The sequence below is a fragment of the Massilia cellulosiltytica genome, from assembly GCF_047325105.1.
Taxonomy (GTDB): Bacteria; Pseudomonadota; Gammaproteobacteria; order Burkholderiales; family Burkholderiaceae_D; genus Telluria; species Telluria orientalis.
The window spans coordinates 1,081,884-1,137,183 of record NZ_CP168562.1 but is presented as its reverse complement, the minus strand read 5'-3'; the positions used below and the strand labels follow the sequence as shown (position 1 = coordinate 1,137,183).

The 55,300-nt window shown below is 66.3% G+C and carries 55 protein-coding genes (2 of these 55 only partly in view); 32 read left to right on the top strand and 23 right to left on the bottom strand.

Annotation, left to right across the window (positions count from 1 at the left end; translation table 11 throughout):
• Both ACEN9H_RS05090 and yghU read left to right on the top strand, forming a co-directional pair.
• Positions 1-993: the end of an Hsp70 family protein gene (locus ACEN9H_RS05090; protein WP_413673978.1), read on the top strand. The gene continues 1,809 nt to the left of window position 1, outside the view; only the last 993 of its 2,802 coding nucleotides appear in the window; its start codon lies beyond the left edge, outside the window; its stop codon occupies positions 991-993.
• Between the two features lie 229 nt (positions 994-1,222).
• Positions 1,223-2,080 carry a glutathione-dependent disulfide-bond oxidoreductase gene (gene yghU / locus ACEN9H_RS05085; protein WP_413673977.1) on the top strand — a complete coding sequence of 286 codons (858 nt, stop codon included), beginning with the start codon at positions 1,223-1,225 and terminating at the stop codon, positions 2,078-2,080.
• Positions 2,081-2,092: 12 nt separating this feature from the next.
• Here the strand turns inward: yghU and ACEN9H_RS05080 are convergent, their stop codons facing one another.
• Positions 2,093-2,464: a lysozyme inhibitor LprI family protein gene (locus tag ACEN9H_RS05080; RefSeq protein WP_160410235.1), complete on the bottom strand. Its 372-nt coding sequence runs from the start codon at positions 2,462-2,464 to the stop codon at positions 2,093-2,095.
• Between the two features lie 301 nt (positions 2,465-2,765).
• Here ACEN9H_RS05080 and ACEN9H_RS05075 point away from each other — a divergent pair, with 301 nt between their 5' ends.
• Both ACEN9H_RS05075 and ACEN9H_RS05070 read left to right on the top strand, forming a co-directional pair.
• Complete coding sequence (locus ACEN9H_RS05075) at positions 2,766-3,419, top strand: PRC-barrel domain-containing protein (protein WP_056136472.1); 654 nt, start codon at positions 2,766-2,768, stop codon at positions 3,417-3,419.
• 252 nt (positions 3,420-3,671) lie between these two features.
• Positions 3,672-4,892 carry a glycosyltransferase family 9 protein gene (locus tag ACEN9H_RS05070; RefSeq protein WP_413673976.1) on the top strand — a complete coding sequence of 407 codons (1,221 nt, stop codon included), beginning with the start codon at positions 3,672-3,674 and terminating at the stop codon, positions 4,890-4,892.
• A 6-nt stretch (positions 4,893-4,898) separates the two neighbouring features.
• Here the strand turns inward: ACEN9H_RS05070 and ACEN9H_RS05065 are convergent, their stop codons facing one another.
• Together ACEN9H_RS05065 and ACEN9H_RS05060 are read right to left on the bottom strand one after the other, a co-directional pair.
• Positions 4,899-5,351, bottom strand: a complete 453-nt coding sequence (locus ACEN9H_RS05065; protein ID WP_056328527.1) for a nuclear transport factor 2 family protein — start codon at positions 5,349-5,351, stop codon at positions 4,899-4,901.
• 11 nt (positions 5,352-5,362) lie between these two features.
• A complete protein-coding gene (locus ACEN9H_RS05060; protein WP_160410234.1) occupies positions 5,363-5,731 on the bottom strand; it encodes a DUF6404 family protein in 369 nt (122 codons plus the stop codon).
• A gap of 116 nt (positions 5,732-5,847) precedes the next feature.
• On the opposite strand from ACEN9H_RS05060, the gene ACEN9H_RS05055 reads away from it, so the two are divergent.
• The 3 genes from ACEN9H_RS05055 to ACEN9H_RS05045 all read left to right on the top strand — a co-directional run bounded on the left by ACEN9H_RS05055 (position 5,848) and on the right by ACEN9H_RS05045 (position 8,312).
• A complete protein-coding gene (locus tag ACEN9H_RS05055; RefSeq protein ID WP_413673975.1) occupies positions 5,848-6,294 on the top strand; it encodes a MarR family winged helix-turn-helix transcriptional regulator in 447 nt (148 codons plus the stop codon).
• Complete coding sequence (locus tag ACEN9H_RS05050) at positions 6,284-7,759, top strand: MDR family MFS transporter (RefSeq protein WP_413673974.1); 1,476 nt, start codon at positions 6,284-6,286, stop codon at positions 7,757-7,759. The genes ACEN9H_RS05055 and ACEN9H_RS05050 overlap by 11 nt, the downstream gene beginning before the upstream one ends.
• A gap of 73 nt (positions 7,760-7,832) precedes the next feature.
• Positions 7,833-8,312 (top strand): VOC family protein, encoded by a 480-nt coding sequence (locus ACEN9H_RS05045; RefSeq protein WP_371770103.1) that lies wholly within the window; start codon positions 7,833-7,835, stop codon positions 8,310-8,312.
• A gap of 4 nt (positions 8,313-8,316) precedes the next feature.
• Here the strand turns inward: ACEN9H_RS05045 and ACEN9H_RS05040 are convergent, their stop codons facing one another.
• Positions 8,317-10,398, bottom strand: a complete 2,082-nt coding sequence (locus ACEN9H_RS05040) for a diguanylate cyclase (protein ID WP_413673973.1) — start codon at positions 10,396-10,398, stop codon at positions 8,317-8,319.
• Between the two features lie 488 nt (positions 10,399-10,886).
• On the opposite strand from ACEN9H_RS05040, the gene ACEN9H_RS05035 reads away from it, so the two are divergent.
• Positions 10,887-13,466 (top strand): glycoside hydrolase family 3 C-terminal domain-containing protein, encoded by a 2,580-nt coding sequence (locus tag ACEN9H_RS05035; protein WP_413673972.1) that lies wholly within the window; start codon positions 10,887-10,889, stop codon positions 13,464-13,466.
• A 19-nt stretch (positions 13,467-13,485) separates the two neighbouring features.
• Positions 13,486-14,406, top strand: coding sequence for an alpha/beta hydrolase (locus ACEN9H_RS05030; protein WP_413673971.1), 921 nt, complete (start codon positions 13,486-13,488; stop codon positions 14,404-14,406).
• A 441-nt stretch (positions 14,407-14,847) separates the two neighbouring features.
• On the opposite strand, the gene ACEN9H_RS05025 is transcribed toward ACEN9H_RS05030, so the two are convergent.
• Entirely contained in the window at positions 14,848-15,291 is a 444-nt protein-coding gene (locus ACEN9H_RS05025; protein WP_413673970.1) for an FKBP-type peptidyl-prolyl cis-trans isomerase, read from the bottom strand.
• 224 nt (positions 15,292-15,515) lie between these two features.
• On the opposite strand from ACEN9H_RS05025, the gene ACEN9H_RS05020 reads away from it, so the two are divergent.
• The 4 genes from ACEN9H_RS05020 (at position 15,516) to ACEN9H_RS05005 (ending at position 17,765) form a co-directional block, all read left to right on the top strand.
• Positions 15,516-16,316, top strand: a complete 801-nt coding sequence (locus ACEN9H_RS05020; protein ID WP_413673969.1) for an HDOD domain-containing protein — start codon at positions 15,516-15,518, stop codon at positions 16,314-16,316.
• A 39-nt stretch (positions 16,317-16,355) separates the two neighbouring features.
• Positions 16,356-16,772 (top strand): secondary thiamine-phosphate synthase enzyme YjbQ, encoded by a 417-nt coding sequence (locus ACEN9H_RS05015; protein ID WP_413673968.1) that lies wholly within the window; start codon positions 16,356-16,358, stop codon positions 16,770-16,772.
• Positions 16,773-16,858: 86 nt separating this feature from the next.
• Positions 16,859-17,359, top strand: coding sequence for a hypothetical protein (locus tag ACEN9H_RS05010; RefSeq protein ID WP_413673967.1), 501 nt, complete (start codon positions 16,859-16,861; stop codon positions 17,357-17,359).
• Positions 17,360-17,516: 157 nt separating this feature from the next.
• Positions 17,517-17,765: a hypothetical protein gene (locus ACEN9H_RS05005; protein WP_413673966.1), complete on the top strand. Its 249-nt coding sequence runs from the start codon at positions 17,517-17,519 to the stop codon at positions 17,763-17,765.
• Between the two features lie 21 nt (positions 17,766-17,786).
• On the opposite strand, the gene ACEN9H_RS05000 is transcribed toward ACEN9H_RS05005, so the two are convergent.
• Positions 17,787-18,329, bottom strand: coding sequence for a hypothetical protein (locus tag ACEN9H_RS05000; protein WP_413673965.1), 543 nt, complete (start codon positions 18,327-18,329; stop codon positions 17,787-17,789).
• Positions 18,330-18,608: 279 nt separating this feature from the next.
• On the opposite strand from ACEN9H_RS05000, the gene udk reads away from it, so the two are divergent.
• Positions 18,609-19,250: a uridine kinase gene (udk, locus tag ACEN9H_RS04995; protein WP_413673964.1), complete on the top strand. Its 642-nt coding sequence runs from the start codon at positions 18,609-18,611 to the stop codon at positions 19,248-19,250.
• Here the strand turns inward: udk and ACEN9H_RS04990 are convergent.
• Positions 19,225-20,136: a DMT family transporter gene (locus tag ACEN9H_RS04990; protein WP_413673963.1), complete on the bottom strand. Its 912-nt coding sequence runs from the start codon at positions 20,134-20,136 to the stop codon at positions 19,225-19,227. The two genes, udk and ACEN9H_RS04990, sit on opposite strands and share 26 nt — an antisense overlap.
• Before the next feature lie 101 nt (positions 20,137-20,237).
• Here ACEN9H_RS04990 and ACEN9H_RS04985 point away from each other — a divergent pair, with 101 nt between their 5' ends.
• Positions 20,238-21,125, top strand: coding sequence for a helix-turn-helix domain-containing protein (locus ACEN9H_RS04985; protein WP_413673962.1), 888 nt, complete (start codon positions 20,238-20,240; stop codon positions 21,123-21,125).
• Positions 21,126-21,137: 12 nt separating this feature from the next.
• Here the strand turns inward: ACEN9H_RS04985 and ACEN9H_RS04980 are convergent, their stop codons facing one another.
• The 4 genes from ACEN9H_RS04980 to ACEN9H_RS04965 all read right to left on the bottom strand — a co-directional run bounded on the left by ACEN9H_RS04980 (position 21,138) and on the right by ACEN9H_RS04965 (position 24,068).
• A complete protein-coding gene (locus ACEN9H_RS04980; protein ID WP_413673961.1) occupies positions 21,138-22,082 on the bottom strand; it encodes a tetratricopeptide repeat protein in 945 nt (314 codons plus the stop codon).
• Entirely contained in the window at positions 22,079-22,591 is a 513-nt protein-coding gene (locus ACEN9H_RS04975; protein ID WP_413673960.1) for a hypothetical protein, read from the bottom strand. Before ACEN9H_RS04975 ends, ACEN9H_RS04980 begins: the two co-directional genes overlap by 4 nt.
• Before the next feature lie 288 nt (positions 22,592-22,879).
• A complete protein-coding gene (locus ACEN9H_RS04970; RefSeq protein ID WP_056136438.1) occupies positions 22,880-23,116 on the bottom strand; it encodes a hypothetical protein in 237 nt (78 codons plus the stop codon).
• A gap of 94 nt (positions 23,117-23,210) precedes the next feature.
• Positions 23,211-24,068, bottom strand: coding sequence for an intradiol ring-cleavage dioxygenase (locus tag ACEN9H_RS04965; RefSeq protein ID WP_413673959.1), 858 nt, complete (start codon positions 24,066-24,068; stop codon positions 23,211-23,213).
• A 217-nt stretch (positions 24,069-24,285) separates the two neighbouring features.
• Here ACEN9H_RS04965 and ACEN9H_RS04960 point away from each other — a divergent pair, with 217 nt between their 5' ends.
• Positions 24,286-24,795, top strand: a complete 510-nt coding sequence (locus ACEN9H_RS04960; RefSeq protein WP_413673958.1) for a DUF6622 family protein — start codon at positions 24,286-24,288, stop codon at positions 24,793-24,795.
• Between the two features lie 3 nt (positions 24,796-24,798).
• On the opposite strand, the gene ACEN9H_RS04955 is transcribed toward ACEN9H_RS04960, so the two are convergent.
• Both ACEN9H_RS04955 and hrpA read right to left on the bottom strand, forming a co-directional pair.
• Positions 24,799-25,251, bottom strand: coding sequence for a DUF2214 family protein (locus ACEN9H_RS04955; RefSeq protein WP_371767704.1), 453 nt, complete (start codon positions 25,249-25,251; stop codon positions 24,799-24,801).
• A gap of 103 nt (positions 25,252-25,354) precedes the next feature.
• Positions 25,355-29,476: an ATP-dependent RNA helicase HrpA gene (gene hrpA / locus ACEN9H_RS04950; RefSeq protein ID WP_413673957.1), complete on the bottom strand. Its 4,122-nt coding sequence runs from the start codon at positions 29,474-29,476 to the stop codon at positions 25,355-25,357.
• Positions 29,477-29,530: 54 nt separating this feature from the next.
• Here hrpA and argA point away from each other — a divergent pair, with 54 nt between their 5' ends.
• Positions 29,531-30,844 (top strand): amino-acid N-acetyltransferase, encoded by a 1,314-nt coding sequence (argA, locus tag ACEN9H_RS04945; RefSeq protein WP_082577168.1) that lies wholly within the window; start codon positions 29,531-29,533, stop codon positions 30,842-30,844.
• Positions 30,845-31,066: 222 nt separating this feature from the next.
• The gene (locus tag ACEN9H_RS04940; RefSeq protein ID WP_056136429.1) at positions 31,067-31,339 is read left to right on the top strand and encodes an oxidative damage protection protein; all 273 of its coding nucleotides are present in this window, start codon (positions 31,067-31,069) and stop codon (positions 31,337-31,339) included.
• 33 nt (positions 31,340-31,372) lie between these two features.
• On the opposite strand, the gene ACEN9H_RS04935 is transcribed toward ACEN9H_RS04940, so the two are convergent.
• Both ACEN9H_RS04935 and rpiA read right to left on the bottom strand, forming a co-directional pair.
• Complete coding sequence (locus ACEN9H_RS04935) at positions 31,373-31,699, bottom strand: hypothetical protein (protein ID WP_413673956.1); 327 nt, start codon at positions 31,697-31,699, stop codon at positions 31,373-31,375.
• Between the two features lie 2 nt (positions 31,700-31,701).
• Positions 31,702-32,379: a ribose-5-phosphate isomerase RpiA gene (gene rpiA / locus ACEN9H_RS04930; RefSeq protein ID WP_371767708.1), complete on the bottom strand. Its 678-nt coding sequence runs from the start codon at positions 32,377-32,379 to the stop codon at positions 31,702-31,704.
• 116 nt (positions 32,380-32,495) lie between these two features.
• Between rpiA and ACEN9H_RS04925 the strand changes: the two genes are divergently transcribed.
• The 4 genes from ACEN9H_RS04925 (at position 32,496) to ACEN9H_RS04910 (ending at position 36,142) form a co-directional block, all read left to right on the top strand.
• Positions 32,496-34,010, top strand: coding sequence for a chlorophyllase/cutinase-like alpha/beta fold protein (locus ACEN9H_RS04925; protein ID WP_413673955.1), 1,515 nt, complete (start codon positions 32,496-32,498; stop codon positions 34,008-34,010).
• Between the two features lie 28 nt (positions 34,011-34,038).
• Positions 34,039-34,404: a VOC family protein gene (locus ACEN9H_RS04920; RefSeq protein ID WP_413673954.1), complete on the top strand. Its 366-nt coding sequence runs from the start codon at positions 34,039-34,041 to the stop codon at positions 34,402-34,404.
• 26 nt (positions 34,405-34,430) lie between these two features.
• Positions 34,431-34,970 (top strand): gamma carbonic anhydrase family protein, encoded by a 540-nt coding sequence (locus ACEN9H_RS04915; protein ID WP_413673953.1) that lies wholly within the window; start codon positions 34,431-34,433, stop codon positions 34,968-34,970.
• A 146-nt stretch (positions 34,971-35,116) separates the two neighbouring features.
• A complete protein-coding gene (locus ACEN9H_RS04910; RefSeq protein WP_413673952.1) occupies positions 35,117-36,142 on the top strand; it encodes a flagellin in 1,026 nt (341 codons plus the stop codon).
• 26 nt (positions 36,143-36,168) lie between these two features.
• Here ACEN9H_RS04910 and ACEN9H_RS04905 read toward each other — a convergent pair whose 3' ends face one another.
• The 4 genes from ACEN9H_RS04905 to edd all read right to left on the bottom strand — a co-directional run bounded on the left by ACEN9H_RS04905 (position 36,169) and on the right by edd (position 39,877).
• The gene (locus ACEN9H_RS04905) at positions 36,169-36,654 is read right to left on the bottom strand and encodes a hypothetical protein (protein WP_371767713.1); all 486 of its coding nucleotides are present in this window, start codon (positions 36,652-36,654) and stop codon (positions 36,169-36,171) included.
• 70 nt (positions 36,655-36,724) lie between these two features.
• Positions 36,725-37,243 (bottom strand): Rhs element Vgr protein, encoded by a 519-nt coding sequence (locus tag ACEN9H_RS04900; protein WP_371767714.1) that lies wholly within the window; start codon positions 37,241-37,243, stop codon positions 36,725-36,727.
• Between the two features lie 64 nt (positions 37,244-37,307).
• Positions 37,308-37,931, bottom strand: coding sequence for a bifunctional 4-hydroxy-2-oxoglutarate aldolase/2-dehydro-3-deoxy-phosphogluconate aldolase (gene eda, locus ACEN9H_RS04895; RefSeq protein ID WP_413675552.1), 624 nt, complete (start codon positions 37,929-37,931; stop codon positions 37,308-37,310).
• A gap of 29 nt (positions 37,932-37,960) precedes the next feature.
• The gene (edd, locus tag ACEN9H_RS04890) at positions 37,961-39,877 is read right to left on the bottom strand and encodes a phosphogluconate dehydratase (protein ID WP_371767715.1); all 1,917 of its coding nucleotides are present in this window, start codon (positions 39,875-39,877) and stop codon (positions 37,961-37,963) included.
• Between the two features lie 189 nt (positions 39,878-40,066).
• Between edd and pgi the strand changes: the two genes are divergently transcribed.
• From pgi to ACEN9H_RS04865, 5 genes are all read left to right on the top strand, one after another.
• The gene (gene pgi / locus ACEN9H_RS04885; protein ID WP_413673951.1) at positions 40,067-41,707 is read left to right on the top strand and encodes a glucose-6-phosphate isomerase; all 1,641 of its coding nucleotides are present in this window, start codon (positions 40,067-40,069) and stop codon (positions 41,705-41,707) included.
• Between the two features lie 9 nt (positions 41,708-41,716).
• Positions 41,717-42,613, top strand: coding sequence for an SMP-30/gluconolactonase/LRE family protein (locus tag ACEN9H_RS04880; protein WP_413673950.1), 897 nt, complete (start codon positions 41,717-41,719; stop codon positions 42,611-42,613).
• Between the two features lie 164 nt (positions 42,614-42,777).
• Complete coding sequence (gene zwf, locus ACEN9H_RS04875; RefSeq protein ID WP_056136403.1) at positions 42,778-44,247, top strand: glucose-6-phosphate dehydrogenase; 1,470 nt, start codon at positions 42,778-42,780, stop codon at positions 44,245-44,247.
• Between the two features lie 10 nt (positions 44,248-44,257).
• Positions 44,258-45,112, top strand: a complete 855-nt coding sequence (locus ACEN9H_RS04870; protein ID WP_056136401.1) for an SIS domain-containing protein — start codon at positions 44,258-44,260, stop codon at positions 45,110-45,112.
• Positions 45,109-45,693 carry a YdeI/OmpD-associated family protein gene (locus tag ACEN9H_RS04865; RefSeq protein ID WP_413673949.1) on the top strand — a complete coding sequence of 195 codons (585 nt, stop codon included), beginning with the start codon at positions 45,109-45,111 and terminating at the stop codon, positions 45,691-45,693. Before ACEN9H_RS04870 ends, ACEN9H_RS04865 begins: the two co-directional genes overlap by 4 nt.
• Here ACEN9H_RS04865 and ACEN9H_RS04860 read toward each other — a convergent pair whose 3' ends face one another.
• Positions 45,694-46,305 carry an NAD(P)-dependent oxidoreductase gene (locus ACEN9H_RS04860; protein WP_413673948.1) on the bottom strand — a complete coding sequence of 204 codons (612 nt, stop codon included), beginning with the start codon at positions 46,303-46,305 and terminating at the stop codon, positions 45,694-45,696.
• 142 nt (positions 46,306-46,447) lie between these two features.
• Here ACEN9H_RS04860 and ACEN9H_RS04855 point away from each other — a divergent pair, with 142 nt between their 5' ends.
• A complete protein-coding gene (locus ACEN9H_RS04855; protein ID WP_371767720.1) occupies positions 46,448-46,828 on the top strand; it encodes a winged helix-turn-helix transcriptional regulator in 381 nt (126 codons plus the stop codon).
• Between the two features lie 68 nt (positions 46,829-46,896).
• Positions 46,897-49,377, top strand: a complete 2,481-nt coding sequence (locus ACEN9H_RS04850) for a glycosyl hydrolase family 95 catalytic domain-containing protein (RefSeq protein WP_413673947.1) — start codon at positions 46,897-46,899, stop codon at positions 49,375-49,377.
• Here the strand turns inward: ACEN9H_RS04850 and ACEN9H_RS04845 are convergent.
• Together ACEN9H_RS04845 and ACEN9H_RS04840 are read right to left on the bottom strand one after the other, a co-directional pair.
• Complete coding sequence (locus ACEN9H_RS04845; protein ID WP_413673946.1) at positions 49,374-50,669, bottom strand: MFS transporter; 1,296 nt, start codon at positions 50,667-50,669, stop codon at positions 49,374-49,376. The genes ACEN9H_RS04850 and ACEN9H_RS04845 overlap by 4 nt on opposite strands.
• An 8-nt stretch (positions 50,670-50,677) precedes the next feature.
• A complete protein-coding gene (locus ACEN9H_RS04840) occupies positions 50,678-51,244 on the bottom strand; it encodes a TetR/AcrR family transcriptional regulator (protein ID WP_413673945.1) in 567 nt (188 codons plus the stop codon).
• Positions 51,245-51,357: 113 nt separating this feature from the next.
• Here ACEN9H_RS04840 and ACEN9H_RS04835 point away from each other — a divergent pair, with 113 nt between their 5' ends.
• Positions 51,358-51,855: a GAF domain-containing protein gene (locus ACEN9H_RS04835; protein WP_413673944.1), complete on the top strand. Its 498-nt coding sequence runs from the start codon at positions 51,358-51,360 to the stop codon at positions 51,853-51,855.
• Positions 51,856-51,897: 42 nt separating this feature from the next.
• Complete coding sequence (tal, locus tag ACEN9H_RS04830) at positions 51,898-52,827, top strand: transaldolase (protein WP_413673943.1); 930 nt, start codon at positions 51,898-51,900, stop codon at positions 52,825-52,827.
• A 71-nt stretch (positions 52,828-52,898) separates the two neighbouring features.
• On the opposite strand, the gene ACEN9H_RS04825 is transcribed toward tal, so the two are convergent.
• Positions 52,899-54,521 (bottom strand): methyl-accepting chemotaxis protein, encoded by a 1,623-nt coding sequence (locus ACEN9H_RS04825; RefSeq protein ID WP_413673942.1) that lies wholly within the window; start codon positions 54,519-54,521, stop codon positions 52,899-52,901.
• A 401-nt stretch (positions 54,522-54,922) separates the two neighbouring features.
• Here ACEN9H_RS04825 and ACEN9H_RS04820 point away from each other — a divergent pair, with 401 nt between their 5' ends.
• Positions 54,923-55,300 carry the 5' portion of a TauD/TfdA family dioxygenase gene (locus ACEN9H_RS04820; protein WP_400189794.1) on the top strand. The gene runs 489 nt beyond the window's last position, so 378 of the gene's 867 nt are visible here — the first part of the coding sequence; the start codon lies at positions 54,923-54,925; the stop codon falls past the right edge of the window.

Here is a 55,300-nt window from a genome sequence, read left to right as displayed (position 1 = left end):
GCCGATAGCGCGCATCCGCAGGTCGAAGAAGCCGTCAAGCGCATCGACCGCATCTTCGGCGCCCGCAACCAGCAGGTGGAAGTGCGCGAAGTGCGCCAGCTGCGCGGCGCGCTCGAACACGTGCTGGGCGGCCGCGAACGGTGGGAGACGCCCCTGCTGCGCCGCCTGTTCGACGCCTTGATGGAACGCGGGAAAGGCCGGCGCCGCTCGGCCGAACACGAACGCGTGTGGCTGAACCTGGCCGGCTGGTGCCTGCGGCCCGGCTTCGGCGACCCGCTCGACGACTGGAGAATCCAGCAGCTGTGGGCCCTGTTCCCGGCCGGCGCGCAATACGTCAAGGACAGCCAGGTCCGCGCCGAATGGTGGACCCTGTGGCGGCGCGTGGCCGGCGGACTCTCCACGGAAGCGCAGCTGCGCCTGCTCGACGACTTCGCGTTCAACCTGCAGGCCGACCCGAACGACCGCGCCAGGCGTCCCGCCACGCTCGTCGACGGCAGCGAGGACGACATGCTGCGCCTGGGCGCGTCGCTGGAGCGCATCCCGGCCGCGTACAAGGCCGAAATCGGGGACTGGATGGTCGGCCGTATCATGGGCATTCCGGTGACGCCCAAGCCCGACGCGAAGGCCGCGGCCACGTATGCGCGCTATCTGTGGGCGCTCGCGCGCGTGGGCGCCCGCACGCCGCTGCACGGCAGCGCGCACGAAGTCGCGCCGCCGGATGCGGCCGGACGCTGGCTGACGGAACTCATGCTGCTCGACTGGAAGCGGATCGAACCGGCCGGCTTCGCCGCCGCCCACATCGCGCGCAAGACGGGCGACCGCACGCGCGACATCGGCGAGGACTTGCGCGCCCAGGTACTGCAGAAGCTCGCATCCGCGGGCGCGCCGGCCAGCTGGTCCGCGCAGGTGCGCGAGGTCGTCGAACTGGACCAGGAAAGCAGCACGCGCATGTTCGGCGATGCGCTGCCGCCGGGGCTCAAGCTGCTGCGCTAAAAACCTGTCGTTCCCGCGCAGGCGGGAACCCATACTCACTCTCCGAAGCCCGTCATCCAGCAACACCGCGGCATTTCCGAAACACAGAATTCGGCACCTCAGCATGGGGGAATAGTGCCGAGGGCACTATTCCCGCCTCCGCGGGGGAGACGTATCGTCGCTTCCAGCACGAACGTCGCTTTTCGGGCATGATCGCTTCTCCCCACCGAGTCACAGAAGGAGAAGTGCAATGTCCGACCCCACGAACCCGTTCACGTCCCCCTACGTCCCGCCCCGGGTCTGGTCCCCGGCGACGCCCTCCGGCGGCGCCTTCGCCAGCATCAACCGTCCCGTCGCGGGCAAGACCCACGAGCTGGAACTGCCGGTGGGCAAGCATCCGCTGCAACTGTATTCGCTGGGTACGCCGAACGGGCAAAAGGTCACGATCATGCTCGAGGAGTTGCTGGCCGCCGGCCACGCGGGCGCGGAATACGACGCCTGGCTCATCCGCATCAACGAAGGCGCCCAGTTCGGCAGCGGCTTCGTCGACATCAACCCGAATTCCAAGATCCCGGCCCTCGTCGACCGCAGCGGGCAAGAGCCCGTGCGCGTGTTCGAGTCCGGGGCTATCCTCGTCTACCTGGCGGAGAAATTCGGCGCCTTCCTGCCGCAGGACATCCCGGCCCGCACCGAGACCTTCAACTGGCTGATGTGGCAGATGGGATCGGCACCCTTCGTCGGCGGCGGCTTCGGCCATTTCTATGCGTACGCGCCGGAAAAGCTGGAATACCCGATCAACCGCTATGCGATGGAAACGAAGCGCCAGCTGGACGTGCTCGACCGCCTGCTCGCCCAGCGCCGCTTCGTCGCGGGCGACGAGTACACGATCGCCGACATGGCGATCTGGCCGTGGTACGGCGGCCTCGTGCTGGGCGAGCTGTACGACGCCGGCGAATTCCTCGCCGTGCACCAGTACCAGCAGGTGCGCCGCTGGGCCGACGAGGTCGGCGCGCGGCCGGCCGTGATGCGCGGGCGCAAGGTCAACCGCGTGCGCGGCAAGCCGGAAGAACAGGTGCTGGAGCGCCACGACGCGTCCGACCTGGACTGACGGCCGGCGCGCTTACAGCTTGCTGTTCTGGCAGCCCGCGCTCACGCACTCGCGCAGGCGGTCCTGCAGGAACTGGGCGCGGCGGACGGTCGTGTCGGTCGCGCACTCGAGGTTGACGTAGAACGCACTGCCCTCGTGGCGCGAGCAGTTGTCGTTGCGCTCGGCTATCCATTGCAGCTGGCCCGTTTTGAGACGCTTCTTGCCGTCCGCATCGAGCTTGCCGGCCAGCTTGCCGTACGTGCTGTTGAGCTCATTGTCCGCTTCCTGGTACACCTTGTTCAGGCAATACAGGCCGTCGAAATCCTTCTTCGGCTTGTCGCATGCCGAATTCGCCTGCGCGGCGCCCGCCGCGCACATCAGTACCGCCAACATCCAACGTTTCATCGCCACTCCTTCATGTTTGGGTGCATTGATCATGAACCAAGTCCAGCATGATAGTCGAGCGGGCGGCACCCGATTCTCACCAAGTATTACGCGGCGCTACTTTTCGACCTGTGCCCGTCGTCTTTTTCCTGGCATCTAGCGGGCGCGCGGCAATGCGGATTGGGACTAGGATCGGAGCGTCGGCGCGTACCGCATTGGCGCACGATTGAGTGGACGCAAACGCGTACGAGGACGCCCGTCTACCCTTGATGGGTACCGCACACCGACAGCCCTGCAATCATCGACATCAGGAGGACGAGAGATGAGCTACGCAGATCGCGACAAATACGGCATGTACAAGGCCACCGGACGACATGCCGGCCCCGGCCCGGCGCTGATGGGCGCCGACACCCTGATCGGCGACAGTGTCGTCAACGCTGCCAACGACGACCTGGGCGACATCAAGGAAATCATGCTCGACATGCAGACCGGCCAGGTCGCCTACGCCGTGCTGTCCTTCGGCGGCTTCCTGGGCATGGGCGACAAGCTGTTCGCCGTGCCCTGGCAAGCCCTGCACCTGGACACCGTCAACAAGCGCTTCGTGCTCGACATCGAGAAGGAACGCCTGCGGAACGCCCCCGGCTTCGACAAGGATGCCTGGCCCGACATGGCCGACGCACAATGGGCCCAGCACATCCACAGCTTCTACGGCACCGACCCGATGCGTTCCGGCGCGCCCAGCATGGGACCGGACGTGGCGATGCGCGGCATGGTCGGCGGCGGCGCTGGCGCCAGCACGGGCGCGGGCGCCGGCATGGGCTCGATGGGCGCGGGGCATGCCGGCTCGTCCGATATGGGCACGGGCGCGGGCAGCGCCATGCCCGGCGGCGGCGCCGGCGGTAGCCTCGATCCACGGCCCGGTACCGCCGGCAGCGACACCGACCTGAGCAAGATCCGCGGCAGCAACCTGGGCTGACGCTGGACCACGCGCCATCGGCCCGCAACGGCCGGTGGTGCACGTCGTTACAACTTGTAACCTCAACAGTGCATCGTTTTGCCATGCAATCTGGCAGACTGACGGGATGCAATATTTACTAATCAGCCATTTTCCATTACCCCGGCATGCAATACGGACGTCATCCTGGTCTGGTAATTCTTAACAAAAGCTTTACCCAACTTTACAGCACCGACTGTTTTACCCCGGCCATTCGCCCTCTACAATTTTGCTATGAAGATCTCGAGTGAACAGACGCTGAAACTGGACAGCTGGGGTGGCCACGCACAGCCGGGCGCATTCGGCACGGACTGGCTGGCCGACACGGCCGCCCGCACGGCATTGGTCGACCGTGCGCTGCTCGCGCGTGCCGACAGGATCCTGTTCATCGCCCACCTGGCGCTGGGCGATTTCACTTACCTGCAAAGCTGCTTCGCCGCCTTCGCGCACGCCTTCCCGCACCTGAAGATCGACCTGTGGGTCGACGAGCGCCGCCGCACGCGCCGGGCCGCGGACTGGCCGCATCTGAAAAAATACGCGCTGTACGACTGGCTGGCCGAATGCCCCTGCTTCAACAAGGTCTACGACGAAACCTACAGCCCCGCGCTGTACAAGGCCTCGCTGCAGGAGGCAAGGCAGCAGGATTACCCGATCGTCGTGTCGCTCGCCGTGCTGGACCGGCACAAGTACGCGGGCCTGGCCCGCAAGATCAGCCCGCACGGCTTCGTCGTGGGCCAGAAGAAGCGCGTGCGCTCCTATGACCTCCCGAAGCACCTCGCCTACCGCAAGCTGGACGCCTTCATTTCCGCGTACAACACGGCATCGCATCCGGACCAGCACATCAGTGACATCTACGCCGACTGGTTCACGCAGCTGTTCGGCATCACGATCCCGCCGGCCGCACGCTATCCCGTGCTGTCCATCCCCGACCGCTGGCTGGACTACGCGCACGGCCAGTTCGCCGCCTGGGAATTCGGCGGCACCGGCGTGACGGCGCCCAAGGTCGTGTTCCTGAATGCGTACTCGAAATCGGTCGAGCGCTCGTGGCCGCTTGAACGGGTCATCGAACTGATCCGCACGATGCAGCGGGACGCCGCGTGGCACGACGCCGGCTTCATCGTCAACGTCGTCCCGGAAGACCTGGCGCGCGCCCGTGCCCTGTTCGCCCGCCACGACCTCGCGCGCACCCATCTGTTCAGTGCCGAAGACAATTTCTTCCAGCTGCCGGCCATCCTCGGCCTGTGCAAGCTGATCGTCTCCGTCGAGACGGCCGTCATGCATTTGGCGAATGCGGTGCACGTCCCCGTGATCGCGTTGATGCGTCAAAAGAATCCGGAATGGGCACCCATCGACAAGCACAACAGCACCGTGATTACGGTCGCGCGGCCTGACGACTGGGTCGACAGGATCGGCGTGGACGAAGTGATGGCCGCGCTGGCCTGGCAGACGCTGTAAGCCGCTTCAGGAGGTGATGGGCGCGGCCAGCGCTTCCGCCGTGCCCTTGGCCGCGATGCGCTGTAGCGTCCGCTCCAGCATGGCCGTGTCCGGATAGATGCGCACGCTCGTCACCTTGCCCCAGCGGACCTCGATCAGGTTGACGCCCTCGGCGGACGTCTGCACGCCATCCGTGCCGTAATTCGTCTCGGTCCAGATCGCCTCGACCTGCGTGCGCCACGGCCAGCCCGACACGCGGACCTCGTGCAACGTGAACCGGATGCCCTGCAGCAGGCGCAACAGGCGCTCGTACCATGCGCGGATGGCTTCCGGCGTGCGGCGCGTCCCGGACAGCGCATGCGTACCGACGAAGTAATGCACGGCGTCCGGTGCGAGCTCGTCCGTGATGGCGTCGATGCTTCCCGCGCTGAGGCCGGCAAAGGCGTTGGTGATCCTGCGCCGCACGATGGCGTGGTACATGCGTCCCCCGTTCAGCCTGTCTGTTCGTCCCGGCCGAACGATTCCCAGGCCGGGAGCCCGAATTCCCTGCGTTCGCGCGTATAAAACCACGCCATCATCAAGCCGAACGCCGCACCCGCGCCGCCGGACCTGAGCGCCACGCCCAGGAAGTCCAGTCCCTGCTGCGACCACACGAGCAGCCACATGAACAGCCCCCATGCGCACGTGAACCACGTCCCGTAGACGAGGGCGACGTGGGCGAAGCCGAGGAAGTGCGGCGGGCGGACGCGGACGCCAAGCTTCCACAGCAACCGGAACAACGGCGGCGCGGCGTGACGGCGCGCCAGGCCGCGCGCGGACAGCATGGCGAGGGAACGGTCCAGTTGGGCTCGAAAATGCATAGTGCGCCACCTTATCAAATGTGTCGCGGAAAAAATGCGTGCATTGTCACGAAGACACCATTTGCATGCGCGGTGCGATGCGCGTAATATAGTTAGGTAGCCTACCTATATTACCCATGCCCAACTACGACCAACACGTCGAACGCCTGTCCGAAGACCTGCGCACGGCCCTCAAGGGCCTCGTGCGCCAGATGCGGCGCGACACGGAGCGCCAGGAACAAGGCCTGTCGCTGATGCAGGCGATGCTCCTGCACGTGATCCATGAACACCCCGGCATCGGCGTGGCCGAGCTCGCGCGCATGCAGCAGGTGCGCAGCCCGACGATGAGCGGCCAGGTCAAGGCCCTGGAAACGGCCGGCCTCGTCGAGCGCGCCGCCCAGGAACACGACCGGCGCAGGAGCGGCCTGCACGTCAGCCCGGCCGGCCACAAAGCGCTGCGCCAGTTGCGCGACCGCCGCCACGACTGGCTGTCGCAACGCATCGCCCGCCTGCCGCCCGACCAGATGGCCGCGCTCGCCGGCGCCATCGACGCCCTCAACTTCCTCGCCGACCATGAAGATTGAATCTCCCACGCAAGCCGACGCCCACGAAATCCGTTCCGTCTACCTGGCCCTGATGGCCGTGCTGGGCCTCGGGGCGCTCGACCAGAGCATCGTCGCCACCGCCCTGCCCCGCATCGTGGGCGACCTGGGCGGCATGAACCACTTGTCGTGGGTCGTGACGGCGTACGTGCTCGCGTCCACCGCCACGATGCCGCTGTACGGCAAGCTGGCCGACCAGTACGGCCGGCGCCCGATGATCTTCACGGCGCTCGCGACCTTCCTGCTGGGCTCCGTGCTGTGCGGCTTCGCGCAGAGCATGACGCAGCTGATCGCGTTCCGCGCCATCCAGGGCATGGGTTCCGGCGGCTTCATGCCGCTGGCGCAGATCATCATCGGCGACCTCGTGCCGCCGCAGGAACGGGCGCGGCGCCAGGGCTCGATCGCGATCGTGTTCGCGGTCACCAGCGTGCTCGGTCCCGTGCTGGGCGGGATGATGACGGACCTGCTGTCGTGGCACTGGATCTTCTTCATCAACCTGCCCGTCGGCGCCGTCGCCTTCTACGCCATCGCGCGCTCGCTGCGCAAGCCCGTGCAGACGCACGCGCACCGCATCGACTATCTTGGCTCCGTGCTGCTCACCGTGACCATCACGGCGCTGCTGCTGATGCTCGCGCTGGGCGGCACGGAATGGGCGTGGGATTCGGTGCAGGTGCAGGTGTGCGCCGCGCTGACGGTCGTTCCCGGCGGCTGGCTGATGGTGCACCTGCGCCGCGCGGCCGAACCCGTGCTGCCGCCGGACCTGTTCCACAGCCGCGTCTTCAACATCGCCAGCATCGTGATGGCGCTGACGTTCATGGGCCTGATGGGCGCGAGCGTGTTCTTCCCGCTGTTCTTCCAGCTCGTGATGGGCAGCAGCCCCGCGCATTCGGGCATGATGACGGTGGCGATGATGGTCGGGATGATCGCGTCGTCCACGCTGAACGGCCGCGTGCTGTCGCGCTCGGGCAAGTACAAGTCCGTGCAGGTGGCGGGATTGTCGGCGGCGGTGCTGGCGTTCGCGGTCCTCGCGTGGGGCATGGACACGGCGCGCGGCTACTGGATCATCGAGCCCGCGATCTTCATGCTGGGCGCGGGCCTGGGCCTCGTGATGCCCAACATGACGATCGCCGTGCAGAACGCGCTGCCCGTCCCGCGGCGCGGCGTGGGCACGGCGATGCTGACGTTCTTCCGCTCGCTCGGCGGGCTGCTCGGCGTGACGGGCTCCGGCGCCATCCTCGCGCACCAGGTGCACGCGCACGGCATCGCGGACGTCGCACGCGCGGCGAGTGCGCTGCCCGCCGCGCAGGCGCTGACGGTGGACGTGTACCGCCACGCCATCGCCAACATCTTCGGCGCCGGTGCGCTGATCGTGCTGGCGGGGCTCGTCGCGCTGCTGTTCCTGCCGGAACTGCCGCTGGCGGGGCATCCCGCGCAGGCCGAGCGATGAGCAGCCACACGCCGGCGAGCCGCGCGCCGTGCTATCGTTTCCGCTCCATTTCCAGACCACGAAGGGAGACGAGATGATCAGCAAGAACACGATTTGCCTGTGGTACGACAACGACGCCCTGGATGCGGCGACGTTCTATGCGCAGACATTCCCCGACAGTGCCGTCGGCGCCGTCCACCGCGCGCCCGGCGACTATCCGGCCGGCCAGGAAGGCAGTGTCCTGACGGTGGAGTTCACCGTGATGGGCATCCCGTGCCTCGGCCTGAACGGCGGTCCCGGCGTCAAGCACACCGACGCGTTCTCGTTCCAGGTCTCGACCGAGGACCAGGAAGAGACGGACCGCCTGTGGAATGCGATCGTCGGCAACGGCGGCGAGGAGAACGCGTGCGGCTGGTGCCGCGACCGGTGGGGCGTGTCGTGGCAGATCACGCCGCGCGTGCTGATGGAAGCGTTTACGGGCACCGACCGGGCCGCGGCCAAGCGCGCGTTCAACGCGATGATGGAGATGAAGAAGATCGACGTCGCCGCGATCGAGGCAGCGCGACGCGGCTGATCGGTCACGCGCGCACCATGGCGTGCAGGGTGCCGCCGCCCGTGTCGCGCCTGGGCGGCGCCGCTCGTTCCACCACCTGGCGCGGGCCGTGCACGCCCTCCAGCGCCAGCAGCGCGGCGACGTCTTCGCCGTCGCGGTCGAGCGCCGCCATCACGGTGTCCGCCGGCGCGTACAGGCGCGTGACGATGCGGGCCTGGTTGCGGCCCTGCGCCTTGCCCTGGTACAGCGCCCAGTCGGCCAGGCGCACGGCGCACTGCCAGTCGAACGCGGTGCCGGCGCCCGGCAGCGCGACGATGCCGGCGGTGAGCGTCACCGGGATCGCGCACGTGCCCGCGTCGACGGGCCTGGCGCCGATCGCGTCCAGGATCCGCTCCGCCATGCCGGCGACGCTGGCCGGGTCCATGGCCGGCGCGTGGATCATGAATTCCTCGCCGCCCCAGCGCACCACCATGTCGGTGTCGCGCACCGCCGCGGCGAGGCGGCGCGCGACGTCGACGAGGACCGCGTCGCCCGCGCCATGGCCCCAGCGGTCGTTGATGCATTTAAAATGGTCGATGTCCATCAGGACGAAGCAGTCGACCGCGTCGGGCACCGGGTGCCGGCGGTCGTCCTTGCGGACGCTCATCCGGTTCGTCAGCGAGCGGCGGTTATGCAAGCCCGTCAGCGCGTCGTGCGTCGAACCGAATTCGAGCTGCACGTTCAATTCCTTCAGCCGCGCGTTGCTGCGCGCCGTGCGCCGGTACAGGACCGTCACGACGGCGCCCGCCAGCACCGTCAGCACGGCGGCGAACGTCGTCGCGAGCTGCACCGTGCGGCGGTTGTTCAGCTCGGCATCCTTCAGCCGGTTTTCACGCTGCAGCAGGACGATCTGCTGGCTGCGGCGGTGGGCGTCGAATTCTTCCTGCAGCGTCGCGATCGCGCGGTCGCGCGCGACCCGGGCGCTCTGCTGTTGCAGCGACTGCTGCTCGCGCACGATCGCCAGCGCCTGCTGGTACTGGCCCGCGCGCTCCAGCATGCGGCCCTTCTCGTCCAGCATCGCCTCGAGGTCGCCGGTGAGCTTGTCCTTGCGCAGGTGCGCGATGACGCCGTCGACCCAGGGCAGGCCCTCGGCGATGCGCCCCTGTCCCATCAGCGAAAAGCCGAGATTGGCGCGCGCCATCTGGATGACGTTCTGGTCGCTGCCTTTTTCCGACACGACCAGCGCCTTGCGCGACTCCGCTTCCGCGCGGACGTAGTCGTGGTGCTGCAGATAATAGTCCGCGATATTGCCGCGGGCCGCCGCTTCCATGCCCTGCAATCCCGCGCGCACCGCCGTCGCCAGCGCATTCTCGAACGCGGCGATGCCTTCGCCGTCGCGGCCGATCCTGACCAGGGCGATGGCACGGGTGAACTGCAGCGACGCGAGCGACCGCAGCGACATCTTCTTTTCCGCCAGCCCCAGGTCGGCATGCTCGATCGCCTTGGCGGGATTGTCGGCATTCGCGTACACCTGGGCGATCCGGGCGTACAGCACGGCGCGCCTGCCGCTTTCGCCGGGCCGGCCCTGCAACAGCCGCAGGCCGCGCAGGTAGGCCGCCAGCGCCTCGTCCAGCCGGGCGCGCAGGTTCAGGATATCGCCCTGCGTGCGCTCGACCGACACCTTGAACGTCAGCGCCGTGTCCTTCGGCGCCTGGGCCACGATCCTGTCGAGCAGCGCCTGGGCATCGTCCAGCCGATGGGCGTCGAGCAGCTCGCGCACCTGGCCCAGCATGGCCAGCGCCACGCCCGCCTTGTCGCCCCTGGCCTGCGCCAGTTGCAGCGATTCGCGTTCGAGCGTATAGGCCGAGTCCTGCTGGCCCAGGTCTTCCCTGAGCGCCACTTCCGTGCGCAACAGCATCTGCCGGGCGTCGTAGGGCGCGTTCGGCCCCAGGTCTCGGCGCGCGGCCTGTACCCGGTCGAGCGCCGCGCGCGGGGCGTCCTGCGCGAGGTCCCGGATCGCGTCCACTTCCGCCCGGGGATCGATGGTCGGGGTACCGGCGTGCGCAACCGGCCCGAGCGCCGTGGCGATCACGAGCAGGAAGGAGACGAGGCGGTGAGGAAAAGGCATGACGAGGCGCCGGCTGGAAGTCAATACGTCTGTTGAGGCCATTATGGACTCAACTTTGACTTTCCTCAACGAAACAATACGAGCGATGTGCGAGCACAACATTGTGAATATGTTCGCGTATAACATTAATGTTACGTAACAATAGAGCGCCTGCCGCGACCGATACCCATTCCGATATCGGCTCCCACCAAAAAGTTATTGGCTTCCGAACAATTCCTCCACTACATTGTTCCTCGTCCGGCTCAATGTGCGCATTCCTTCCTTCCCGCACCCGTGATCAACCCACGGTTGCGGCAGCGATCGAACGCCGCCGATGAGCCGGGCACCTCTGTTATCGCAATCATTTCTCACTCATCTATCATGTACGGAGCCCATCCGATGGCATGACCTTTTAAGGTACCCCTATGCAAAAAGATAAGACCAAACGAATTGGTCAAGCAGGAGACTTATCGAGAGGCATCACGCGCACCGCCCTGTGCGGCGCCCTGATGCTCGCCGCGGCGCTGCCGGCCGTGGCACAGACCACCACCACATCCCCTGAAGCGCGCACGGATGCGGACGCCCGCGCCCGCGCCCTGGTCGCGCAGATGACGCTGGACGAGAAGATCGACCAGCTGCTCAACGTCGCACCCGCCGTGCCCCGCCTCGGCATTCCCGCCTATAACTGGTGGACCGAGTCGCTGCACGGCGCCCTGGGGCCGCTGCCCACGACGAACTTCCCGGAACCGATCGGCCTCGCCGCGACGTTCGACGCGCCGCTCGTGCACAAGGTCGCCTCGGCGATCAGCACGGAAGTGCGCGCGCTGCACACGCTGGGCCGCCAGACGGGCCACCTGGGCCGGATCGGCACGGGCCTCGACACCTGGTCGCCGAACATCAACATCTTCCGCGACCCGCGCTGGGGCCGCGGCCAGGAGACGTATGGCGAAGACCCGTACCTGACGGCGCAGCTGGGCGTCGCGTTCATCCAGGGCATCCAGGGGCCGAACCCGGACCTGCCGGACGTCGTCGCCACGCCAAAGCACTTCGCCGTGCACAGCGGCCCGGAATCGACGCGCCACGTGGCCGACGTGTTCGTGTCGCGCCACGACCTGGAGGACACGTACCTGCCCGCCTTCCGCGCCGCCATCGTCGATGCGAAGGCCGGGTCGATCATGTGCGCCTACAACCGCATCAACGGCCAGCCGGCCTGCGGCAGCGACCTGCTGCTGAACGAGCACCTGCGCGGCGCGTGGGGCTTCAAGGGCTATGTCGTGTCCGACTGCGATGCCGTCACGGACATCGACGAGCACCACAAGTACGCGCCCGATCCCGCCGCGGCGGCCGCCGTCGCGCTGAAGGCCGGCACGGACAACGAGTGCAACACGAAGACCCTCGGCGACACGAAGGGCCTGGGCGAGCGTTACCGCGAAGCGTGGAAGCGCGGCCTGCTCTCCATGGGCGACATCGACACGGCCCTCGTCCGCCTGTTCTCCGCGCGCTACCGCAACGGCGACCTCGCGGGCCTCGCGCAGCGCAAGCCGAACCAGACGCCGGTGAACGCGATCGACACGCCCGCCCACCGCGACCTCGCGCTGCAGGCCGCAAGCAAGAGCCTCGTGCTGCTGAAGAACGACGGCACGCTGCCGTTGAAGCCGGGCGTCAAAGTCGCCGTGATCGGCCCGCTGGCCGACGCCACGCGTGTCCTGCGCGGGAATTATTCGTCGACGCAGTCCGCGCCGCCGGTCTCCGTCGTCGACGGCCTGCGCCGCGTGCTGCCGCAGGCGCGCGTGACGCTCGTGCCGGCCGCCGCGTCGATCACGGACGGCGATCCGGTCCCGACCAGCGCGCTGCGCACGCCGGACGGCAAGCCTGGCCTGCGCGCCGAGTACATCAATGGCAGCGACAGCAAACCGGTCCTGGTCCGCACGGAACCGCGCCTCGAATCGCACGCGCTCCAGTTCAAGGACGTCGCGGACAAGCACAAGGTCGTGTGGACCGGCGCCCTCGTCGCGCCGGAGACGGGCACGTACCGCCTGGGCGTGACGGGCGTGAAGGGCGAACTGACGATCGGCGGCAAGCCCGCCGTGCAGGCGACCACGTACTCGCAATGGGGCGAACCGCTGAAGCTCACCGACGTGCGCCTCGAGAAGGGCCAGCGCTATCCGCTGCGCTTCCAGGCCGAGACGGGATCCACCGGCGTGCCCGGTCTGTTCTGGAAACGCGTCTCGACGGCGCCCGAGCAGGATCTGAAGGCCGGCACCGCGGATGCCGACGTGATCGTCGCCGTCGTCGGCCTGACGTCGGACCTGGAAGGCGAAGAGATGGCCATCAAGGTCGAGGGCTTCGCCGGCGGCGATAAAACGTCGCTCGACCTGCCGGCCGAGCAGCGCGAACTGCTGGCCCGGGCCAAGGCGCTGGGCAAGCCGCTCGTCGTCGTCGTGATGAACGGCAGCGCCATCGACCTGTCGTGGGCGAAGGACAACGCGGCCGCGATCCTGGAAGCGTGGTATCCGGGCCAGTCCGGCGGCGCCGCCATCGCCGACGTGCTGACGGGCCGCGCCGATCCGGGCGGCCGCCTGCCCCTCACCTTCTACCGCAGCCTCGCCGACCTGCCGCCGTTCGACGATTACTCGATGCAGGGCCGCACCTACCGCTACTACGCGGGCACGCCCGTGTATCCGTTCGGCGCGGGTCTCTCGTACACGACGTTCGACTATGCGCCGCTGCGCATCGAACCGGTCGCTGGAGCGCCCGAGAACGGCATCGTCGTCACGACGGAAGTCGCCAACACGGGCAAGCGCGACGGCGACGAAGTGGCGCAGCTGTACCTGACGCCGCCCGCGTTCGAGGGCGCGCCGCGTGTCGCGCTGCGCGGCTTCCAGCGCGTGCCGCTGAAGGCCGGCGAGCGGCGCAAGATCAGCTTCACGCTGTCGCCGCGCGACCTCAGTTTCGTCACGAGAGACGGCGTCCGCCAGCTCACGCCCGGCCAGTACAAGCTGACCGTGGGCTCAGGCCAGCCGGGCACCGGCGTGGCGCAGCAGGACGGCACGCTGACCTTGAAACAGACCGTCGTGCTGGCGCAATAACCATAACAAAGGAGACTACATGATGAAGACCAGACTGTTGATTGCCAGCGTCATCGCCTATGCGCTCGCGGCACCCGTCCACGCGCAGAACGACAAGATGACGCCCATCGCGGCACCCGCGCAACCGAACGCCATCGTGCTGAACACCGGCCCGCTGCCGGGCGCGAAAGCGCAGGAGAGCTGGCACAGCCAGTACGGCAGCGTCTTCGCGCGCAACGTCACGGTCGCGACGCTGACGCCGTTCCTGCCCGATCCCGCGAAGGCGACGGGCGCCGCCGTGATCGTCGCGCCGGGCGGCGGCTTCCGTACGCTGTCGATGAACAACGAGGGCTGGGACGTGGCGAAGGCGCTGGCCGACAAGGGCGTCGCCGCGTTCGTGCTGAAGTACCGCCTGAACCAGACGCCGCAGGACATGGATGCGTTCGCGGACGAGATGGCGAAGATGTTCTCGGGCGCGTCCCGCCCGAACCGTCCGCCGACCGATAATCCGGCCGTGACGCTGGCGCCGCAGATCGCCGACGCGCGCGCCGCGTTCGCGCTCGTGCGTGCGCGGGCGGGCGCGTGGCACGTGGACCCGGACCGCATCGGCATGCTGGGCTTTTCCGCCGGCGCGATGCTGACGATGGCGACGACGCTGTACGGCCAGGACGCGAAGCCCGCGTTCATCGGCGACATCTACGGCCCGCTCGCCGCCGTCAAGGTGCCGGCCGACGCGCCGCCGCTGTTCGTCGGGCTGGCGGCGGACGATCCGCTGTTCGGCAACAGCGGCTTCGGCCTCGTCGACAGCTGGCGCGCGGCCAGGCGGCCCGTCGAATTCCACCTGTTCGAACAGGGTGGACACGGCTTCGGCATGTACCAGAAGGCGACCACCAGCACCGGGTGGTTCGATGCGTTCGCGCGGTGGCTCGGCATGCACGGCTACCTGAAGCCGAAAGCGTGACGGACTCGCGCCCTTGACTACGTCGCCCCCGCGGGGGCGGGGGGCCAATTCTACGTCGCCCCCCCGCGGAGGCGGGGGGGCCAATTTTGCAAGCGCTGCGGCGCGTCTGAAAACTTGGGTCCCCGCCTGCGCGCACTAGTGTCCGGAATATTGTTTTCAAAAACCGTCAGAAATAGCATCGTCATTCCCGCGCAAGCGGGAATCCATACTGAGTACGCTAACTACGTTCTTCATTTCCACCTCGTCGGCTACAAAGAGTCGACTTCGAGCAGTCAGCATGGGTTCCCGCTTTCGCGGGAAGTCGTTTCCGGCAATGCCGGGAACGACGGTTTTTCCCTATGGCGGGCCTATTTTCGACGGTAAAAATTATTTCGGACAGCAGTGCGCCTGCGCAGGGACGACGTGATAAACACTGACTTACCGTGACTCCTGCGGCTCCACTTACTGCACCGCCGTCAGCGCCACATCGAACACGAGCCCGGCATTCGCGGGAATCGCGCCGTTCCCGCTCGCCCCGTAGCCCAGGCTGGATGGAATCAGCAAGGTGCGCTTGCCGCCCACCTTCATGCCCGTGACGCCCTGGTCGAAGCCGGCGATTACCTGGTTCGCCCCGAGCGTGAACGAGAACGTGCCGGTGTCGAACTGCGTGCCCTTGTGGTCCGTCGCCGTGTCGCTGTACAGCCAGCCGGTATAGGTCACGGTGGCCGTCTTGCCGGTGGTCGCTTCGGTACCGGTGCCCAGCACGACATCCGTCGCGCTGAACTGGGACGGATTGGCCACGACGACAGTGCTGGAGGACGACCCGCCGCCACCACCGCCGCACCCGGCAAGGCTCAGGACGGCGACAAGGATGGCGGTGCAGGCAAGGGCAGGCTTCAGATTCATGGTGTCTCTCGTTATTAGAAGAACCTGCAACCATACCCCATGTACATGCCTGGATTGCCTTTACATTTGTTTTTCTTTGTTACAAATTCAAGCTTGATGTTCTGAGCAGGCGCATCAGCAACAAATTGCCCGTGAGGACGAAAAAATTCGATAGAGCAATAGCAGCGCGACGTACACTGAATCGGTCGCGTCGGACCGACGACGCTGGATGACGAAAGATGCCCATGATTAGCCTCACGACATTGTTTGACGACGTCAAACTGCCCACGATCTCTGCAGTGGCCCATGCCCTGATCGAAACCCTCGACGACGACGACGCATCCGCCAAGAAGGTCGCGGCGATCATCGCGCGCGACCCCGCCCTGACGGCCAAGCTGATGCGCCTGGCGAACAGCGCCCGCTTCGGTTCGCGCCGCAACGTCAGCTCGCTCGACGAGGCGATCTCTCTCGCGGGCATGGCCCACATCCGCACGCTGGCGCTGGCCACGTGCTTCTCCGACGCCTTTCCCGCCCTGCCCGGCCTCGATTCCGACGAGTTCTGGAAAAGCAGCATGGCCTGCGCCGGCTACGCGAAATGGCTCGCGGGCGGCATCGGCCTGGACGGCAGCGAAGCCTGGCTGGCCGGCATGATGCTGCGCCTGGGCGAACTGCTGATCTACCAGGTGGACCCGACGACCTTCGCCGCGATCGAGCAGCTGCCGCACCTGCCGGGCGGCCGCTGGGAACGCGAGCAGCGCCTGCTGGGCCTGTCGGAAGGCCAGATCACGGCGGAACTGGGACGGCGCTGGAACTTCCCCGACAAGATCGTGCGTGCGCTGGAGAACTCGTCCGACCCGATGGCGGGGCACCCGTTCTGCCAGCTGGGCGGCATCATCCACCTGGCCAGCCTGCTGGCCGACACGCCCAGCGACGACCCCGCGATCCTCGAGACCCTGCCGGCCGAAGTGGTCGACACGCTGCGCCTGTCGCGCGAATGGATGACGGTGCGCTTCCCGTCGCATGCGTCGTTCTCGGCCGAACCCTGAACGATCGTGTAGCATGGTCGGATCTGCAAGGAGCCGACCATGTCCTATCAGTCCACCCTCGAATTCAACACGTTCGGCCGCGGCAGCCGCGACATCACCGCGGCCGTCGCCGACGTCGTCACCCGCTCGGGCATCCGCTGCGGCCTCGCGCACGTGTTCGTGCAGCACACGAGCTGTTCACTCCTGATCACCGAAAACGCCGACCCGGACGTGCGGCACGACCTGGAGACCATCATCCGGCGCCTGGTGCCGGACGGTGATCCCGCGTACCACCACGATACGGAAGGACCGGACGACATGGCGGCGCATGCGCGCGCGATGCTGACGTCCACGTTCGTGACGGTGCCCGTCGGCGACGGGCGGCTGATGCTCGGGACGTGGCAGGGGATGTATTTGTGGGAGCATCGGGTGGCAGAGCATCGGCGCAAGGTGGTCGTGACGGTGCTGGGGGACTGAGTCACGGCATTCCGGTGAGATTCCGAGGAATTCTTGCGAGCGCAAACGGGTATCCTGCAAGCTCGTCAACGACACTCCCATCGACCATGCGATTCCGTTCCGCGGCCTTCGGCGCCCTCGCGCTCTGCACGTCCCTGGTATCCCACGCAAGCGCGTACGACGACGCGAGCCGCGCCGCGGCGGCCGCCAGGTTCGTCGCCGCACTCCAGCACCAGCGCTTCCAGGAGGCCGCCGCCCTGTTCTCACCGGAAGTCACGCGGGATACCGCGGCGACCGCGCACACGCTGAAGCGGATCGATGACACCGTCGGCGGATTCTCGACGATGCAGCCGGTGACCCGGCCGCTGGAAGGAAAAACCATCCGCCTGCAGGTGCCGCCGCGTAAAAACGTCCTGTTCGGCGTCCAGAAGTCCGTCCAGTTCCGCTACGCCTCCACCGCCGGCGACGGCAAGCCCGTCTATTACGAAGTCCACGTCACGCCGGACCACAAGCCGCCACAGGTCTTGTCGTTCGCGCTGCAATTCCCGGCGGCGGATGCGCAGTCGGCGCAACGCGCGAGCCGGCTTGCCGCTGCCATCGACCGCTGATGCCCGCGCGATCCTTCGCGGCGCCGCATGAGCCGTGCTGGCGCTTCGACAAGATCATTCCACCCGTGGACGCCTTGGAAGTGCCGCCGCATAAAAACAAGCGCCGAAGCCAGCCGTGAGACGCGGGCCGGCGCACCTTGAGGTGAATGGAGACGACATGCACTGGAACGACTGGCCGATGGTATGCCTGGCACTGTCGGCGCTTATTGCCCTTCTGTCGCGACGCTGGATGGACGCCGCCTGGTCCGCATGTTTCGCCATCTTCCTGCTGTTCGACAAGGTCTTGCCGACCGCGGTCCCGTGGCAACTGAAATACGCGTTCCTGCTGGCCGGCGTGCTACTGATCGCCTCCGAGGTTGCTGGAACGTACCGTCGGTACAAGCACAGCCAGAACGCAAGGCACTGATTGCACCGGAAAGCGAATTCCTCAGTCCTCGAACCGCAGCGGATCGAACGTGCCGGCCAGGCCGTGGATGCCCTTGTACAGATCGGCCATGGCGCGCACGTCGCTGCCCGACCTGTCGAGCAGATGGGCCAGCGCCGGCGACAACGGCTGGGGCAGCCGGTCCAGCTCGCACCATTGATACCCCAGGCATCCGTCACCCAGGCGCGGTTCGAACTCCTGCGGTACGACAGCGACGTAGTTGTGCTGGACGAAGAAGCGCGCATCGGAAAACGGCGTGAGGCGGCTCAACGCGAGATCGCCCTCATACGCGCAGCGCTCGGCGATCGTGTTGATTGCGACCTGCAACGGCGACTGCCCGGCGAGGACGTCCGCGGTCCATGTCCCCCACTCGGGGCCCGCGCCATCCGCAGGAATACATTGCTTGACGAGCACGCGGCCCGTGTCCTCGGCAAGCACGATCGCGCAAGCGGCAACGCCCTGCCAGCTTCCACGGGCCGGCACGACCCAGCTCGGCCGCCTGACGAGGTCGGAACCGGCCGTCGACGTACTTTGGAAATTCGCCATCTTTACCTCGCTTGCAGTGCGTGATTCACTGCGTATGCTTAACATTTATTCAACGTAGGATCACTCCTACATAATGTTAATCATCCACGAGATTCGTTTAACGGTCGAGCGATTTCGACCAAGAGTACAATTTCCCGACAGATCATTATGTACTGGTTGCGACGTTGCAACAGAAATGAGTCATTGTCAATACAATGATGACTTGATGCGGAAGCTGATGCGGAGAAGCTGGCCGTACCGGCCCTGTCAGTCCCTGCACCACTCCGGTATCATGCAGGGATGAACCAGATTCCTTTCCAGCCGTTCGTCATTGGCGTCGCCGGCGGCAGCGGCAGCGGCAAGTCGACGGTGACCCAGCAGGTGCTGGCGTCGTTCGGCACCGAGATGGTCTCGGTCGTGATGCAGGACGATTACTACCGCGACCAGTCCGACCTCACCCCGGAAATCCGCCGCAAGCAGAATTACGACCACCCGCAAGCGTTCGACTGGCCGTTGCTGGTCCAGCACGTGCAGGCGCTGCGCAACGGCGAAACGATCGCGATGCCGGAGTACGACTTCACGATCGACAACCGCTCCACGAAAACGATCCCCGTGAAACCGGCCCCGGTCATCGTGATCGAAGGCCTGTTTGCCCTGTACGACGCGGACCTGCGCGACATGATGTCGCTGAAGATCTTCGTCGACACCGCGGCCGACGTCCGCTTCATCCGCCGCATGCAGCGCGACATCGCGGAACGCGGCCGCACGATGGACAGCATCGTCAACCAGTACCTCGAAACGGTCCGCCCGATGCACAAGCAGTTCATCGAGCCGACCAAGCGCTACGCCGACGTCATCCTCCCCCACGGCGCGAACGATCCCGCGGTCGACGTCATCACCACCAAGGTGGCGAGCGTCATCGGCAACTTGAAGCGGCCCTGATCGCTGGCGCGGCGGCGGCAGCCGGCTTCCTGAAAGCCAGCAGGTTGCCGCCGAGGACCAGCGCGACGCCGCCGAAGGCCGGCAACGTCCAGTGATACCCCTCGAGCACGGTCGACACGCTCAACGCGACGACGGGAAACAGCACCGTCGAGTAGGCCGCGCGGTCCGGCCCGATGCGGCCGACCAGCACCAGGTACGCCGTGAATGCGATGACGGAACCGGGGACGGCGAGATAGAACAGCGCGCCCAGGTAGCGCGGGCTCGCATCCAGCGTGAACGGCATGCCCAGCAACCATGCGCCGCCGCCGACGATGGTCGAGCCGATCAGCATGGCCCAGGTATTGGTCAGCAGCGGCGTCAGGCCGAGCGCCTGCATGCGGCTCGACAGCAGATTCCCCGTCGAAAAGCACACCGTGCCCAGCAGTGACAGGCCCAGGCCGAGCAGCATGCCGTGATCGCTCCAGTGGCCCTGCATCTGCGGCAGGAACAGCAGCGCGATGCCGGACAGGCCGAGCAAGGAACCGACCAGCACCTCGCGCCGGATCGGACGCCCCATGAAGAGGCGCAGGTTGACCGCGTTCCAGATCGGCGCCGTCGAAAAGACCACGGCCACCAGGCCGCTCGGCACCCACTGGCTGGCGTAATAAAAGCACAGGAAATTACAGCAGAACAGGGCGATGCCCTGCGCGAGCAGGTAGCGCCATGCCTGGCGCGGCGGCCACACTTGCCGGCGCGTGGCGAACAGGAACAGGAACAGCACGGCGGCGGCGATCCAGAAACGGTAGGCGATCGACACCGGGGCCGGGACGACGCCGAGCTGGAACTTGATCGCGATCCAGGTGGTGCCCCAGATGACGACGGTGAGCAGGTAAAGGAAGATATTCATGCTGCCATGATGCGCACGGCCGCCGGCGCGGACTTGTCTGGTCTTGCGCTTTTCCGATGCCCTGTCGGTACGGCCTGCGGAAGAATGCTAGACTTTTTCGCATGCACTCCCGTCCTGCTCCCATCTCGCATGCCGTCTTCGACACCATGTGCGGCACCGACGCCACGCTCGAACGCTTCGTGTGGCTGGGCGACGGCATGGCCGCGGCGATCTGGCAGCGCGACACCCGTGAAGCGCTGACCGTGTACGACCGGCCCGGCCACCACACCCTCTCCTGCTACCTGGGCGGCGGCTACCGCACGGAACGCAGCGGCATGCACAGGCAGTACGGCGCGCCGCTGCGCCTGTGCACGCTGCCGGACGACCACGAATCGGAATGGGTGGTGCGCGACCATCTGCGCCTGCTGCACGTGTACTTCATGCCGGAGCATTTCACGCGCCGGGCCGTGGTGGAACTGGACCGCGAACCGCGCGAGATCACGCTCGCCGACCGCACCTACTTCGAAAGTCCCGCCCTGCTGCGCCTGTGCCAGTCGCTGATCGCGACGCCGTGGGAAGGCGCCGACCATCTGCTGCGCGCCAACGAGATCACCCACGACACGCTGAGCGAACTGCTGCGCTCACAAGGCGTGCTGCGGCGCGAACTGCGGCTCAAGGGCGGCCTCGCGCCGCTGCTGCGCCGCCGCCTCGCCGACTACATCGACGCGAACCTGGCACAACCCATCACGCTCGGCACGCTGGCGCAGGTGGCCTGCCTGTCGGAGTTCCACCTGGCGCGCATGTTCCGCGTCTCGTTCGGCATGCCGCCGTCGGCCTGGATCGCCCGGCGCCGCCTCGAGCAGGCCCGCACGCTGTTGAAGACCACGGCCCTGCCCTTGCAGCAGGTCGCCGACCTGTGCGGCTATGCGGACCTGTCGCATTTCGGGCATCGCTTCCGGGCCGCGACGGGCACGTCGCCGCGGCGCTACCGGCAAGTCGTGGCACCTTGAGAAGCCGCCTCCTCAAGGCCGGAAAGTCGCATTCCAGCCGGCGAAAAACAGGCCGTACGCCCGCCCGCCAACGGCCGCCTCGATCGCCTCGAGCTCGCGCTTCGCTTCGCGGTGCCCCAGTTGCTCGGCAATGAAAAAATGGCGCGCCGCCAGCTTGTAATCGGGATGCGGAGCGCCCGCATGCATCTGCCCCAGAAGGTAGGCCTCGGCCTTGTCGATACCATGCAGCCTGATCTCGGGACCCGGGGGCGGAGGCGGCGGTGGCGGCGGACCCGGGACGACAGTCTTGCGCGGCGGCGGCGCAGGCGGCAGCTTCCTGAGATGACGTCTCGCATCCGCCGACCCCGCGTCCGCGGCCCGACGAAACCAGTGTCGCGCCTTCGCGATATCCTGCGGAACGCCAAACGATTCGTCCCAATACAACTCGCCCAATTGCTCCATGGCGAGCAGCTTGACGTCCCTCTCGTGGGTATGCACGTGATCCAGGATCGTGTCGCACTGCCCCCTGGCATCGGGGCCAGGATAAGGGACCCGCGCCGTCGCCGCGCGTTCGAAGAATTGCAGCGCCAGCGGGATATCCGGCACGACGCCTTCTCCCCGGCGATACATTTTCCCCAGCGCGAACAGGGCGCTGATGCATCCATGGTCGGCCCCGTCGCGATAGCGCCGCTCGGCCGTCCTGCGGTTTTTGCGCGTGCCGTATCCGTTCGCATAACACAACCCGGCATAAAAATTCCCGTATGGGACACCCAGTTCGCCGGCTTTCCTGAACGCGGCCAGGATCGCGTCCGGGTCCTTGAACCTGCGGCTATGCTTGAGCCGAATGAAGGCTTCGACCAGCGACGCATGGGCGTGGTCCGCAGCGTCGAGTTCACGCAGCACTTTGATGGAAACCTTCTCGTCGTCGGCGACGAAGCGGTGAAAAGCGGATCGTGCAAATCGATAGCCGGCGCTCATGGTCGGGTGTTCTCCTGATGATGGGTTGAAACCGGGACACCCGTGACGTCGCCGCCGAACGCGAACACGCTCACGTCGAGCGTCCCGGGCGGCAGCGTGGCGTCGCATCCCAGGCTCTGGATGATCGTGGCAGCAGGGTGCATTGCGGCGCGCAGGAGGATGACCACGGCGAGCGCTTCCTTGCCCGGCAAGGCCGGCCCGGCCGTCGTCACGGAAACGCACACGCTCCCTGCGTCACGCAGACATGCGCCCTGCCGTTCCATGTGCGCCATCGCCGCGGTGCACGCGGCTTCCGCCCGTCTAGCCGTGCCGTGGCCATGACGCGCCAGGCGCGCGCCGCACGCCGGTTTGACGGCATGGCGGACGTCGCCCCATGCGCAACCGATCCAGTTGGGCGTATCGTCAGGGATCGTCAGCGCACGCACCAGGCGGCGCACGAACTGTGCGTTGTCGGAACGACGGACCACGAACACGGCGTCGAAGGCTGCCAGCAGGACGGGGCTGGCCATGCCCGACCGGGCGTCATCGTCCCGCTCGGGCTCGCATACGGCAATGCGCAGGGCCGGTCCGGCATGACGCTCGGAGAGCTGGACAGCCGTGGCCAGCGCGCCGCGCTGTCCCAGCGGCCCCGATACGATCACCAGGTCCGTCGCGTCATCCCGCCCACCCGCCGGGACGGCCTTCCTCGCGAAGATGACAGCCGGCCCGCCGTGGCGGCCGTCCGCAGCGAGGTCATACCGCACCACGGCTGGACAGGACCTCGTTTCGATGTGCGAAAACGTCATCGTCGATGCCGATCAGCGCATCGGAGAAAAGTCGAAGTCCTTCACGAAGGCGACGACGGCGTGCCCTTGCACCAGCAGGATGCTCTCCGTTTTCAGTTGCGCCGCCAGCGCGTCGATGAAACTCTCCTTGATCCGGTCGCGCTCGCAGAACGTGTAGAACCTGGGCCAGCGCATGGTCAGGACATCGAGCGCCTCGCGGCGCATGTGGTCCGAAATTTTATCAGAAATTACCTTCACCGATAATGCCATTTCACCCTCTATCAAAACGTCGTAAGCGGATCACAAGAGGGAGAATATCACATCGTAAGGATTCTCTAAGACATTTTTATGTCCATTTTACCATTCACAATGACACGCCTATCGTCAGCGTAACCACATATCCGTTCACCGGATCCCCGCTCACGGACGCCATCTGCAACGACGTGCCGTCACTGAACACGTTGTCCGTCGCATAGCTCATCGAGGCCAGGTTGCGCGAGCTGGTGCTGTAGGCCGTCGTCGCATAGGCTTCGTTCAGGGTCGCCATCGGGAACGTGAACTGCGAGGTCTTGACGCGGTTGGCGGCGCTCGTCGCCTTCGCGAGGCTGGCGTAGACCTCGAAGTGGATGTGCGGCATGCGCCCCGAGTAGCAGCCCGGGAAGACCGTCGTGAACGTCACGGTGCCCGTGCTGTCCGCTTCCTGCACGCCGCGCAGGTAGTTCTCGCTCGTCAGGCCGCTCGCGTACATCGAGTAATTGCCGTCGCGGTCGCAGTGCCACAGGTAGACCGCGGCGCCGGCCGCGCTGGCGCAGCTCGCGCCCACGTTCACGATCTGCAGTTTCAGGGTCGTCGGGATGCCCGCCGCCGTCTTGCTGCCGGGAGAAACGCTCGTGCGGATGTCGCTGCGCACGATGCCGGACAGCGCCAGCGCGTTCGCGATGCCGTTGCCGTTGCTGTTGGTGCCGTCGCCCGGGTACGGGCCGCCCGTCTCCTCCGGGATGACGGAACAGGTGCCGGTGGTGGTCGTCGTCGTGCCGGTGCCGCCCGTGGACGTCGTCGATGACGCCACGATATCGCCGGACGCACTGCCGCCCCCGCCGCAACTCGCGAGCGGCACGGCAGCCGCGGACGCGAACAGCCAGCGCAGCGACTGGCGCCGGCTGGCCTGGGTGGCGAGCATGCGCTCGAGGTCTTCGGAAAGGCTGTGGTGTGAGTGATCCATGTGTCCCCCTGGGTTACGGAAGGCGCATTGTCGGATGGGGAAACGTTAAGCGCGGTCAACCACCGTAAAGCTGTGTAAAGACGCTGCATTTCGCGCCGCCCCGGCGCATTTCGCGCCGCGATTGGGGCATGCCGTCGCACGGGCGCACCGGTACGCGGAGGCGCTGGCACAGTGGCACCAACTTAACTCGCACTGAGCGCACTTTACGGAGCCGACCATGCTGATCCAGATCCTGACCCACACCCCGCTGTACGTCTGGGCGATCCTCGCCTTCCTCGTCTACCGCGGTATGGCCGCCATGCGCGACCGCGACGTGGAAGTCCGCAAGCTCGTCATGATTCCGGCCGTGATGCTGGTGCTGTCGCTGCAGGACATCAGCGCGAAATTCGGCCTCGGCGGCTGGGCGCTGGCCGCGTGGGCGGTGGCGGCGGCCGGCGTGGCGCTGGCTGCGGGGCTGGCCGGTTCGGAGCGCATCGCGGCGAGCGCGGTGCCGGGCCACGTGCGCGTGCGCGGCAGCCGCCTGCCGCTCGTCATGATGATGGCCGTGTTCTTCACGAAGTACGCGGCGTCGGTGGCCGTGGCGGTCGCGCCGCAGCTGCGTCAGGACACGCTGTTCGCCTGCATCGTGTGCGGCCTGTTCGGCGTCTTCAACGGCTGGTTCGTCGGCCGGCTGGTGGGCGACATGGCGTCGGTGCGCATGCTGCCGGCAGGCGCGGCAGCCGCCTGAGAATCAGTACCCGACCCCGCGGGCCATCATGGCCGCGAAGATCGGGATCAAGGCGAACACGTGGATCTCCAGCAGCATCGTCCGGCGCAGCGCATTGACTTCGTCCAGCGCCGGCACGAACGCCGCATCCGCCTTCGCCCGTTTTTGCCAGGCGAGGATGCGCAACGTGGGCTTGATCGAAATGAGGCCCACGGCGGCGAAGGCGGCGATCTTGGCCCAGAACATCGGGTTGTGCATGTAGAACCCGGCGCCCTTCGCGCCATACGCCACGCGCAGGAAGCCGACGATCAGGATAGCCAGCGCCATGATGCCGTACGCCGCGTCGAAGCGCCCCAGCAGGCGCACGGTCTGCGGCGACATCGCGGCGGGCCGCATCAGCGCCAGTTCGGCGGCCAGGGCGGACGCGATGCCGAATACGATCAGGTGGTGGACGATGGCGAGTACGAGGTCGGTCATGGCAAGATCGTTGGCATTGATGAGATATCAACTGTAGCAAACTTCGGGGTCAGAGCCCGATTTTGGGCAATTTCCAAAAATCGGGCTCTGACCCCGGTGTTGACTAGCGCAGCATCGACTCCCATACTTTCTGCAGGCGCTTGCTGGACACCGGCATCGGCGTACGCAGCTCCTGCGCGAACAGCGACACGCGCAGTTCTTCCAGCATCCAGCGGAACTCGATCATGCGCGGGTCGAGGTTCTTCAGCGGCTGGTTCTTCACCGTGCGCTGGAACTGCGTCGCCGCCGTCTGCCACTCGGCCATCAGCTGCGCATCGCGCGCCGGATTGCCGCGCAGTTTTTCGAGGCGCACGTTCATCGCCTTCAGGTAGCGCGGGAAGTGCGCGAGCTGGCTGTACTCCGTCTCCGCGATGAAGCGCTTGTGCACGAGCCCCTGCAACTGCGCCTGCATGTCGCCCGCGACGGCAGGCGGCAGGCCTTGCAGGCGCTTCGGCAGGCCGTGGAACTCCGCGAGGATCTGGCCGGCAAGGCGCGCCGTCTCGTTGATCAGCAGGCCGATGCGGCCCTTGCCCTCGTCCTTGCGCTTGTTGAACGAGGCGGCATCGTGCGGCAGCGGATCTTGCAGGCAGGCGATCTCGATGGCCTTGTTGACGATCTGCTCGCGCAGTTCTTCCGGCGTACCCACCGACATGAACTGCATGCCCATCTGCTGCAGGCCCGGCACGTTCTTTTCCGCGAATTTCAACTGGTCCTTGAACTGCAGCGCGAACAGGCGGCGCAGGCCGATGCGGTGCGTGCGCGCCGCCACGTTCGGGTCGTCGAAGACTTCCAGGTCGCAGTGCGTGCCCTTGTCCACGAGCGCGGGGAAGCCGATCAGCGTGATCTTGCCCTGCGTGATCTCCAACAGCTCCGGCAGTTCGCCGAACGTCCAGCCGGTGATGTTCGTGTGGGCGGTCGGCGCGGCGGGTGCGGCCGGTGCGGGCTTGCCTTTCGCCGGTGCCGGCGCGGCCTGCGCAGCCAGCGGTTTGGCGCTTGACGGCCCGGCAGCCGGTGTCGTCTCCGCCATGCGCTGGAAACTCTGGCGCGCCTGGCCGCCCAACTCGGCCTGCAATGTGGCGAGATTGCGGCCCATGTCCAGCTGGCGGCCGTGTTCATCGACCACCTTGAAGTTCATGAAGAGGTGGGCCGGCAAGGTCTCCAGCTTGAAGTCGGTCGTCATCACGCGCACGCCCGTCTGCGCGTGGATGTCCGCGATCAGCGCGTCGATCAGGTCCCCGCGGCCGAAGCGCACGGGGTCCTCGTTACGCTCGAAGAAGCGCGCGGCATATTCCGGCAGCGGCACGCAGTGACGGCGCAGTTTCTGCGGCAGGGACTTCAGCAGCAGCTGCACTTTTTCCTTCAGCATGCCCGGCACGAGCCAGTCCGCGCGCTCGCGCGGGATCTGGTTCAGCGCGAACAGCGGCACGGTCAGGGTCACGCCGTCGCGCGGGCTGCCCGGTTCGAAGTGGTACGACAGGCCCATCTCGATGCCGGTGACGTTCATCGTCTTCGGGAACAGCTCCGTCGTGACGCCCGCCGCTTCGTGGCGCATCAGTTCTTCGCGGTTCAGGTACAGGAGCTTGGGGTTGTCGCGCGACGCGTCCTTGTACCACTTCTCGAAACCCGCGCCGTTCACCACGTCCGACGGGATCTCGTTGTCGTAGAACGCATGGATCAACTGGTCGTCCACGAGCACGTCGAGGCGGCGCGACTTGTGCTCGAGGTTTTCGATTTCCTTGATCAGCTTGTGGTTGTGCGCGAAGAACTGCGACCGCGTCTCGTAATCGCCGCCGACCAGCGCATCGCGGATGAAGATCTCGCGCGCCTCCGCCGGATTGTGCTGCGCATAGTTGATGCGGCGCTGACTGTAGACGACGATGCCGTACAAGGTCGCGCGCTCGCTCGCCGTGACCTGCGCCGTGCGCTTTTCCCAGCGCGGCTCGCCCCACGATTTTTTCAGCAGGTGGCCGCCGATCTTCTCGATCCACTCCGGCTGGATCTGGGCGATGCAGCGCGCGTACAGGCGCGTCGTCTCGACCAGTTCCGCAGCCATGATCCATTTGCCCGCTTTCTTGCCGAGCGTGGACCCCGGCCAGATGTGGAACTTGATGCCGCGCGCGCCGAGGTAGGCGCCGGAGTCGTCTTCCATCTTGTAGCCGATATTGCCGAGCAAGCCAGTCAGCAGCGCCATGTGCAGCTGCTCGTACGTCGCGGGCGCGTCGTTCAGGCGCCAGCCCTGTTCCCTGACGATCGTGAGCAGTTGCGAATGGACGTCGCGCCACTCGCGCAGGCGCACCTGCGACAGGAAGTTCTCGCGGCAGTTGTCCTGCAGCTGGCGGTTCGTCTTCTTGTGCTCGATCGCCTGCTCGAACCAGCGCCAGATCTTCAGGAAGCTTAAAAATTCGCTCTTCTCGTCGGCGAACTTCTTGTGCTTCTCGTCGGCCTGCTGCTGGTATTCCATCGGCCGGTCGCGCGGGTCCTGCACGGACAGCGCGGATGCGATGATCAGCATCTCGGTCAGGCACACGTTGTCGACGGCGGCCAGGATCATGCGGCCCACGCGCGGGTCGAGCGGCAGCTTGGCCAGCTTGCGGCCCATCGCCGTGAGTTCGTTGGCGTCGTCGACGGCGCCCAGTTCCTGCAGCAGCTGGTAACCGTCGGCGATGGCGCGGCCCTGCGGCGGCTCGACGAACGGGAATGTCTCCACGTCCGTCAGGTGCAGGGACTTCATGCGCAGGATGACGGCCGCCAGCGACGAACGCAGGATCTCCGGGTCCGTGAATTTCGGCCGCTGCAGGAAATCGTCTTCCTCGTACAAGCGGATGCAGACGCCGTCCGCGACGCGCCCGCAACGGCCCGCGCGCTGGTTGGCGGCGGCCTGCGAGATCGCCTCGATCTGCAGTTGCTCGACCTTGTTGCGGTAGCTGTAGCGTTTCACGCGCGCCAGGCCGGCGTCGACGACGTAGCGGATGCCGGGCACTGTCAGCGACGTCTCGGCCACGTTCGTCGCGAGGACGATGCGGCGCGCGTTCGTCGTGCGGAACACGCGGTCCTGTTCTTCGACCGAGAGTCTCGCGAACAGCGGCAGGATCTCCACGTGCGGCGGATGATGCTTGCGCAGCGCTTCGGCGCAGTCGCGGATCTCGCGCTCGCCGGGCAGGAACACGAGCACGTCGCCGGATCCCAGGCGGCAGAGTTCATCGACGCCGTCGACGACGGCATCCATCAGGTCGCGCTTGTCGCGCGCGGCCTGCGCCTTGGAGACCGATTTGCCGTCGGCCGCGGGTGCGAATTCCTGGTCGCGTTCGACGGGGCGGTAGCGCACCTCGACCTTGTACAAGCGGCCCGACACTTCGATGACGGGCGCCGGCTTCTCGGGCGTGCCGAAATGGCGCGCGAAGCGGTCGGCGTCGATCGTCGCGGACGTGATGATCACCTTCAGGTCCGGCCGGCGCGGCAGGATCTCCTTCAGGTAGCCGAGCAGGAAGTCGATGTTCAGGCTGCGCTCGTGCGCCTCGTCGATGATGATCGTGTCGTAGGCCTTGAGCAGCGGGTCGGTCTGGGTTTCGGCCAGCAGGATACCGTCCGTCATCAGCTTGACCCAGGCGCCGGACGACAGCGTGTCGTTGAAGCGGACCTTGTAGCCCACGTGCTCGCCCAGCGGCGAACCCAGTTCGAACGCGATACGCTTCGCGGTCGACGACGCGGCGATGCGGCGCGGCTGCGTGTGGCCGATCATGCCCTTTTCGCCGCGGCCCAGCTCCAGGCAGATCTTCGGCAGCTGCGTCGTCTTGCCCGAGCCGGTTTCGCCGGACACGATCACGACCTGGTTTTCCATCAGCGCCTTCGCGATTTCGGCGCGGCGGCCAGAGACAGGAAGGTCTTCCGGGAAGGTGATCGGGGGGAGCGGATTGCGCACCGACTCTTTGCGCGCGGGGCGCTCCTCGCGCGGACGCTGGCCGCCTTCGCGCGGCTTGGCCGGGCGCTCCTGCGCCTGTGCATCCGCACGCAAGGCGGAGCCTGACGACGGACGCACCTGCGCCTGCGCGAGCGCGTTCGCGAGCGCGCCCTCGCGCGCAGGCGGGCGCGGGCCGCGACGGGCGTCGCCGCGCGGCGGTTGCGAAGAGCGGTCGGGGGATGCGGCGCGCGCCGGCTTGGGCGCAGGCTTGTTACTCTGTTCAGACATTGATTTTTACGAGGATTTGGTGCGCAAGTCGCGCAGCGAATTATAATGCGGCAAATGGAAAACCCTACCCAATTCGTCCAGTGGCTGCGCTCCGTCGCGCCGTATATTCACGCATTCGGCGGCAAGACCTTCGTCGTCGCTTTCCCCGGTGAACTGGTGTCGGCCGGCGCCCTGCCCGTGCTGGCGCAGGACCTGTCGCTGCTGGTCGGACTCGGCATCCGCGTCGTGCTGGTGCACGGGTCGCGGCCGCAGGTGGCCGAGCAGCTCGCGCTGCGTAACGTCGCGGGCCGCTTCCACAACGGCGTGCGCGTCACCGACAGCGCGGCGATGGAATGCGCCAAGGAAGCCGCCGGCGAACTGCGCCTGGACATCGAGGGCGCGTTCAGCCAGGGTTTGCCCAACACGCCGATGTCGAATGCGCACATCAGCATCGTTTCCGGCAACTTCGTCACCGCGCGCCCGCTGGGCGTGATCGATGGCGTCGACCACGAGCTGACGGGCGTGACGCGCAAGGTCGCCGCCGCCAAGATCCAGCCGATCCTGGAGACCGAGGACAACATCGTCCTGCTGTCGCCGCTGGGCTTCTCGCCGACCGGCGAGGTGTTCAACCTGACGATGGAAGACGTGGCGGTATCCGCCGCCATCGCCCTGCATGCCGAAAAGCTCATCTTCATCACGGAGACGCCGCTGATGAAGGACGCCGGCGGCGGCGACATCCGCGAACTGTCGTCGCACCAGGCCGAAGCCGTGCTGCAGGCGGGCTTCCTGCCGAACGACGCGTCGTTCTACCTGCAGCACGCGATCAAGGCGTGCAACAGCGGCGTCGACCGCGCCCACATCGTCCCGTTCTCGACGGACGGCTCCGCGCTGCTGGAACTGTTCACCCACGACGGCGTGGGCACGATGATCACGCACGACAACCTGGAGAGCCTCCGCCAGGCCACAATTGAGGACGTCGGCGGCATTATCAAGCTCATCGAACCGCTCGAAGCGGACGGCACGCTGGTCAAGCGTCCGCGCGAGCTGATCGAACGCGAAATCGAGCAGTTCTCCGTGATCGAGCACGACGGCGTCATCTTCGGCTGCGCTGCGCTGTACCCGTTCCCGGAATCGAAGATGGCGGAAATGGCTTGCCTGACCATCAGTCCGGAGGCGCAAACGCAGGGCGACGGCGAGCGCATCCTGAAGCACATGGAAAACCGCGCCCGCGCCGCCGGCATGAACAAGCTGTTCGTGCTGACCACGCGCACGTCGCACTGGTTCAAAAAGCGCGGGTTCGTGCCGGCGACCGTCGACGACCTGCCCAAGGACCGGGCACACATGTACAACTGGCAACGCAGGTCGCAGATTCTGATCAAGCAGCTGTAAAACCCGTCGTCCCCGCGAAAAAACCCGTCGTCCCCGCGAAAGCGGGGACCCATTCTGAGCAACAAGAATCGTTTAGCCGGAAGCAATACACAGCGCCCAAGGCCCGACTCCGGAAGCTCAGCATGGATTCCCGCTTTCGCGGGAATGACGAAATCAGCGCCGGTGGCTTTTCCAACCTCCCCTTATAATCACGTTTTCCGATACCGAACCAGGAGCAAGAACATGGCCCGCACCGTCCACTGCATCAAACTGAACAAAGAAGCCGAAGGCCTGGCTTTCCCACCGTACCCGGGCGAACTGGGCAAGCGCATCTATGAAAGCGTGTCGAAGGAAGCCTGGGATGGCTGGCTGAAGCACCAGACGATGCTGATCAACGAAAACCGCCTGAACATGGCCGACGCGCGCGCCCGCAAATACCTGGCCACGCAAATGGAACGCCATTTCTTCGGCGAAGGCGCCGACGAGGCTGCCGGCTACGTACCGCCGAGCGCCTGATGCAATGAAAAAGGGCAGCGACGCTGCCCTTGCTTACATCTGCCGGCACTGGCGCAGTTCGCACCGCGCCATGAACACTTTCCCGCGCATTTGCCCGTCCTCGCAGCGCATGCGATAGACCTCGACAGGCCCCGGCTCCGTGATGAGCCCGGCACCCTGCCCGCCCGTACACCCTTGCTGCTTCGCCATCTTCTCGACGGTCGCCGACGACACGCCCATGCGGAACGGAATCGTCTCGACGGCCGGCGCGGTATCGGCCGCAGCCACAGGTGCGGCCGGTGCGGCCGGCATCGGCCTGTGGAACATGGAGCAGCCGCCCAGCACCGCGACGGCCGCGCAGATAAGCGCCAGGCGGCTCATGCTCAGAACGTCAGCTTCTTGACGCCTTCGCCCGTGCCCAGCAGGCAGACGTCGGCGCCGCGGCGGGCGAACAGGCCGACGGCGATCACGCCGACGATCTGGTTGATCTCCGATTCCAGCGCCACCGCGTCCGTGATGGCCAGGCCGGCCACGTCCAGGATGTAGCCGCCGTTGTCCGTGACGAACGCGTCCGTGCTGCCCGGCTTGGTACGCAGGCGCGGCTGGCCACCCAGCGCGACCAGCTTGCGGCTGACGGCGTTCGCGGCCATCGGCACCACTTCGACCGGCAGCGGGAATTGTCCCAGCGTCTCGACCAGCTTGGAGCCGTCGGCGATGCACACGAACTTGCCCGACACGGACGCGACGATCTTTTCTCGCGTCAATGCCGCGCCGCCGCCCTTGATCATGGCGCCGGTGGCATTGATCTCGTCGGCTCCGTCGACGTAGACGGAGATCGATTCGACGTCGTTCAGGTCGAACACCTCGATGCCGTGGCCGCGCAGGCGCGTCGCCGTCGCTTCCGACGACGCCACGGCGCCCTTGATGCGCGACTTGATCTTGCCGAGTTCGTCGATGAAGAAGTTGGCGGTGGAACCGGTGCCGACGCCGATGATTTCGCCGTCGACCACGTATTCGATGGCGGCGCGCGCCACTGCTTGCTTGAGTTCGTCCTGAGTCATGATGTTGGAAGGAGGTGAAGAAGAATCCGACATTTTAACGGATTCACATGTCGCACCGAATACCATGCCAATTCAGCATATAATCTTGCAACCAAAGAAACACCCGCCGACGACCCATGCTCCGGAACCTGACCACCCTGCTGCTCGCCTTCGTCCTCGCGCACACCGCGACGGCCGCCGACTTCACGCCGTCCGCCCCGCCCGGCCCATACCGCGTCGGCTTCCACGTCCGCCAGCAGTACGACCGGGCGCGCGTCTACCAGCACCCGCGCAGTCCCGTCACGGCGCAGGCGACGAGCGGCGACCGGTCGCGGCCGCTGCAGACGCTGATCTGGTATCCGGCCATCGGCACGGGCGGCGCGCTGACCTACCGCGACTACGTGGCGACGGTGGCGACGGAAGAGGAATTCAGCCGCATGCCGGACCAGGTGCGCCGCGCCACCGACGCGCTCGTCGAGACGCGCACCCCGCAGGTCCAGCGCGACCTGTCCAGCCCCGTGCGCGCCCTGCGCGACGCGCCCGAGCGCCCCGGTAAATTCCCCGTCGTGATCTACGCGCCGAGCCACAGTGCCTACGCCATCGAGAACACCGACCTGTGCGAATACCTCGCGAGCCACGGCTACATCGTGATCGCGACGCCATCGCTGGGCCCGCGCTCGCACACGATGACCGCGAGCCTGGAGGGCGCCGAAGCGCAGGCGGACGACATCGGCTTCCTGGTCGGCTACGCCCACACGCTGGTGCAGGCGGACACGAACCGCATCGCCGTCGTCGGCCACAGCTGGGGCAGCCTCGCAAGCGTGCTGGCCGCGGCCCGCGACGACCGCATCCGCGCCCTCGTCACGCTGGACGGCTCGCTGCGCGCCGCGTACGACTACGTGAACGGCGGCCCGCGCGCCGCGGGCTACGTCACGCCGGAACGCCTGGGCATCCCGCTGCTGTACATGACGCGCCTGCAGGACGAAGGCGCGATCGGCTCCGAACTGCTGGGGCGCATGCGTTATGCCGACGTGTATCTCGCCACGCTGGATGCCGCGAGCCACATGGATTTCTCGTCGTGGTCGCTGCGCATGGCGCCGGACGCCGCCTTCGGCACACGCACGCGCGCACAATCGGCGCAGACCTACGGCGCGATGGCGCGCATGGTCGAACGCTTCCTCGACGCCCGCCTGCGCAACGACGCCCCGGCACGCCGCCAGCTGGACGACACCGTCGCCGCGAACCGTCCGCCGGCCGGCTTCGTCTCGTTCGCGCTACGCCGCGCCACGGGCGCGCCGCCGACGCTGGACACGTTCCTCGAACAACTGGGCCAGCAGGGCTTCGAGCACATCGCCACCATCTACGACCGCCTGCACGCGCAGAATCCCGACCTCGCCCTCGATCCGCTGCAAGCCCACGACTGGGGCATGAAGCTGTTGCGCGAACGGCGCGCCGCCGATGCCATGCAGGTGTTCCGGCTGGGCGTCAAACTGTATCCGGAACGCTTCGACTTCCTCTACGACGGCCTCGGCCAGGCGTACGAGGCGGCCGGCGAGCGCGACGCGGCCATCGCGAATTACCGGCAGGCGCTGGCGCTGGAGCCGGGGCAGGCGCATGCGCGCGAACGGCTGGGGGCACTGGGCGCACAGTGAACAAGACTGGACGGCATCGGAGGCGGACATGAAACGCGTGACTGGCATCGGCGGTATCTTCTTCCAGGCAAACGACCCGGCGGCGCTGGCCGCCTGGTACCAGCGCCACCTGGGCATCGACGTCCAGCCGTGGGGCGGCGCCGCGTTCGATTGGACGGACCCCAAGGGCACCACCGCCTGGTCCGTGTTCGCTGCGGACAGCGACCAGTTCGCGCCAAGCCGGGCCCCGTTCATGATCAATTATCGCGTCGACAACCTCGCCGCCCTGCTACAGGCATTGCGCGACGAAGGCTGCAATGTGCTCGACAGGACGAACGACGGCGAATACGGCAAGTTCGGCTGGGTCATCGATCCCGAAGGCAACAAGGTCGAGCTGTGGGAACCGCCGGCCTGATCACCCACCGTTAAAAAAACTTCACCATGCCGCTCTCGAACTACCTCGACACCGCTCCACAGCTTGCCGAGCGCGTCTACATGCACGCCTCGGCCCAGGTCATCGGCAGCGTCCGCCTCGGCGCGGACAGCTCGGTCTGGTGCAACGCCGTGCTGCGCGGCGACGTCAACGACATCGTCATCGGCCGCTGCACCAACATCCAGGACCTGACGATGGGCCACGTGTCCCACAAGACGCCCGCCAGGCCGGACGGCTCGCCGCTCGTCATCGGCGACTACGTTACCATCGGCCACGCCGTCATCCTGCACGGCTGCCGCATCGGGAACGAATGCCTCATCGGCATGGGCACCATCGTGATGGACGACGTGGTGGTCGAGGACCGCGTCATGGTCGGCGCCGGCAGCCTCGTCCCACCGAACAGGACGCTGGAAAGCGGCTTCCTGTACATGGGCCGGCCCGTCGTCAAGGTGCGGGCGCTGACCGAGGCCGAGATCGCGTACCTGCGCTATTCGGCCGAGCATTATGTGCGCATCAAGGACAATTATCTGAACGGATACACCGGGTAATTCCAACAATCGACCGTCCGCGCGCAAGCCAGCCCTCTGCAGCAGAAACGCCGAAAACTGCAAAATCGAAAAAATATTGATTCAATATTTAATACGAAGTGGAATCCGGTCGCCCTAATATCAGGAGATCATTGACTGTTTCATAAATGCTGAGTCTTCACACCAATTTCGTATCGCTGTCGGCGCTGAAGGTCCTGGGCCGTACCCAGGCCTGGCTGTCGACGTCGATGACGCGCCTGTCGACCGGCTACCGCGTCAACTCGGCGCAGGACGACGCCGCCGGCCTGCAGATCGCCACGCGCCTGAAGGCGCAAAGCAGCGGCATGACCGTGGCCATGCGCAACACGCAGAATTCGATCTCGCTGCTGCAAACTGCCGACGGGGCACTGAACGAAGTCAGCGACATCCTCATCCGCATGAAGGACCTGGCGACCCAGGCCGGCGATACCTCGTCGTCGAGCGCCGACCGGGACACCCTGCAGGCGGAATACGATTCGCTGACGGACGAACTGTCGAACATCTTCAGCAACACGGGCTTCGGCGGCACGACGCTGCTGAACACCTCCGCAACGACGGGCGGAAAACTCGGGGATACGGCGGGCCTCTCGTTCCAGATCGGCGCCGACAATGCGGAAACGATGCATGCCGATTTCTCGCAGCAGCTGCACGACGTCGACCTCCTGCTGCAGGCCGCCACGACCAGCGACATCACCTCGCTCGACGGCAGCGGGAATACCGTGGTCACCATCGTCACCCGTTTCGCGGGCGACAGCTCGACCACCAACACAACGCCGGGCCACACCCTCGCCGACATCCTGATCCCCACGACGACGAATATCCCCGACGGTTTCGGCGGCACGATCACGGTCCATGGCACGATGACGCTCGTCGCCGATCCCGCCGCGACGATCGGCAAGCTGGGCGACGCCCTCGACGCCGTGTCGGCGCTGCGGTCCGGACTGGGCGCAGCCGCGAACCGCCTGGACCACGCCTACAACAACCTGGCGAACGTCTCGACCAATACGCAGGCCGCCACCGGCCGCATCATGGACGTCGACTTCGCGACGGAGTCGTCGGCCATGACCGCGAACCAGATGCTCATGCAGTCCAGCACGGCCATGCTGAAGCAGACCAACAGCCTGGCCTCGATGGTGATGGCGCTGCTGCAGTAACGGCGCCCTGCCAACCGACGACGGCGTCAATCGCCCGGCGGCAAACACCCGTACTTGCGCGGCCCTTCCCTGTCGCCATTCCAGATCTGGTGCACGACCGCACTGCCGTCATGCTGGCGCGCCAGGCAGAACCTGGCCTCGTAGCTGGACGCGGCGCTGCCCTTGCCCGGCCGCGCCTCGATGCGCAGGCTGTAGATCCGCCCCGGCGCCAGCGGCGCGGGCGTCGTGCGCGGCAGCGACGCCACCTTGCCGCCGTACGGCACGCACATCCCGAACGTGAGGGGGAATGTGCGCTCCTTCGGCATCGTCATCTTCCACACCGGGCGTGCGCCCTCCCACACGACGATCGACCGGAATTCCGGCGTGCCCAGGCGTTCCTCGCGCGGGGTGATGGTGAAGCACGGGCCGCCACGCGGGCCTTCGCGCACCTCGGCCGCGCCGACGCGGGCGCACGCCGGCGCGGCCAGGCACCAGGCACACAGCAGCACGGGGATGCGATAGGGGACGGGCATGATGACCTCAACGGAGCGCAAGGCGAAAGCCTACGACGGCAGCACCGTTAAATTTTGAGGCTACGCAAGCTCAGGCGGAGACAGACGCTACCATCCGCGCGAAGCGGCGTGCGCTGCCGCGCGGCAGGTTGTCCGGGTCGCGCGGGTCGGCGAGGAAGCGGGCCAGCACCTGTTCGTACAAGTCGATCTGGTGCGCATACTGGCGCTGGCGCATGATGCGCGGGTTGCGCATGTATTTCAGCGCAAAATAATCCGCGAGCAAGTCGCCCTGGGCTTCCATGTTGTAGTCGGACAGGAGCGCGCCCGGGCGCAGTTCGTAGCGGTACGACAGGCCGATGCGGAAGGCGCCGCGCAACCGGACCGGGTAGCCCAGCTGGTGCTGCCATACATGCACCATCTCGTGCATGAACCAGTGGATCGTGTGCGGATCGCCCGCGCCATAATCGGGCAGGAAACAGGAGCGGTGGAAATAAATGCTGCCGTTGGGCGTCATGGCGCAGTTTTTCGGCTGCACCAACGGCAGGTAGCGGCGCCCATGCACGCGCACGCGCGACACATCGATGGCGCCGCCGAACAGCAGCGACGCCATGCGTATTTCGGCCGGGGTCAGGCCCCGGACCCGCAGTTGTCTCACCTTCGCCGCATGCTTAGGCTCAGGCCGACTTCAGCGCCGAAGCGGCCTTGGCCAGCTCGGTGATCAGGCCCCAGTCGCCGGCCTTCATCGCATCCGCCGGGGTCAGCCAGGAACCGCCCACGCACGCGACGTTCTTCAGCGCGAGGAATTGAGGTGCCGTCTCGATCGAGATGCCGCCCGTCGGGCAGAACGTCACGTCCGGCAGCGGACCGCCGATGCCCTTCAGCATGCCGACGCCGCCCGCCGGCACGGCCGGGAACAGTTTCAGCTGCTTGAACCCGGCTTCGCGCGCCACCATCACTTCGGACGGGGTCATGCAGCCCGGCAGCAGCGGCAGGCCGCTTTTCTTCGCCGCCTCGATCAGCGACGGCGTCAGGCCCGGCGACACGCCGAACACGGCACCGGCATCGCGCGACGCGGCGAATTCTTCCGGCTGCGTCAGCGTGCCGACGCCGACGATCGCGCCTTCCACCTGGGCCATCGCGCGGATCGCATCCAGGCCGTGCTTGGTGCGCAGCGTGACTTCGAGCACGCGGATGCCGCCGGCGACCAGGGCCTTGGCGAGGGGGACGGCATGGTCCGGGTCGTCGATCGCGATCACGGGGATCACGACGGCGGATTTCATGATGTCCAGCAGGGTCATATCGTTACTCATCGTTGTGCTCACTTTGCTTATTTCGATTTGCGGAACAGGAAATCTTCGTCCGAACCGGGCATGATCTCGCCGCTGTCGGTGCCTTCGTGCAGGGGTACGGTCGTGTCGATCGGCGACGGCAGCGGGAAGTGGGCGGCGCCCTCCTCGGCCGCGCTGACGGATTTGCGGAACACGTCGAACAGCTCGCGGCCCATGCCGATGTGGCTGGAGCTCAGGTCGGCGGTTGCCATCTTGCGCGCGGCCCATACGTCTTCCGGCACCAGCGCGTCCAGCGTGCCCTGGGTGGCGTCGACGCGGATGATGTCGCCGTCGCGCACGAGGCCCAGTGGACCGCCGGCCAGGATTTCCGGCGACACGTGGATCGCGGCCGGGACCTTGCCCGATGCGCCCGACATGCGGCCGTCGGTGACCATCGCGACGTGGTAGCCGGAATCCTGCAGGTTGGCCAGTGCCGGCGTCAGCGCGTGCAGTTCCGGCATGCCGTTGGCGCGCGGGCCCTGGAAGCGGATCACGGCGACGAAATCGCGGTTCAGCTTGCCGGCCTTGTAGGCGTGCATGAAATCTTCCTGCGAATCGAACGTCAGCGCCGGTGCTTCGACGATGTGGTGTTCCTTCTTGACGGCCGAGATCTTCATCACGGCGCGGCCCAGGTTGCCCTGCACGAGGATCAGGCCGCCGTTGTCGCTGAACGGGTTCGTATGCTTGCGCAGCACCGATTCGTCGCCGCTCTGCTCCGGCAGGTCGCGCCAGACGACCTTGTCGCCGTCCAGGAACGGTTCCTTGCAGTGGTTGCGCAGGCCGCGGCCCAGGATGGTGTTGACGTCGTCGTGCACGAGGCCGGCGTCCAGCAGTTCGCGGATGACGAAGGTCGGGCCGCCGGCGGCCTGGAAGTAGTTCACGTCGGCGTCGCCGTTCGGGTACACGCGCGTCAGCAGCGGCACGACTTTCGACAGCTCGTCGAAGTCGTTCCAGTCGATCACGATGCCGGCCGCGCGCGCGATCGCGACGAGGTGCAGCGTGTGGTTCGTGGAACCACCCGTCGCGTGCAGCGCGGCGATGGCGTTGACGATGCATTTTTCGTCGACGATGTGGCCGATCGGCATGTACTCGCCACCCTGCTGCGAGATCTTGACCGCATGCTGGGCCGCGGCGCGGGTCAGCGCCTCGCGCAGCGGGGTGTCCGGATGGACGAAGGCGGCGCCCGGCAGGTGCAGGCCCATCATCTCCATCAGCATCTGGTTGCTGTTAGCGGTACCGTAGAAGGTACACGTACCGGCGCTGTGGTAGGCCTTGGCCTCGCCTTCCAGCAGCTCTTCGCGCGTGGCCTCGCCCTTCGCGTAGCGCTGGCGCACGGCGGCCTTTTCCTTGTTCGAGATACCGGTCGCCATCGGGCCGCCCGGCACGAAGATGCCCGGGATGTGGCCGAAGTGCAGCGCGCCGATCAGCAGGCCCGGCACGATCTTGTCGCAGATGCCGAGGTACAGGCTGGCGTCGAACATATTGTGCGACAGCGCGATGGCGGTCGACATGGCGATGGTGTCGCGCGAGAACAGCGACAGTTCCATGCCCGGCTGGCCCTGCGTGACGCCGTCGCACATGGCGGGCACGCCGCCGGCGAACTGCGCCACGGCGCCGACTTCACGCACGGCGTCCTTGATGACCTTGGGGTAGGCTTCGAACGGCTGGTGCGCCGACAGCATGTCGTTGTAGGAAGAAACGATCGCGACCGACGGCTGCTTGGCTTCGCGCAGCTTGAGCTTGTCGTTGGCCGGGAAGGCGGCAAACCCGTGTGCCAGGTTCGTGCACGCGAGCACGCTGCGCTGCACGCCCTTGACGCGCGCGGCGTCGAGATGCGCGAGATACGCCTGGCGCGAGGGCCGGCTACGCTTGATGATCCGGTTGGTGACCTGTTCTACTACGGGGTGCAGCGCCATGATCTGTTCCTTGTGAATTAGATTTCTGAAATTTTACTACGAAATGGAGATTCCCGCTCACTAATCAATGAGCGAAGGAAGGTGAACACCTGAGACTCGCGCTGTGTGGCGAATTTGTGTAGTGAATTTACGCCTGCTTCCTGTATGATTCGCTAACCTGCACAAAATGACATCATACCGTCCATCACCATGCGCCAACCACCCCTGACCAGCACCACCAGTTACCAGGCCCTCCAGTCCCACGCCCAGGACGCCCAGCAATGGCAGATGCGCGACCTGTTCGCGCAAGACCCGCAGCGCTTCGAGCGCCTCTCGGCGGAAGCGGCCGGGCTGTTCCTAGACTATTCAAAAAACCGTTTGGACGGGCGCACGCTTGCACTGCTGGCAAACCTGGCGCGCGAGCGCGGCGTCGAGCAGTTGCGCGATGCCATGTTCGCCGGCGACAAGATCAACCTGACGGAACAACGCGCCGTGCTGCACACCGCCCTGCGCGCGCCGAAGGACAAGCAGATCACGGTGGACGGCCAGGACATCACGGCCGACGTGCACGCCGTCCTCGCCCGCGTCAAGACGTTCAGCGACGCCGTACGCAACGGTGCGTGGCTGGGTCACACGGGCAAGGAAATCACGGACATCGTCAACATCGGCATCGGCGGCTCCGACCTCGGTCCGAAGATGGTCTGCCTGGCGCTGCGCCAGTTCGCCCATCCGCGCCTGACGATGCACTTCGTCTCCAACGTCGACGGCCACGACATGGACGCCGCGCTGGCGCGCGTGAATCCGGAAACGACGCTGTTCATCATCGCCTCGAAGACGTTCACGACGGCCGAGACCATGATGAACGCGAACACGGCGCGCAGCTGGTTCCTCAAGCATGCGTCGGAAGAGGCGCTGGCAAAACACTTCGTCGCGGTGTCGACCAACGTGGAAGCGATCAAGAAATTCGGCATCGACCCGGACAACATGTTCCCGTTCTGGGACTGGGTCGGCGGCCGCTATTCCGTCTGGTCCGCGATCGGCCTGCCGGTCGCGCTGTGCGTCGGCTACGGCTATTTCGCCGACTTCCTCGCGGGCGCGCACGCGCTGGACGAGCACTTCCGCACCGCGCCCATCGAGCAGAACCTGCCGATGATCCTGGCCCTGGTCGGCTTCTGGAACCGCGAATTCCTCGGCTGCCCGTCGGTGTCGATCGCGCCTTACCACCAGGACCTGAACCGCTTCCCCGCGTACCTGCAGCAGCTCGACATGGAAAGCAACGGCAAGCGCGTCACGCGCGCCGGCGACGTCATCACCGACTACGCAACCGGCCCGGTGATCTGGGGCGACGTCGGCACGAACGGCCAGCACGCCTACTTCCAGCTGCTGCACCAGGGCACGGACGTCACGCCGATGGACTTCATCGCCGCGCTGCGTCCCGCGCATGAATTCCAGAACCACCACGCCGCGCTGCTCGCGAACTGCTTCGCGCAGTCGGAAGCCTTCATGAAGGGCAAGACGGCGGACGAGGTGCGCCAGGACCTGGCCGGGCAAGACCCGGCCGAGATCGAGCGCCTCGTGCCGCACAAGACCTTCCCGGGCAACCGTCCGAGCAACACGATCCTGATGGAGTACCTGACCCCGGCCACGCTGGGCGCGCTGATCGCGCTGTACGAGCACAAGGTGTTCGTGCAGGGCGCGATCTGGGACGTGAACAGCTACGACCAGTGGGGCGTGGAACTGGGCAAGGTGCTGGCCAAGAAGATCGAGGCGGAGCTGAACGGCGAGGCGCAACCGGCGCAGCACGATGGTTCGACCAACGGCCTGATCGCCCGCGCCAAAGCCGCCGTCTGAGGAGGTGCCATGAAGACCGAAAAATTCCACATCGTGCATGACGAACGGATGCTGGTCGGCGAATCGGCCGTCTGGCATGCGGTCGAATCCGCGCTGTACTGGGTCGACATCGACGGCAAGTCGGTGCACCGCCTGCATCCGTCGAGCGGCAAGTACTCGCGCTGGAACACGGACACCGAGCCGTCCGCCATCGCCGTCGACCAGGACAACAACCTCGTGCTGGCCACGCGCGCCGGCTTCGTCTACCTGAACACGACGACGGGCGACATCGACGACATCGCGCCGGCACCGTACGACACGTCCATCGTCCGCTTCAACGACGGCCGCACGGACCCGGCGGGGCGCTTCTGGGTCGGCACGATGTACGAGCCGCGCGACCAGCAGAAGGCCGAGATGTACGTGCTGGACAAGGGCGAGCTGCGCCTGGCCTGGGCCGGCGGCATGACGAACTCGAACGGGCTGTCGTTCAGCCCGGACGGCAAGACGATGTACCACTCGGACACGACGAGCCACCGCGTCGACGCGTACGACTACGACGTCAGGACGGGCACGGCATCGAACCGCCGCAACCTCGTCACCTTCTCCGACGACAAGAAGGCGGCCGACTACGGCGGCCGTCCGGACGGCGCGGCGGTGGACAGCGAAGGCAATTACTGGTCCGCCATGTACGAAGGCGGCCGCATCGTCAAGCTGTCGCCGACGGGCGAGCTGCTGCAGGAAATCGAGCTGCCCGTGCGCTGCCCGACGTCGGTCGCGTTCGGCGGCCCCGATCTGCGCACGCTGTTCGTCACCAGCGCCAGCAAGGGCCGGTCGAACGACGAGCTGGCGAAGTATCCGCACAGCGGCAAAGTACTGGCATTTACCGTCGACGTGCCCGGCATCGAGCAGGCCGAGTACCGCGGTTGATTTCCGGGCGGGCACACCATGCCCGCCCTCTCCTTTCTCTCGCGCCCACGCCGCCACGGATGTGGCACCATTACCTTCGACTACACCCTTCTGCGTAGTAAAATTTCTTGCGCTATCCATAATCGTGTAGTAAATTTACAGCATTTCACTCCTCGACAGACACCATGGCACTTTCCGATTTCGATCTCGTTTTCTTCGGCGGCAGCGGCGACCTCGCGATGCGCAAGCTGTTGCCGGCGATGTATGCCCGTGACGTGTGCAACGACCTGCCCGCGACGGCGCGCATCATCTGCGTCGGCCGTGACGAGATGTCGCAGGAAGCGTTCATCGAGATGGTGGAAACCAATGCAAAAACGCACGTGAAGGAAAACGTCGACGCCGGCGCATGGCAGACATTCCTGAACCGCATCACCTACGTCGCCGTCGACGCCGGCAACGTGGCGACCTATGCGGCGCTGGCGGAAGCGCTGCGCAAGGATTCTTCGCTGACGCGCGTGTACTACCTCGCGACGCCGCCGCAACTGTTCGCGACGATCTGCGAGAACCTGGCCGCCGTCGGCCTCGCCACGCCGAATTCGCGCGTCGTGCTGGAAAAGCCGCTGGGCCGCGACCTCGCATCGGCCAAGCAGATCAACGCCGACGTCGGCAAGGTCTTCGCCGAATCGCAGATCTACCGGATCGACCACTACCTCGGCAAGGAAACCGTGCAGAACCTGCTGGCCCTGCGCTTCGGTAACATCCTGTTCGAGCCGCTGTGGCGCCGCGAGTGGATCTCCGACGTGCAGATCACCATCGCGGAAAAGATCGGCGTGGGCAACCGCCTGGGCTATTACGACAACTCGGGCGCGCTGCGCGACATGCTGCAGAACCACCTGCTGCAACTGCTGTGTATCGTCGCGATGGAACCGCCGACGTCGATCGCGCCGGACGCCGTGCGCGACGCCAAGCTGCAGGTCCTGCGCTCGCTGAAGCGCTTCACGCCGACGACGCTGTCGCAGAACATCGTGCGCGGCCAATACCGCTCGGGTTATGTCGACGGCCAGGCCGTGCCGGGCTACCGCGACGAACCGGGCGCACCGAAGCAGTCGAAGACGGAAACCTTCGTCGCGATGAAGGCCGAGATCGACACGTGGCGCTGGGCCGGCGTGCCGTTCTACCTGCGTACCGGCAAGCGCATGGCCGACCGCCTCGCGGAAATCGTCGTGCGCTTCAAGCCGATCCCCCATTCGATCTTCAACCAGCCGACGTCGAGCTTCCAGCCGAACAGCCTCGTGATCCGCCTGCAGCCGGACGAAGGCCTGTCGATGAACCTGATGGCCAAGACGCCGGGCGATTCCATGCGCCTGAAGCAGGCCGAACTCGAACTCGATTTCCGCGAACAGTTCAAGTCCCCGCGCATGGAAGCGTACGAGCGCCTGCTGCTGGACGTCCTGCGCGGCCAGCTGACCCTGTTCATGCGCGGCGACGAGCTGGAAGCCGCGTGGGAATGGGTCGAGCCGATCCTCGAATACTGGGAGCAGGACGACACGACGCCGGTCCCGTACACGTCCGGTACGTGGGGCCCTGCCTCGTCGTCCGCGCTGATCGGCCGCGACGGCCTGCAGTGGCGCGAAGAGGCGCTGCCGGAAGACTGAAGGAACTAACGTGCTGCTCGATTCGATCCGTACCCAGCTCGACTCGCTGTCCAAGTCCGAGCGCAAGGTGGCGCTCGCCGTGCTGGCCGCGCCCAGCGCCACCGTGAGCCAGAACATCACGGCGCTGGCGCGCAGCGCGCAGGTGTCCGAGCCGACCGTCGTGCGCTTCTGCCGCACGCTCGGCTACGACGGCTGGCACGAGTTCAAGCTGAAGCTCGCGCAAGGCCTCGCGCTGGCGCTGCCCGGCGCCAGCGAACAGCCGGCGCAGGACGACCTGGCCGCGGACCTCGTCAACAAGATCTGCAGCCGCTCGATCAACACGCTGCTCGACCTGCGCAACAACCTGAAGCCGGAACTGATCCAGAAGGCACTCGACATCCTGTCGCGCGCCAACAAGATCGAGTTCTACGGCCAGGGCACGTCGGGCTTCGTCGCGGCCGACGCGCAGCATAAATTCTTCCGCTCGGGCGTACCGACCGTCGCGTACACCGACCCCGCGATCCACGCCATCGCGGCCGCGCTGCTGCGCGAGGGCGACGCGCTCGTCGCGATCTCCCAGCGCGGCAACAATCCTTCGCTCACGCGCTCGGCGAAACTGGCGCGCCGCGGCGGTGCCGAAGTGATCGTGCTGGCGCCGTCCGGCACGCCGCTCGCGGACATGGCGAGCCTCCTGATTCCAATCGACCTCGTGTTCGCGACCGATCCGTACACGCCGATCTCGGCGCGCCTCGCCTACCTCGTCGTGATCGACGTGCTCGCGGTCGGCCTCGCGCTGCAGCGCGGTCCGGAGTTCCGCAAGAAGATGCAGAATGCGCAGAAGGCACTGCAGGAATTCGACCTGCAGTTCGACTCCTTCATCGGATGACCGCCCCGGTCTTCTTCGCAACCGCAGAAGACTTCCGCGCCTGGCTCGCGGCCCATGCACACGAGGCAAAGGAACTGCTCGTGGGCTTTCACAAGGTCGGCACGGGCAAGCCGTCCATGACCTGGTCCGAGTCGGTCGACCAGGCACTGTGCTACGGCTGGATCGACGGCGTGCGCAAGGGCGTCGACGAAGGTGCCTACACGATCCGCTTCACGCCACGCAAAGCCGGCTCGATCTGGAGCGCGGTGAACATCGACAAGGTCGCGAAGCTGCGCGAGCAGGGCCTCATGACGCCGGCGGGCGAAGCGGCGTTCGAGCGGCGCTCGGAAGACCGCTCGCGCGTGTATTCGCACGAGCGCGAGACGCCCGCCGAACTGGCGCCCGGGGACCTGGCCCGCTTCCGGCGCCATAAGTCCGCGTGGACGTATTTCGAAGCGTGCCCACCCGGCTACCGCAAGCGCATGCTGCACGTCGTGACGAGTGCCAAGAAGCCGGAGACGCGGGCGGCGCGGCTCGACCGGCTCATCACGGCATGCGCGGAAGGCCGGCGGCTCGACGAGTGGACGCCGGCAAAAAAATAATCAGTAACCGACCGTGAACCGCTCGCGCACGTGCGCCGGCTTTTCGATCTCGTCGACCAGCGCGATGGCGTAATCCTCGTACGAGATCGTGCTGCCCTTCTCGCTCACCAGCAGCTCGTCCTTGGCGAGGCGGAACTTGCCGGTGCGCTCGCCCGGCACGAACAGCGCGGACGGCGAAATGAACGTCCAATCGAGATCGTTCACGCCGCGCAGCGCATCCAGGAAATCGGCGCCCTTCGTCGCCTCGTCCTTGTACGCGGCCGGGAAATCGGGCTGGTCGACGAGGCGCTTGCCCGGTGCGACGAACAGGCTGCCGGCGCCGCCCACGACGAGATAACGTTTTACGCCGGACGCGCGCACGGCGTCGATCAGTGCTTGCGGGTCGGTGTCGAGGAAGCGCACCGAACTGACCACGGCGTCGTGGCCCTTCAGCACCCCGGCCAGGCCGGCGGGATCGGCGACGTCGCCGCGTGCCGCGGTAACGCCCGCACGTGCCGGGACTTTCGCAGGATCGCGGACGATGGCCGTGACCTGGTGATTGCGCGAAACGAGTTCGTTCAGGATGCGCGTGCCGACGTTGCCGGATGCGCCGATGAGTGCGATGCGTGCCATGGTGACTCCCTTAGTCTAGGATCGAAGATAGGTCTAAAAACGAGACCGACAAGGCATCTTATGCTAGTCTTCATGCGCCGCACAAGAAGTCAACGCGGCATGATCAGGTCAGCCCGCACTGACTATTACCTTGCAAATCACCATGGCCAAGACGAATTTACTGACCGCCGACGGCGGCTTCGAACAACCCTGCCCCATCCGCGACGTACTCGACCGCATCGGCGACCAGTGGAGCTTCCTCGTGCTCGACGCGCTCGACGGCGGGACGAAGCGCTTCAATGAACTCATGCGCGAACTGGGCGACATCTCCAAGCAGATGCTGTCGCTGACCTTGAAGCGGCTGGAGGAAGACGGTTTCGTGCGCCGCACCGTCTACGCGGAAGTACCGCCCAAGGTCGAGTACGACCTCACGCCGCTTGGCCACTCCTTCCTCGTGCCGATGAAGGGCCTCGTGGCGTGGGCGGATGAACATCACCGCCTGGTCTGCGAGGCGCGTACGCACTACCGGAGCGGCATGTCGTAACGAAAAATATTTCCTGGATTGATTTTTATTTATAATAAACACCAATAGATAATCACCAGGAGACAACATTGAGCAAAGCAGGTCATCGACAGATCAACCCCGCCCGGCGGCGCGTGCTCGCGACGCTGGGTCTCGCGGCGGCCTATCCCGGCCTGGCCGGCGCCACCGTCGTGGCACGTACGGATGGCGACAAGGAACAACTGGCGTTGTGGTACGAGCGCCCCGCCGGTCCATGGGTCGAAGCCCTCCCCGTCGGCAACGGCCGGCTCGGCGCGATGGTGTACGGCCGCCCGCTGCAGGAGCGCCTGCAACTGAACGAAGACACGCTGTGGGCCGGCGGCCCGTACCGCTTCGACAATCCCGAATTCAAGACCGCGCTGCCGCGCGTGCGCGCGCTGATCGACGAGGGCCGCTTCATCGAGGCGCGCGACCTGGTGGCGAAATCAATGATCTCGAAGCCGGCCACGCAGATGCCGTACGGGACCGCCGGCGACCTGCTGCTGGACTTCCATGGACTCACGCCGGCAACGTCGTACCGCCGCTCGCTCGACCTCGACACCGCCATCGCCACGACGCGCTTCACGAGCGGCGGCGCGCGCCACGTGCGCGAGACGTTCGCGAGCGCACCCGACCAGGTGATCGTGCTGCACCTGCAGGCAAGCGGCGGCGGCACGCTTTCCTTCGACGTCGGCTACCGCCACCCGCGCCAGGTCGAATACGGCAAGGCCAATTACGACGGCAAGTCCGCAGATGACCCGTCGGCCGCCACTGGTGCGCCCTGGGACGTGAAGGAAGACCTGGAAGAATCGAAGCGGCCGGCCAGCCTGGCGATCCGCGCGGACGGTCCGCGCGCCCTGCTGGTCGAAGGCCGCAACGCGGACGCCGCCGGCGTCAAGGGCGTGCTGCGCTACGCCGTGCGCGTCCAGGCCATGGGCGACGGCAAGGTCGACGTCGAAGGCGACCGCCTGCGCGTGCGCGGCGCGCGCGAGGTCACGCTGCTCATCGGCGCCGCCACCAGCTTCGTCAACTTCCGCGACACGAGCGGCGACCCGGTGCAGGCCGTGCGCACGCGCGTGGACGCCGCCGCGCGCAAGCCGTACGCACGCCTGCGCGCCGACCACGTCAAGGCGCACCGCGCGCTGTTCTCGCGCCTGTCGCTGCGCATCGGCCGCGCGGACGCAGGTGCCGCCGTCCCCACCGACGCGCGCATCGCCGCCGTCCCGCAGACGGACGACGCCGCGCTCGCGGGGCTGTCCGCGCTGTACCTGCAATACGGCCGCTACCTGCTGATCTCGTCGTCGCGGCCGGGCAGCCAGCCCGCCAACCTGCAGGGCATCTGGAACGAGGGCATCTACCCGCCGTGGGGCGGCAAGTACACCATCAACATCAACACGGAGATGAACTACTGGCCGGCGGAAGCGGCCAACCTGGGCGAGTGCGTGGAGCCGGTCGTGACGATGGTCGAGGAGCTGGCCGTGAACGGCGCCGACGTCGCGCGCGACAGCTATGGCGCCCGCGGCTGGGTCGCGCACCACAACACCGACCTGTGGCGCGCGGCGGCCCCCATCGACGGTCCGAACTGGGGCATGTGGCCCTGCGGTGGCGCGTGGATGTGCAAGACGCTGTGGGACCACTATGAGTACACCCCTGACGATGCGTTCCTGGCCCGCATCTACCCGCTGCTGAAGGGCGCCTCGCAGTTCTTCGTCGACGTGCTCGTCGAGGATCCGAAGGGCCGCGGCCTCGTGACGTCGCCGTCGATCTCGCCGGAAAACACGCACCATCCGGACGTGGCCGTGTGCGCGGGTCCGGCGATGGACCGCCAGATCGTACGCGACCTGTTCGCGTGGACGCTGGCCGCGCACGAGCGCGTGGGCGATCCGGACGCGGACTTCCGCAAGACGGTGGAAGCGAAACGGGCACGCCTGGCGCCCGACCGCGTCGGCGCCCAGGGCCAGTTGCAGGAGTGGCTGGAGGACTGGGACGGCCAGGCGCCGGAACAGCATCACCGCCACGTGTCGCACCTGTACGCCGTCTATCCCAGCGAACAGATCAACGTGCGCGACACGCCGGAGCTGATCCAGGCTGCCAAGACGACGCTGAACACGCGCGGCGACCTGTCCACCGGCTGGGCCACGGCATGGCGCCTGGCGCTGTGGACGCGCATGGGCGACGGCGAGCACGCCTACGGCATCCTGCGCGGCCTGCTGGACCGCCAACGCACCTACCCGAACATGTTCGATTCGCACCCGCCGTTCCAGATCGACGGCAATTTCGGCGGCACGGCTGCGATCCTGGAAATGCTCGTGCAATCGTGGGGCGGCGAGATCCGCATCCTGCCGGCGCTGCCGCGCGCGTGGCCGGAAGGTGCCGTGCACGGCATTCGGGCACGCGGCGGCATCGAGGTCGACCTGGACTGGGCCGGCGGCCGCGCCACGCGCGTCGCGCTGCGCGGCAAGGCGGGACAGTCGGCGAAGGTGCGGATCGGCGAGCGCCTCGTGACCGTCAAGCTCGACGCGTCCGGCCGCGCGCGCGTCGCGCTCACTTAGTTCACCGCCTCCGGCACGGGTACCGGCGCGGCGACGCGGCGCCGCGCCAGCAGCACGATCAGCGCGGCGACGCCGCACGCCGCGGCCGCCGTGTACACGGCCGGCGAATACGTGAACGCGATCGTGCGGATGCGGCCCGCGCCGTAGGCCGCCACGGCCGCCCCGAGCTGGTGGCCGGCGAAAACCCAGCCGAAGATCATCGGCGCGCGCTTGCCCCACGCCTGCGCGGCCAGCTTCACGGTCGGCGGCACGGTCGCGATCCAGTCGAGGCCATAGAACATGGCGAACAGCGTCAGGCCCGTGAGCGTGAAGTCGGCCGACGGCAGCCACGCCAGCGACAGCCCGCGCATGCCGTAGTACCAGCACAGCAGGTAGCGGCTGTCGTAACGGTCGGACAGCCAGCCCGACAGGATCGTGCCCACGAGGTCGAACGTGCCCATCATCGCCAGTACCGACGCGGCGGGAACGGCGCCCAGGCCCGCGTCGCCGCACAGCGAAATGAAGTGGGTCTGGATCAGGCCATTCGTCGACAGGCCGCAGATGAAGAAACTGCCGAACAATACCCAGAACACGCGGTCGGCACGCACGCTGGCCAGCGTGGTGAACGGCGTGCGGATCGAGACCGGTGCGCGCGCCGGCACGACGGGTTTGATGGTCGTATCGCCGCCATAGGGTGCGAGCCCCAGTTCCTGCGGATGGTCGCGCACGAACAGCAGCGCGAGAATCGCCACGAAGGCGCAGCTGGCCATCACGGGCAGCAGCGCCAGGCGCCAGCCGCCATGCTCGATCAGCCACGTGCCGACGGGGAGGAACACGAGCTGCCCCGTCGCCGAACTCGCGGTGAGCAGCCCCATGACGAGGCCGCGGCGCTGTTCGAACCAGCGGTTGGCGACGACGGCGTTGAGCACCAGCGCCGTCATGCCGGAACCGAGCCCCAGCATCACGCCCAGCAGCAGCACGAGCTGCCAGAAGTCCGTCATCTGGCGCACGAGACCGAGGCCGGCCGCGATGACCATCAGCGCCGTCACCATCACGTTGCGCAGGCCGAAGCGCTCCATCAGCAGCGCGGAAAAGGGTCCCATCAGGCCGAACAGGGCGAAACGCACGGCGAGCGCGGACGAGATCTGGTCGACGGTCCAGCCGAATTCCTGGCTCAGGGGTTTCAGCAGCGCGCCCGGCAGGCCGAGGGCGGCGGACGACGACAGCGCCGTCAGGAAGGTGATGGCGGCGACGAGCCAGCCGTAGTGCAGGCCGCGGCGGCCCATCCACCGGGCGAGATTTGTGGAAAGCATGGAAGTCCTTAGTCGAGCAGACGGGCCGTGGCCGCGTCGAGGATACGGTGGGCATACGCGTCGTCATCGACGGACCGCGCCAGCACGAGCGCGCCGACCATCGTGGCGAATGCGGCGAGTGCGTCGTCCGGCGTCGCGTCGGCGTTTTTCCTGCGCATGGCGTCGCCGAGGATGTCGACGAAGGTCTTGACGCCCGCCTCGAAATGGCGCGGCAGCTCCGGGCCGTGGCGGGCCGCGTCCGGGCCGAGCGAGGCGATGACGCAGCCGGTGCCCACGCGGCCGCGGTGGCCCGGCGTCAGGTAGCGGCGCACGAGGGTCGCATAGGCGCTCTCCCCGGCGTCCGCCGCCGCGCGCCGCCAGCCGTCGATGCCGGTCTCCAGCGCGCGGTCGCACGCCTGGGCGATCAGGTCGTCCTTGGACGTGAACTGCTTGTAGAACGCGCCGTGCGTGAGGCCGGCCGCGGCCATCAGCTCGGCGAGGCCGACGCCGTCGAAGCCCCGTTCGCGGAACAGGCGGCTGGCGGCGTCGATGACGGCCTGGCGGTTTTCCTCCGCCTGGATTCGATTGACTCGCATGGTTTCCTCCAAAATGGATGTCAATCATAATCCATTTTCCAGAATAGATGTCAAGCACAATCTATTTTTACTGCCGTAAAATACGTACTTTCGACAACGCAGCGCCGTCCGCCATGCACATCAATCCCGAACGCAGCACCCGCCCCGACTACGACCTGCTGGTACGCCAGGTCGCCAGCGTCCTCGAGGGCGAGCGCGACCTCATCGCCAACGCGTCGCAATTCTCGGCGCTCGTGTACGACACGCTCGCCGACCTGAACTGGGCCGGCTTTTACCTCACCGTGCCCGCGAAATCGGGCGACGGGCAGGACCTGCTCGTCGGCCCGTTCCAGGGCAAGCCCGCGTGCGCCCGCATTCCGTTCGGCCGCGGCGTGTGCGGCACGACGGCCGTCAAGCGCGAAACCATGGTCGTGCCGGACGTGCACGCGTTCCCGGGCCACATCGCGTGCGATTCGGCGTCGAATTCGGAAATCGTTATCCCGCTCGTCAAGAACGGCAGGCTGGTGGGCGTGTTCGATATCGACAGCCCGCTGCTCGACCGCTTTGCCGGCGAGGACAAGGCCGGGCTGGAGGCCATGGTGGCGGCGTTTCTCGAGGCGACCGACTGCTGATTCCGGATACAATAACCGCCTGACCTTTCTCTCCCCCGCATCATGAACCAACTCGAACAGCTCAAGCAGTACACGACCGTCGTCGCCGACACCGGCGACTTCCAATCGATCAAGGCCTACGCACCGCAGGACGCGACGACGAATCCGTCGCTGATCCTGAAGGCCGTCCAGAAGCCGGAATACCGTCCGCTGCTGGAAAAGACGATCGCCGACTTCCCGGACGCATCGACCGAGGAAATCGTCGACCGCCTGCTGATCGCGTTCGGCACCGAGATCCTGAAGTTCGTGCCGGGCCGCGTGTCGACCGAAATCGACGCCGCCCTGTCGTTCGACACGGAAGCGACGGTCGCCAAGGGCCGCGAACTGATCGCCCTGTACGAAGCGGCCGGCATCGAACGCTCGCGCGTGCTGATCAAGATCGCGTCGACGTGGGAAGGCATCCGCGCCGCCGAGATCCTCGAGAAGGACGGCATCCGCTGCAACCTCACGCTGCTGTTCTCGCTGTGCCAGGCCGTCGCCTGCGCCGAAGCGGGCGTGCAACTGATCTCGCCGTTCGTCGGCCGCATCTACGACTGGTACAAGAAATCCACCGGTACCGACTACCAGGGCGCGGACGATCCGGGCGTGCAGTCGGTCAAGCGCATCTACCAGTACTACCGCAAGTTCGGCTACAAGACCGAGGTGATGGGCGCGAGCTTCCGCAACACGTCGCAGATCCTGGAACTGGCCGGCTGCGACCTGCTGACCATCTCGCCGGACCTGCTGCAGAAGCTGGCCGACACCGAAGGCGCCGTCGAGCGCAAGCTGGTGGCGGACGCGAATGCGGACATCGAGAAGATCGCACTCGACGAAAAGACGTTCCGCTTCATGCTGAACGAAGACGCGATGGCGACCGAGAAGCTGGCCGAAGGCATCCGCGCGTTCTGCGCCGACTCCGGCAAGCTGAAGAAGATGATCGAAGAGATGCGCTGATCCGCACGGACCGCACAAGTAAGACGGCAGCCTGCGGGCTGCCGTTTTTCGTTATGTCGCTATGGCGCGGATCAGGCGCGTGCCAGCGCGGGCACCGTCTGCCGGCCCGCGACACGTGCCGGCTGCGGCGCCTCGAACGCCTCCAGGCGGAACACGCTGACCAGCTGCCCCAGCGCGGCCGCCTGTTCCTGCAGGCTCTGGGCCGTATGGGCCGCCTGCTGCACGAGCCCCGCGTTCTGCTGGGTCACCGTGTCCATCTGCGTGATGGCCTGGTTCACCTGCTCGATGCCGGCGCTCTGTTCGCGGCTCGCGTGGCTGATCTCGGCCATGATCGCATGCATTTGCTGCACGCTGTTCAGCACCTCGGTCATCGTCACACCCGCTTCCGTGACGAGCACATTGCCCGCCTCGACCTGCTGCACCGAACTGCCGATGAGTTCCTTGATTTCCTTCGCGGCGGCGGCCGAACGCTGGGCGAGATTGCGCACTTCCGTCGCGACGACGGCGAAGCCGCGGCCCTGCTCACCCGCACGCGCCGCTTCGACGGCGGCGTTCAGCGCGAGGATATTCGTCTGGAACGCGATGCCGTCGATGACGGCGATGATGTCGACGATCTTCTGCGACGATGCGTGGATCGAACCCATCGTGTCGACGACGCGCGCCACGGCCGCGCTCCCCTTCTGGGCGACGCCGGCCGCGGTGTCGGCCAGCGCGTTCGCCTGGCCCGCGTGGTCGGCGTTCTGCTTCACGGTCGACGTCAACTCCTCCATCGACGCGGCCGTCTCCTCCAGCGAGCTGGCCTGCTGCTCCGTGCGCGACGACAGGTCGAGGTTGCCGCTGGCGATTCCGTCGGACGCCTGCGAGATCGTCGCCGTCGCGCCGCGCACGTCGCCGACGATCTTCGCCAGGTTGTCGCGCATGGATTTCATCGCGCACAACAGGCTCGAATCGTCGCCTGCGCGCGTGTCGACCCGCACCGCCAGGTCGCCGGCGGCGATGCGCGCCACGATCTCGGTGGCGTAATCCGGCTCGCCGCCGAGGCGGCGCATCAGCCAGCGCGTGAGCAGCATGGCGCCGCCGGCGCCCAGCCCGACGCTGCCCAGCACGAGCGACACGATCCACATGCGCGACGCCGTGTAGCGCGCATTGCCCTCGACCGCCGCGGCGCGGCCGCCTTCCGTGTACATGTCGACGATCTTGTCGACGTGGCCCCGCAGCGCGACGACCAGCTTGTTCGACTCGCCGCGGATCAGCTTCTTGGCCAGCTCGGCGTCGCCTGCGCGGGCCGCGGCCCGGATTTTGGCGTCTTCCGCCATATAGCGATCCCACATCTCCAGCAGGTCCGCATACGTCTGCTTTTCCTCGGGCGATTCGAGCAATTTCACGTAATCGTCCTGCATTTCGTGGAGGTCATCCAGGTCTTTTGCAATGACCTTGTCATATTTATCCATTTCCGTCTGTTCGCTGGAAATGATGTATTGCAATTCGCGCGTGCGGATACGTGCAATCTGCGATTTGATGTCTTCGATGACGCGAATACCGGGCATCCAGTGCGATGACAATTTCATCGACGTGTCATTAACTTGTGCTAATTGCCATATTGCGACACCGCCAACAAGCGCGGTTAGCGCAAGGACAGCGGCAAATGCAATTCCCAATTTAGTAGCGAGGCGCAAGCTTGATAAATATCTCATGTTGACGTTTGAATATGTTGACCTGCATGTTACAATGTTTCCCTACGTCAACCATGATAACGCACATGAGTTGTCTACACATCCCTGTTTTTCATTCTTGTCGAGTTTTTGCGACACCTCGTTCTTGATTTCAGAACGTAACATTTTCGCACAACGATATTTAAATACGAGGAATTAGATTGCGAAAAAACATTGGCATCTTTTAGAATTTAAAAACTTACCTAACGGCAACTTTTGGAGTTCTTTACATGCTCACTTCCATTTCCCGCATTGGCAAAATCGTATTCGCCAACGCTGCCATCGACTGGAATACCGACCTCGATTCCATTGTCGAAATCCTGTTGAAACATTTTGATAGTTTTAATGGGAATGGCTTTTATGCGCATCCCAATGAGGTGCAATTGCGCACCGAATTGGGGCGTGTTCCGGTATTGGCCCATTTCACCGAAGGATTACTCGGCCTGCGCACGCACGGTGCAGTGATTCATAACCTGGGCCTGGCCGGACTGCCGGAAGAACGCCGCAACGCGGCCCTGTACGCGCTGACCCTGATGCTCGGCTATCCCACCTCGACGGACCAGCGCACCGGCCGCGTCGCGTGGGATGTCCGCGCCAGGCCCGCCACGGAAGGCGGTAGCCGCTTCACGACCTTCTCCGAGCGCGTCGGCAACGCCGACATGCACACGGATTCGTCGTTCTATCCGATGCCCGAAGAGCAGTTCGTCCTGTACGTGGTGCACGCCGCACGTTGCGACGGCGGCAAGTCGCTGCTGGTCGAC

Excerpts from the sequence above, each read along its gene's own strand:
- yghU (WP_413673977.1), top strand. The coding sequence starts at position 1,223 with ATGTCCGACCCCACGAACCCGTTCACGTCCCCCTACGTCCCGCCCCGG.
- ACEN9H_RS05080 (WP_160410235.1), bottom strand. The coding sequence starts at position 2,464 with ATGAAACGTTGGATGTTGGCGGTACTGATGTGCGCGGCGGGCGCCGCG.
- ACEN9H_RS05075 (WP_056136472.1), top strand. The coding sequence starts at position 2,766 with ATGAGCTACGCAGATCGCGACAAATACGGCATGTACAAGGCCACCGGA.
- ACEN9H_RS05070 (WP_413673976.1), top strand. The coding sequence starts at position 3,672 with ATGAAGATCTCGAGTGAACAGACGCTGAAACTGGACAGCTGGGGTGGC.
- ACEN9H_RS05065 (WP_056328527.1), bottom strand. The coding sequence starts at position 5,351 with ATGTACCACGCCATCGTGCGGCGCAGGATCACCAACGCCTTTGCCGGC.
- ACEN9H_RS05060 (WP_160410234.1), bottom strand. The coding sequence starts at position 5,731 with ATGCATTTTCGAGCCCAACTGGACCGTTCCCTCGCCATGCTGTCCGCG.
- ACEN9H_RS05055 (WP_413673975.1), top strand. The coding sequence starts at position 5,848 with ATGCCCAACTACGACCAACACGTCGAACGCCTGTCCGAAGACCTGCGC.
- ACEN9H_RS05050 (WP_413673974.1), top strand. The coding sequence starts at position 6,284 with ATGAAGATTGAATCTCCCACGCAAGCCGACGCCCACGAAATCCGTTCC.
- ACEN9H_RS05045 (WP_371770103.1), top strand. The coding sequence starts at position 7,833 with ATGATCAGCAAGAACACGATTTGCCTGTGGTACGACAACGACGCCCTG.
- ACEN9H_RS05040 (WP_413673973.1), bottom strand. The coding sequence starts at position 10,398 with ATGCCTTTTCCTCACCGCCTCGTCTCCTTCCTGCTCGTGATCGCCACG.
- ACEN9H_RS05035 (WP_413673972.1), top strand. The coding sequence starts at position 10,887 with ATGCTCGCCGCGGCGCTGCCGGCCGTGGCACAGACCACCACCACATCC.
- ACEN9H_RS05030 (WP_413673971.1), top strand. The coding sequence starts at position 13,486 with ATGATGAAGACCAGACTGTTGATTGCCAGCGTCATCGCCTATGCGCTC.
- ACEN9H_RS05025 (WP_413673970.1), bottom strand. The coding sequence starts at position 15,291 with ATGAATCTGAAGCCTGCCCTTGCCTGCACCGCCATCCTTGTCGCCGTC.
- ACEN9H_RS05020 (WP_413673969.1), top strand. The coding sequence starts at position 15,516 with ATGATTAGCCTCACGACATTGTTTGACGACGTCAAACTGCCCACGATC.
- ACEN9H_RS05015 (WP_413673968.1), top strand. The coding sequence starts at position 16,356 with ATGTCCTATCAGTCCACCCTCGAATTCAACACGTTCGGCCGCGGCAGC.
- ACEN9H_RS05010 (WP_413673967.1), top strand. The coding sequence starts at position 16,859 with ATGCGATTCCGTTCCGCGGCCTTCGGCGCCCTCGCGCTCTGCACGTCC.
- ACEN9H_RS05005 (WP_413673966.1), top strand. The coding sequence starts at position 17,517 with ATGCACTGGAACGACTGGCCGATGGTATGCCTGGCACTGTCGGCGCTT.
- ACEN9H_RS05000 (WP_413673965.1), bottom strand. The coding sequence starts at position 18,329 with ATGGCGAATTTCCAAAGTACGTCGACGGCCGGTTCCGACCTCGTCAGG.
- udk (WP_413673964.1), top strand. The coding sequence starts at position 18,609 with ATGAACCAGATTCCTTTCCAGCCGTTCGTCATTGGCGTCGCCGGCGGC.
- ACEN9H_RS04990 (WP_413673963.1), bottom strand. The coding sequence starts at position 20,136 with ATGAATATCTTCCTTTACCTGCTCACCGTCGTCATCTGGGGCACCACC.
- ACEN9H_RS04985 (WP_413673962.1), top strand. The coding sequence starts at position 20,238 with ATGCACTCCCGTCCTGCTCCCATCTCGCATGCCGTCTTCGACACCATG.
- ACEN9H_RS04980 (WP_413673961.1), bottom strand. The coding sequence starts at position 22,082 with ATGAGCGCCGGCTATCGATTTGCACGATCCGCTTTTCACCGCTTCGTC.
- ACEN9H_RS04975 (WP_413673960.1), bottom strand. The coding sequence starts at position 22,591 with ATGGCCAGCCCCGTCCTGCTGGCAGCCTTCGACGCCGTGTTCGTGGTC.
- ACEN9H_RS04970 (WP_056136438.1), bottom strand. The coding sequence starts at position 23,116 with ATGGCATTATCGGTGAAGGTAATTTCTGATAAAATTTCGGACCACATG.
- ACEN9H_RS04965 (WP_413673959.1), bottom strand. The coding sequence starts at position 24,068 with ATGGATCACTCACACCACAGCCTTTCCGAAGACCTCGAGCGCATGCTC.
- ACEN9H_RS04960 (WP_413673958.1), top strand. The coding sequence starts at position 24,286 with ATGCTGATCCAGATCCTGACCCACACCCCGCTGTACGTCTGGGCGATC.
- ACEN9H_RS04955 (WP_371767704.1), bottom strand. The coding sequence starts at position 25,251 with ATGACCGACCTCGTACTCGCCATCGTCCACCACCTGATCGTATTCGGC.
- hrpA (WP_413673957.1), bottom strand. The coding sequence starts at position 29,476 with ATGTCTGAACAGAGTAACAAGCCTGCGCCCAAGCCGGCGCGCGCCGCA.
- argA (WP_082577168.1), top strand. The coding sequence starts at position 29,531 with ATGGAAAACCCTACCCAATTCGTCCAGTGGCTGCGCTCCGTCGCGCCG.
- ACEN9H_RS04940 (WP_056136429.1), top strand. The coding sequence starts at position 31,067 with ATGGCCCGCACCGTCCACTGCATCAAACTGAACAAAGAAGCCGAAGGC.
- ACEN9H_RS04935 (WP_413673956.1), bottom strand. The coding sequence starts at position 31,699 with ATGAGCCGCCTGGCGCTTATCTGCGCGGCCGTCGCGGTGCTGGGCGGC.
- rpiA (WP_371767708.1), bottom strand. The coding sequence starts at position 32,379 with ATGACTCAGGACGAACTCAAGCAAGCAGTGGCGCGCGCCGCCATCGAA.
- ACEN9H_RS04925 (WP_413673955.1), top strand. The coding sequence starts at position 32,496 with ATGCTCCGGAACCTGACCACCCTGCTGCTCGCCTTCGTCCTCGCGCAC.
- ACEN9H_RS04920 (WP_413673954.1), top strand. The coding sequence starts at position 34,039 with ATGAAACGCGTGACTGGCATCGGCGGTATCTTCTTCCAGGCAAACGAC.
- ACEN9H_RS04915 (WP_413673953.1), top strand. The coding sequence starts at position 34,431 with ATGCCGCTCTCGAACTACCTCGACACCGCTCCACAGCTTGCCGAGCGC.
- ACEN9H_RS04910 (WP_413673952.1), top strand. The coding sequence starts at position 35,117 with ATGCTGAGTCTTCACACCAATTTCGTATCGCTGTCGGCGCTGAAGGTC.
- ACEN9H_RS04905 (WP_371767713.1), bottom strand. The coding sequence starts at position 36,654 with ATGCCCGTCCCCTATCGCATCCCCGTGCTGCTGTGTGCCTGGTGCCTG.
- ACEN9H_RS04900 (WP_371767714.1), bottom strand. The coding sequence starts at position 37,243 with ATGGCGTCGCTGCTGTTCGGCGGCGCCATCGATGTGTCGCGCGTGCGC.
- eda (WP_413675552.1), bottom strand. The coding sequence starts at position 37,931 with ATGACCCTGCTGGACATCATGAAATCCGCCGTCGTGATCCCCGTGATC.
- edd (WP_371767715.1), bottom strand. The coding sequence starts at position 39,877 with ATGGCGCTGCACCCCGTAGTAGAACAGGTCACCAACCGGATCATCAAG.
- pgi (WP_413673951.1), top strand. The coding sequence starts at position 40,067 with ATGCGCCAACCACCCCTGACCAGCACCACCAGTTACCAGGCCCTCCAG.
- ACEN9H_RS04880 (WP_413673950.1), top strand. The coding sequence starts at position 41,717 with ATGAAGACCGAAAAATTCCACATCGTGCATGACGAACGGATGCTGGTC.
- zwf (WP_056136403.1), top strand. The coding sequence starts at position 42,778 with ATGGCACTTTCCGATTTCGATCTCGTTTTCTTCGGCGGCAGCGGCGAC.
- ACEN9H_RS04865 (WP_413673949.1), top strand. The coding sequence starts at position 45,109 with ATGACCGCCCCGGTCTTCTTCGCAACCGCAGAAGACTTCCGCGCCTGG.
- ACEN9H_RS04860 (WP_413673948.1), bottom strand. The coding sequence starts at position 46,305 with ATGGCACGCATCGCACTCATCGGCGCATCCGGCAACGTCGGCACGCGC.
- ACEN9H_RS04855 (WP_371767720.1), top strand. The coding sequence starts at position 46,448 with ATGGCCAAGACGAATTTACTGACCGCCGACGGCGGCTTCGAACAACCC.
- ACEN9H_RS04845 (WP_413673946.1), bottom strand. The coding sequence starts at position 50,669 with ATGCTTTCCACAAATCTCGCCCGGTGGATGGGCCGCCGCGGCCTGCAC.
- ACEN9H_RS04840 (WP_413673945.1), bottom strand. The coding sequence starts at position 51,244 with ATGCGAGTCAATCGAATCCAGGCGGAGGAAAACCGCCAGGCCGTCATC.
- ACEN9H_RS04835 (WP_413673944.1), top strand. The coding sequence starts at position 51,358 with ATGCACATCAATCCCGAACGCAGCACCCGCCCCGACTACGACCTGCTG.
- tal (WP_413673943.1), top strand. The coding sequence starts at position 51,898 with ATGAACCAACTCGAACAGCTCAAGCAGTACACGACCGTCGTCGCCGAC.
- ACEN9H_RS04825 (WP_413673942.1), bottom strand. The coding sequence starts at position 54,521 with ATGAGATATTTATCAAGCTTGCGCCTCGCTACTAAATTGGGAATTGCA.